Genomic DNA, 57,671 nt, shown 5'->3' on the forward strand with positions numbered 1-57,671 from the left:
CCCTGAAAGCAAAAGATCGCAGCCTTCGGCAGCTCCTACAGGAAAACACATTCCAATGTAGGAGCTGCCGAAGGCTGCGATCTTTTGATTCTGTGGCTTCAGACAATGCATTCATCACGGGAAAATGCATTGCCTGAATTGGAACTGCTGCGCAGTTCATCGGGGATAAATCCCCTCGCCACAGCGCCGTTTTTCTTCTCCGCAGCGGACACCTTACTCAGTAGTAGGCGTTTTCTTTCTGCGTGTGGTCGGTCACGTCACGAACGCCCTTCAGCTCTGGAATGCGCTCAAGCAAAGTGCGCTCGATGCCTTCCTTCAGGGTCACGTCCGCCTGGCCGCAGCCTTGGCAGCCGCCGCCGAATTGCAGAACGGCGATGCCGTCTTCAACCACATCGATCAGGCTGACCTGACCGCCGTGGCTGGCCAGCCCCGGGTTGATTTCGGTTTGCAGGTAATAGTTGATGCGCTCGTTGACCGGGCTGTCAGCGTTGACCATCGGTACTTTGGCATTAGGCGCCTTGATGGTCAGTTGGCCGCCCATACGGTCGGTGGCATAGTCGACAACGGCGTCGTCAAGAAACGCTTCGCTGAAGTGATCGATGTACGCGGTGAAGCTTTTCAGCCCCAGCGCGGTGTCTTCAGGTTTTTCTTCGCCCGGCTTGCAGTAGGCAATGCAGGTTTCGGCGTACTGGGTGCCAGGCTGGGTGATGAAGACGCGGATGCCGATGCCCGGGGTGTTCTGCTTGGAGAGCAGATCGGCCAGGTAATCGTGGGCGGCGTCGGTAATGGTAATAGCGGTCATGGAAACTCCTCGCAGGCTTGGGCGCAGTTTACGCCAATCGCTGCGCCGGACAAAGTCCTAGTATTTTTGTCGGGAAAGATTCTCGTCCGACTCGCCGTCGATGCGTGCCTTGAGCCAACGATAGCTGCGTTTTTCCACCCATTCGTAGCTCAACCACGAGCCGGCGCCAATCGCCAGCACACAGACGACAAACATAAGATACGGGTTGATCCCATAGCGCCGCGCGATAAAACCGCCCGCCGACAGCACCAGCACGTGCATCAAATACACCGAATACGAGCAGTCGCCGAGCAGTTTCAGCAGCCGACTGCGCTCGACATAACGCTCCAGCGCCATGCACGACATCACCAGCACCGCACTCGGCACGCCCCAATTGAGCAGGCGAGGCGCCGGCGCCAGGTGATAAATCGCCAACAATGCGGCGACGATCCCGGCCAGCGGCAGCCATAGACCGGCGCCAATCCAGCCCCGACGATGGAGCATGCCGATGCCGATCCCCAGCAAAAACTCGTAGACGATGTCCGAACGATAAAATTCGCTGATCCAGCCAAACCCTGTCCAGGCCTGACTCACCGCAAACAACAGCGCCGCGACCACCAGCAGGCGCACCTGCAAGCGGAACAGCAGCGCCCAGGCAAACAACACGTAGAAGAGCATTTCGTAATTCAGCGTCCAGCCGACATTCAGCGTCGGGTAAATGCCGTAGCCGCCGGGGTTTTCAGTCGGGATGAACAGCAACGACAGCAGCAGATGGTTCCAGTCCACCGTTTGATCGGGCAATAGCGGCTGGGCAAACACCACCAGTAACGCCATCAGCACGGTGTACAGCCAATACGCCGGGACGATACGGAACAACCGGTACAGCAGAAAGCGCGCGGGCGGCAGCGGTTTGTTCTCGGTGGAGAGGAAAATCACCAGACCGCTGATGACGAAGAAGATATCAACGCCCACCGCGCCTTTGTCGATGAACAACTGGCCGATCGGCCCGCGTGCTTCGAAATTGAAAAAAATCTGCATGAAGTGATGGCAGACCACCGTCCACGCGGCAAACGCACGCAGGGCCTGCACTGAAATCAACATCGCCCGCTCCCGTCCACACCCTCAAATCCAGCACCGCCCCAACGTCATCCGAATACTTCGATATGGCGCTGAATTCATGTAGGAGCTGCGGCACGCTGCGATCTTTTGATTTTCAAGGTCAAAAGATCGCAGCCTCGTTGCACTCGACAGCTCCTACAGGGGTTTTGCGGTGTTGCTTATGGGTGGGACAGCGGGTCGGCCGCAAAAGATCAAAGATTCTCGTAGCGGTTCATGTCCAGCACGCCCTCTTCCACCGGGTCGGTTTCGTGCAGGTACTGGCTCAGGTCGTGGAAATAGAACCAGAACTGCGGGTGACTGCGGCGGATGCCCCAACGTTCGACGATTTTCTCGAACCGGTTGGCGTCCTTGGCATTCTCCATCGCGTCGACGAAGTCCGGCACCTGCTGCGCCGGAACGTTGAAGATGAAATTCGGGTAGCTGCTAAGCACGCCCGGATAAACAGTCAGCGTGTCCAATCCGGGCTGATAGCGCAGCGACTCACCGAGCAAAAACGCCACGTTGCTGTGCGCGCGGTTGCGCAACAGGCTGTACACCTCGCGTTTGCCGCTGGCGGTTTCAACGCGCAGCATCGTTGCTTCCGGCAACTGATCAATCACCTTCAAACCGGCGGCCGGGCGTGAGGTCAGGCGGCTCAACGCCTGTTCGGCATTTTGCAGCGCTGGCTCAATGTTCGGCCGCGAGCAATAAGCGCCGTCGCAGCGATTGATCGGGTCGGGGCGCGCATTCAAGTCGCCGTAACGCGCCAGCAACTGCATGGCGAAGTCGTATTTCGGGTCTTTCTCGTTGAGTTTCAGCGCGGTTGGCTTGTCGTCATCGATGGCTTCGTAATCGAGCCACATCTTGAACTGGCCGCTGTTCTGGTACCAATCGTCCAGATAGTCCTCGCGCGAATCGGCCGGCATCAGGCGCAAAAAATTCTGCTCGGCGCCGTTGCGAATCAGGTCGAAATACAGGCGAGTCTGCGCCTGGTGGGAGACGTTGCCGAACACGTCGAAATTGACCGCCAACTGGTAATACGTGCGTTCAAGCAGCGGATAGTCGAACAACCACATCGTCTGCGGCACTTCGCCGATCAAGCCCTTGGTCACCGAAGCACTGTCGAAGTGGCGGAAAATGCTCAGCAGCGCGTTGTCGTTGCCGGCCCACAGCGTCGACCAACTCGGCGCAGGGACTTCGGCATAACTGTCGCGACGCAACGCCTCGTATTCATTACGTTTGTCGCGATAGTTGTGCCACAGGCTCAGGACGCTGCCGACATCGTCGTTCTGCCCCGGCATCGCCAGCAATGGCGTGGCCTGGCCGCGATAGTTCGGGTCGGTGATGTACAGGTCGTGTTCCGGCGCCTGGAACAGCGCCCAGAAGTTGTCGCGGATCACGTCGGTGGCGATCTGCCCGCGGCACACCGGCCCGCGAATAAACGTGCGGACAAAGTATTCGGCGTTATCGAGCATGAACTGGTAACGCGCCTGCGCCGGAATCGCCTCAAACGTGGCGAACGGGTTGGCGCGGCTCTGCGGGCCGTAGCCCGGCAAGGCATTGACCTGCCAGTTGCCGCTGTAGAACAGACTCTTGACCCGCGCCATCTTCGCCGCGCTCAGCGGATAGGTGATGTGGGTCTTGTGCACGATCACCCCTTGCACCGGCCACAAGCGGTAATACACCTGCGTGCCGGGATCGTCGTTCGGGCGACGGGTGGCGATCAGGTCGATCGGCTGGCCAGTCGGTGTGCGCGAACGCACCCACTGGAAGAAATGCCCAGGCTCGCCGTCCTTGAAATAAAGGTGCGCGAGGAACAGATGCTCGTACAACCAACGGCCGACCAGGCTTTCGCGGGCACCGGGGCTGTTGAGCAGATTTTCCCACTGGACGATTTGCAGGGATTCTTTAGCGCTCGGCGCCAGGCCTTGTTCGTCGATCGGTGCACCGGAGGCGAGCCAGCGTTGCAAGGTCTGGTATTGCTGATCGGTCAGGCCAGTGACTGCCAGCGGCATGCCCTCTTTCGGGTGCGCCCCGGCGTAACCTTCGAATTCGGCGGGCATAGCGCACTGGTTTGCCCGATTCAGACCCAAGACGATGTCTTCGGGAAGTTTCGCGTTAGGCGTCAGCGGCGTCGTGTGCCCCAATTCCAGCATCCGCGCCATCAACGCTGCTTGGCTGCCTTGGGCGTCGAGTACCGAATAGAAGTCCTTTTGCTGCCAGGCGCGCTTGCCGAAGGCGTCGTAAAACAAGCGAGTGGTCGGCGCCGCGACAGTGCGCTCGCCGTCATACACCGGCATTTTGCTCGCACCACGGGCTGCGCCCTCGCCACTGCCGAGATTGAGCTGGCAGGCGGAGTCGTAGCACGCATGACAGGCCACGCATTTCTCGGTGAAGATCGGCTGGATATCGCGGGTGTAGGAAATAGAAGGGGAAATCGAAGGAGAAATGGCCGGTGCAGCCGCTGGCTCTTGCGCCATGGCGCCCCAGCAGAGAAACAGCAACACAAAACCCATGACGCGGTAAGACATGCTGCTGATCCCGATTTTATAAAAAAACGCCGCGATTCTACATTATGACGCCCGCACCAACATGAGCGATATTCATGCAAAAGCGCCGCATGCTCCAAAACCGCACAGGTTTGTTATGATCCCGCTCCTTCGTAATGGTCTTTCCGAGTAGTCCAAATGTCCGATCGCAGCGTCCGTCTTCAAGCTCTCAAGCAGGCTCTCAAAGAGCGCATCCTGATACTCGACGGCGGTATGGGCACGATGATCCAGAGCTACAAGCTCGAAGAGCAGGATTATCGCGGCAAACGCTTCGCTGACTGGCCGAGTGACGTCAAGGGCAACAACGACCTGTTGGTCATCACCCGTCCCGACGTGATCGGCGGCATCGAGAAAGCCTATCTGGATGCCGGCGCCGACATCCTCGAAACCAACACCTTCAACGCCACGCGCATTTCCATGGCCGACTACGGCATGGAAGAACTGGCCTACGAATTAAACGTAGAAGGCGCGCGCCTGGCGCGCAAGGTCGCCGATGCCAAGACCGCCGAGAACCCGGACAAGCCACGTTTTGTTGCCGGCGTGCTCGGCCCGACCAGCCGCACCTGCTCGCTGTCGCCAGACGTCAACAACCCGGGCTATCGCAACGTCACATTTGATGAGCTGGTGGAGAACTACACCGAAGCCACCAAAGGTCTGATCGAGGGCGGCGCCGACCTGATCCTGATCGAAACCATCTTCGACACCCTCAACGCCAAAGCGGCGATCTTCGCCGTGCAAGGCGTGTTCGAAGAGCTGCACATCGAACTGCCGATCATGATCTCCGGCACCATCACCGATGCGTCTGGCCGCACCCTGTCGGGCCAGACCACCGAAGCGTTCTGGAACTCGGTAGCGCACGCCAAGCCGATTTCCGTCGGCCTCAACTGCGCACTCGGCGCCAGTGAATTGCGTCCGTACCTGGAAGAGCTGTCGAACAAGGCCAGCACCCACGTGTCCGCGCATCCGAACGCCGGCCTGCCGAACGAATTCGGCGAGTACGACGAACTGCCGTCGGAAACCGCCAAGGTCATCGAAGAATTCGCCCAGAGCGGCTTCCTCAATATTGTCGGCGGTTGCTGCGGCACCACGCCGGGGCACATCGAAGCCATCGCCAAAGCCGTCGCCGGTTACGCGCCGCGGCAGATTCCGGACATCCCCAAGGCTTGCCGCCTCTCGGGTCTGGAGCCGTTCACCATCGATCGCAGCTCGCTGTTCGTCAACGTCGGCGAGCGCACCAACATCACTGGCTCGGCGAAATTCGCCCGGCTGATCCGTGAAGACAACTACACCGAAGCGCTGGAAGTCGCCCTGCAACAGGTCGAGGCCGGCGCGCAGGTGATCGACATCAACATGGACGAAGGGATGCTCGATTCGAAGAAGGCCATGGTGACCTTCCTCAATCTGATCGCCGGCGAACCGGACATCTCGCGCGTGCCGATCATGATCGACTCGTCGAAATGGGAAGTCATCGAAGCGGGCCTGAAGTGCATTCAGGGCAAGGGCATCGTCAACTCGATCAGCATGAAAGAAGGCGTCGAGCAGTTCATCCACCACGCCAAACTGTGCAAGCGCTACGGCGCCGCCGTTGTGGTGATGGCGTTCGACGAAGCCGGCCAGGCCGACACCGAAGCGCGCAAGAAAGAGATCTGCAAACGCTCTTACGACATTCTGGTCAACGAAGTCGGCTTCCCGCCGGAAGACATCATCTTCGACCCGAACATCTTTGCCGTCGCCACCGGTATCGAAGAACACAACAACTACGCTGTGGACTTCATCAATGCTTGTGCCTACATCCGCGACGAGCTGCCGTACGCGCTGACCTCGGGCGGCGTGTCCAACGTGTCGTTCTCGTTCCGGGGCAACAACCCGGTGCGCGAGGCGATCCACTCGGTGTTCCTGCTGTATGCGATACGCGCGGGCCTGACCATGGGCATCGTCAACGCCGGTCAGCTGGAGATCTACGACCAGATCCCGCAAGAGTTGCGCGACGCCGTTGAAGACGTTGTGCTCAACCGCACGCCAAACGGCACTGACGCCCTCCTCGCCATCGCCGACAAATACAAGGGCGACGGCAGCGTCAAGGAAGCCGAGACCGAAGAGTGGCGTAGCTGGGAGGTCAACAAGCGTCTGGAGCATGCGCTGGTCAAAGGCATCACCACGCACATCGTTGAAGACACCGAAGAGTCGCGCCAGTCGTTCGCCCGCCCGATCGAAGTGATCGAAGGCCCGCTGATGTCCGGCATGAACATCGTCGGCGACCTGTTCGGCGCCGGCAAAATGTTCCTCCCGCAAGTGGTGAAATCCGCCCGTGTGATGAAGCAGGCCGTAGCGCACTTGATCCCGTTCATCGAACTGGAAAAAGGCGACAAACCGGAAGCCAAGGGCAAGATCCTCATGGCCACCGTGAAGGGCGACGTGCACGACATCGGCAAGAACATTGTTGGCGTGGTGCTCGGTTGCAACGGCTACGACATCGTCGACCTCGGCGTGATGGTGCCGGCCGAGAAGATTCTGCAGGTGGCCAAAGAGCAGAAGTGCGACATCATCGGCCTCTCCGGTCTGATCACACCGTCGCTGGATGAAATGGTCCACGTCGCGCGTGAGATGCAGCGTCAGGACTTCCACCTGCCGCTGATGATCGGTGGCGCGACCACCTCCAAAGCGCACACCGCGGTGAAGATCGAGCCGAAGTACAGCAACGATGCCGTGGTTTACGTGACCGACGCTTCCCGCGCGGTGGGTGTGGCGACGCAGTTGCTGTCGAAAGAATTGAAGGCCGGTTTCGTCGAGAAAACCCGTCTGGAATACGTCGATGTCCGTGAGCGCACCGCCAACCGCAGTGCTCGTACTGAACGCTTGAGCTACGCAGCGGCCGTCGCCAAGAAGCCACAGTTTGACTGGGCGACTTATCAGCCAGTCAAACCAACCTTCACCGGCAGCAAGGTGCTGGACAACATTGACCTGAAAGTCCTCGCTGAATACATCGACTGGACGCCGTTCTTCATCTCCTGGGACCTGGCCGGCAAATTCCCGCGCATCCTCGAAGACGAAGTAGTCGGTGAAGCCGCCACCTCGCTGTACAAGGATGCACAGGAAATGCTCGCCAAGCTGATCGACGAGAAGTTGATCAGCGCCCGCGCGGTGTTCGGTTTCTGGCCGGCCAATCAGGTGCATGACGACGACATCGAACTGTACGGCGATGACGGCCAGCCATTGGCCAAGCTGCATCACCTGCGTCAGCAGATCATCAAAACCGACGGCAAACCAAACTTCTCGCTGGCCGACTTCGTTGCACCGAAAGATAGCGAAGTGACTGACTATGTCGGTGGTTTCATCACCACCGCCGGCATCGGTGCCGAAGAAGTGGCCAAGGCCTATCAGGACGCTGGCGACGACTACAACTCGATCATGGTCAAAGCGCTGGCCGACCGTTTGGCCGAAGCCTGCGCCGAATGGCTGCACCAGCAAGTGCGTAAAGAGCACTGGGGTTACGCCAAGGACGAAACCCTCGACAACGAAGCGCTGATCAAAGAGCAATACAGCGGTATCCGCCCTGCCCCGGGTTATCCGGCCTGCCCGGATCACACTGAGAAGGCCGCGCTGTTTGCCTTGCTCGACCCGGAAGCCGAAGAAATGCGTGCCGGTCGCAGCGGTGTGTTCCTCACCGAGCACTATGCAATGTTCCCGGCGGCAGCGGTCAGTGGCTGGTACTTCGCGCATCCACAGGCGCAGTACTTTGCAGTGGGCAAAGTCGATAAGGATCAGATCGCCAGTTACACCTCGCGCAAAGGTCAGGAGCTGAGCGTGACCGAGCGTTGGCTGGCGCCGAATCTGGGCTACGACAACTGATCAACGCAGCTTGAAAAAAACCTCGGTAGACCGTCTGGCTACCGAGGTTTCATGCCCCTCTCTTACACGCTGAACTGTTGCCGTTCAGTGTTCGTCAGCTCCAGCAACAAACCGGTTTCCTGGGTTTTGAACTCTACCTCCAGCGCCCCGACTTCCGCCAGGTACGCCTCGGTTATCTCTGTATAACGATCTTCCAGCTCGCCCTGAATTTGCGCCTGTTTGTCCTTTAAGTCGGCGAATCGCCTTGGGTATTTGCGCTTCAATTGGGCGATCCAGTAATCGCGCGTGACCAGATCCTCCATGAAGTCAGCAGACTGCTCGGCCGCCATCACTTCGGCGTAAGCGGCATCCAGAGTGGCGGCGCTGACGTTGCCACTGTAGAGCATGTCTTTTGGCTGCCCCGGCAATTCCAGCCTGTCGCCCAGACCAATCCGATAAGCCAGCCGGACTTCCGCCGGATCCGGTCTGCCGCCTAGCGCCTGGCGTTGCAACACGTCGCGATTGGCGATTTTTTCAATTCGACCGAGACGAAACAGCTTTCTGCCCAGTTTGAACAGCACACTGTCCTGCTGATTCAGGGGCGTGGATTTCACGGTTTCGAACTCGAAGACCTTCACCTCAATGTCGCTGAATAACAGGATGCGCCCGTCACCACAGGTCTGCGCCGATTGCGCCATCGCAAAAACCGTGCGCCTCAAGTTTTCATCGCTTTCGGCGGCTTTCAACACCCGATGTACACGACGAGTGAGGTCAGTGCGCCCAAGCGCAAAGTCCTTGGTGCCCTCCATACGGTCGAGCAGATTGAAGAACGCCGCACTGTCAGGCTGCTGCTTAAAATCGCCCCAGATTCGCGTCAGCTCTTGGGCGTCATTTGACGCTGGATCGATCCAGCGGCGGCGGGCCTCGTCACCGGTGACATGGTCGACATCCACCTCTTCATCACTGAGCGGCGAGGTATCACTGCCGAAAATGCTTTCAGTGTCCTCACTGTCCAACACCTCGTCGAGTTCCTCGGCAGACCAGCCCATGATTGTCTCACCGGGATTAATCTCGTTGCGCAGCATTATCAGGCTCTGCCCGTTCAGACTGTCATTGCTCGACAAATCCACGCCTTCACGCAATCGGCTGTAGCGCTCACTCATCAAGGCCGGGGGCACGGCTTCGAGCATGTTGTCTCGCAGATTGAGCGTTGTGAGCGAAGGCAGTTCGAGCACTCCTTCGGGCCACGCTACCAGTCGATTGGTTTGCAGATTGAGTACCTCAAGCTGGGCGAGTGGACTGACGTCCAGCGATTCCAGCCAGTTGTGCGACAGGTTCAGCGACTGCAACTGAGTCAACGTCGCAAGTTGCGTTGTCAGTTGCGGCGTCGATCTCAATTGGTTTCCCGACGCCGACAGGCGCTTGAGATCATGGATCGCAAAAACAGGCGCGGGCAGGTTCGCCAGAAGATTGCCGTTCAGCTCCAGTGTATGGATGCCTTGGAATGCCCCGAGAAAACCGTCCAGGCCATGCTCGCTAATAAAAACCTTGTTCAGTTTCAATGTGCCGACATGAGAGAAATCCCCTGCCAGCGTCGGCAAATCGCCTAAGGGATTCTCGGACAGATCAAGGGTGAAAACGGCGCTACCACGTTCCGCCGCAGGTACTCCCCGCAGATTCTGACGCCAGCACGCCAGTATCTGATCGGCGGCTTTGCGCCGCTCCACAGCGCTGACCCAGAGCGGCAGACTCATTTCCCTCAACTGAAACGGCGGCTGAGTGATCCATTGATTCAGGGATTCGGTCAACGCCTGAAACTGCTGGTCCCAATCATCCATCCGGGCGAACAACGCTCCAGCTCCGTGACTCAGTGTCAGATCATCAACCGCCTGCAACGCCTCGGAGTCGCGCAGATCCGGGTCAAGCCTTTGCAGGCGTGCCTTGGCCGTCATTCTCGCCAACTGCTCTGCAGACTCCACTCTCAGCGGCAACAACAGCTCCGGAAACTGGCTGACCAATGGCGGAAAATACGCGGGGCCGCCCAGGGTGAAACCCTCACGCAAGTCAGTTCTGGAAATGCCCATTGGCGCAAATTCATGACTGTTGGCCAGCAGATCGTGTCGGGCCTTGGTCGTCAGTCGACATCCTCCCAGATCGACCTGGAGCTGGTCGTGCCCGCTGAACACGGTCTCGGGTACATTCACGACTGCGCTGTTGTTCAGCTCCAGCCGGGTCAGCGCAGGCAACTCCAGCACGCCCTCGGGCCAAGCGGCAAGCGCGGTGTGGCCCAGGCGCAAGCGCTTCAGCGCGCGCAAAGTCGTAACGTTCAGCGACTCGAGACGGTTGTAGCGCAAATCGAGGGTTTCCAGCCCTGACAATCCGTTCAAACGCCCCTGCAGCGAGGGCGTGATGGTCAGATAATTGTGCTGCAGCCCCAGGTCTTTGAGTTTTGTCAGTTGCTTGAGTGTCGAGGGCAAATCGAACAGCTGATTGCGGCTCAGATCCAGCGTGCGAACCTCGCTGAAGTGCGGCAGAAATTGATTCAAGGCATCAACCGGAGCCACCACTTCTGACAACCTGAGTGTCAGCACATGGGAAAAATCCGTGGCGGTCAACGCGGATAAATCAGGTAAGTCACCGAGTGGCGCCCCCGACAAGTCCAGCAGGGATACATTATCGGCCGCAACAACCGGCAAGGCGTGCGAGCTTGAAGATCCCGGTTGAGGTTCAGCACTGACAGGCACTTCCTCACTTATGCCGAAGCGTTCGCGCAACCCCTCTTGCCAGGATTCACGAATCAGTCGGGCCGTGTTGCGCCGAGCGTTCTGATCAACAGCACGGCCGTTGACGATGGGCGAGCGTTCCTGCCATTCGGTCAGTTGCCCGGACAATATCTGCATATCCCGGCGCACCGCATTAATGTGCTCGAGCAGTGCTCGGCCTGACAGGCCTCGCGCCTTCAGTTGCCTGAACGCGGTGGAGGAAAGATCGCTGCCGCAATCCATCGCTATCTGTAATGAATCCCGACTGTAGCGTTCGAGTATCTGCTCGCTGTCCAGCACATGCGCAGGATTGTCTCGGACGTATTCATAAGCGTTGACGAATTGTTCAACGTCGAGCCGCGCCCAGTTGAGATCCAGCCCTCGCCACAGTTTTTCGTGACCTGCAAACAACTCGGCAGGCAACGCCTTTATGTTGGCTTGTCGAAGGTTTACTTGCTCAAGCCAAGGCAATTCCAGAATACCTTTGGGCCAATGTTCGAGAGTACCCGCCACATTCAATGCCCGCAGCCGGGGCAATTGGCTGACATCCAGCTCGCTGGATATTCCGCGCAGCGTCAGGCTCTCCAATTGCGGAGTGACATTGACCAGCGACTGCGCCGCCACACTGAACTCGTTGCCGAGATTGCCACCCAGCAGCAATTCACGAATGCCGGGGAGCGTTTTGAGTTTCTCGGCCAGCCGTGCTGACTGGAGGGGATTCCAGACGTAAAGCTCAAGTGAACGGACGTTAGGAAACTGCCGCATCAACGATTCGCTGCTCTGACTGAGTAAACTTTCGACACTCAACTGCAGACTGCTGACGTGAGGGAAATGCGCTGTCAGCTCCGGCAACAAACCGGCGTTACCCCATTCCAGATGAATCCCGGCAGGGACGTCGACCAGCCCCCGCAGCCGCCAGGCGTCCTTGACCATTTGCGCCGTTTGTTGACGGGCCAACGACACGCCACCCTGGGCGCTCCACTGATCAAGTTCTATGGCGAGCGTCTCGTACTCCATGGCGCGCAGGTTGAGCAAATGCGCAATTTGCGTCTCGGTACTTCCACCCAGCAACAGGTGATCGATCATCATCTGCGCCGAGTCATCCGAAAAGTCCGGATAGAGGTCGCGTACCCTTGAGGTCAACGACGGGTTGACCATCGCGTCCGCACCACGGCCGCTCAAGAGGTAGCCAGTACGATTGTCCGCCAGACGTGACGGCGACCTGAACCGTCGGCTGGAAACATTCGGGAATAAGGTTTCGAGCATGTCCGCTCGATGCGCCAGAGCATATTGGCTCAGCGTTTTCTGCAACTCTGCGCTCCGCCAGACATCTGGCAGACCGAGTTTGATGCGCGCATTGTCCGGTAAGGCGTGCATCAACGATTGATAAAAGTTGTTGCCCTGGCGAGGCACACTGTTTAACGCATTGCCTTGGCTGTCGAAGGCCTGGAACTGCCCGGGTTGGTGATGTTGACCGCCGTCAGTGACCACGTATTTGACATCTTCGGCCGACTCGCTGCCGATACTCGCAAGCACCTTGCCGGTGCAGTCGTGTTGGCGCACTTCGAGACGCAATGATCGCGGCCAGCCTGGTTGTTTCTCCAACGCCTGCAACGCCAGACGCTGACTGTCGAAGGACGCCAGGCCTGGCAGTTGCATGCCAGCCAGCGCCCGGTTCATTCGCCCGACTCTGGCGCGAGTGCGCGCCTTGAGCAGAAGACTCACCGGCAGCCGCCCGCTACGTCGGTTAAACCGGCGCTCCTGAGCGGTGGCGGCATTCAACACCTCTTGTGCAGCGTCATTCGACAGGCTCGGGAAGCTGCTTTGCAGCTGTTTGATTTCAGGCGTTAGCGCCGTTTCGGCGGGAACACCCTCGTGAAACAGGCGCAAGGCATCGGACAAGACCGAGGGCATGGATTGGTGATCGACGTGCATTTTGCGCAGCACGCTGTCGTTGACCCCACTGATCCGCGCGATGTTCTCCAATGTTGCCGTATCCAGCCCATCGGTTGCGTGGCCCATGCGTCTGAGCAGCGTCGTACGATCCCATTGCAGCGGGCGTTCGAAATCGTGACGCCAGGCGCCCTGGCCATTGGAGCGCAGCGCTGGCTGATAGGCATTCGGGTTGCTCGGATGTTTGAGGCGCCAGCGGCCTAGGATCGCGTCAAAGGTTTGCTCATACACCTCACCGTCTACGCGAATGAACGTTCTACCGTCTACTTCATATTGCCCAAGACGATTGGGTTCAAGCGTGGACGGCAGCACAACCGAGCTTTTGTACGGCGCCAGGCCCGGCCGCCAGAGTTGCTCGTCACCAAACGGCAGTTTGACCTTGACCATGCCGTCGACTAACGGTGCCGAGAGGATTTTCGGCGCTTTACTGACAGCCGCGCCGATAACAGCCATAAACGCCAGGTTCGCTGCGACAGCGCTGAGATAACGCCATGCCTGATCACGGTCGCCAACGCTCCAGGCTTCCACGCCGTGATACACGTCCAGCGTCAACTGCACGGCCATCACGGCCATCATCACTTCGCCCAGCCCCGGGATAAAGAACGCTGCGACGTTCAATATGTTCAAGCCCCATTCGGCATAGCGCGCCAACCGCGCATACCAGGCGTCATGGTCGACCGTGGCGGTCGGCACCGCCAACTGTGCGGAGGACTCTTTAAGACGCGCCTCGTGGCGGCTGTACAACTCGCCGAACAAGTTTTCGTCAAAAAAACTTTCCGCCAGATCCAGCACCGGGTCGTCTCGATAAACCCGTTGATAAATTCCGTCGAGATGCCCAAACAGCGTTGGTTCCCGGTGCGGTGCGTCTGGATTCCATTTCAGCGTCTGCAACGCTGACTGAACGCTGCCAAGAAACCTGCCAGCGTCGCCATGCGGGATAAGACGTAAAAACGCGCGCTGATAGGCGTCGTCCCGCAGGCGCGACGCTAAATCCTTTTCGAAAGCCTTGAGCGACGCATATTCCTTGATCGGAGCCACCGGATCACCTGGTATGCAGACGATGATCCGTGAGTCTGTGTAAGCGAGCACGTTGAACAGGTTGGTACCGGGATTGCTCAAGCTCAGGTCAATTTTTTTCTGTTTGCGTCGATTCGCCCCCAGCACAAACATTTCGCTGGCAGGCAAGCCCAGTACATGCAGCTGGCTGAACACAACGGGTTCGCCATCCAGCGTCGTCGCCGGCTCTTCGTTAAGTACGCCGAGCACCGCCAGATAGGCGGTCGGGCTCAGCAGCGACTTCAGGCGAGCAATGTGCGCATGGGCCCTCAGGCTGTCTTTCCACGCTTCAATGGTCTGTGCCTTGACCGTTGCAGCGGTGTCGGCCGCATCAAATATTGCCGCCAAGTGCTGCTGATATTGCTTGCCGATATCCAGCTCACGGCATAACAGCGCAAAGTCGCCGGGCTTGATCGCCAGCTTCTTGATTCTGTAGCACTGGGAGTGGCCGAGTTTGGGGTAATACCAGCCATAAAGTCCTTGGTTTTCATCAACGATGGGCGCCCTCTCCCCCTGTTCCGCGATCATGTCTGTTTCAGCGAAGGGCTGCTCGTCGGCAAAATTTCGTAACGCCAATTGCAGCAGGTTTTGATCGGTGATGAGCCTGTTGCGGTAAAGCTCGGTGTAAAGCCAGGTGTTGGCCGTATCGACCTTGATGCCAAACTTTTCAAGCAGCGCGTCTTCAAGCAAGGGTTGCGCAAATTCGACCACACCCTTGAGCCCTTTGAGGGTTTTCGCCAGATTCTGACTGGACTCGCGGCTGCGTTGCTGACTGTCGCGCACGACTTGCCGTTGCACCTCGCTCAGCATTTCGAACCACTCGGGCAGTGTCCCTTCGGGCAGACCTCCGGGGGTTCTGGCCCGATCTAGTTGCCGGATGTTTTCGGGGCTGAAATGACGCAGCCGCTTGTGCAGTTTCTGTTTGACGAAATGCTTGTACAGGCCCTCCTCCCGGCCCGGTATGAGTGCTCGCATGTGAAATCCTGACGGCTTGTGAATGAGGCGTCAGTCAATCACCGGCGGCGTTGGCGATGGCGGTACATATGTATATGCCGTCACTTTTGTCAGCGACCCCCAGGCATTTAATTGTCTATGCTTGAATTTCACACTGTGATGGCGAGGGATTTATGGACGATCCAGTCGACAATAAACCGCCGACCTTCTGGCAGATGCTGCACAGCGTCATGGCAGCGGCGTTCGGGGTGCAAAGTGGCAAGAACCGGGCAAGGGATTTTACCCACGGCAAGCCCAGCCATTTCGTGGTGCTGGGCATTTTGTTCACGGCAGTGTTCGCCCTGACGCTGTTTGCCATCGTCAAACTGGTGCTGCATTTCGCCGGTGTCTGATGGCGTTCAACGCATCAGGGTTTGCAGATTGAACGGGTAGCGATAGGACGCAGGCCGATCCTTTGCCGAGAGTTTGCGAAAATTCACCCCGTAGTTCGGCGATTCACCCATGGCAAGCAGTTTTCGCGCGTGGGCGCTGTCGATCAGTTGCAGCAAGGGGATCTGTCGATCACGGCCGCCGTAGCGATTCAGATCCACGCCTTGCTCGACGTCGTGCAACTCGACCAATGCCCAGCCACCGAGCGTGAAATGCCCGCCGACCAATGCGCTCAGGCGGCCATCGACCAACGCCTGCAATGCCGCCGGTGAGGTGTTGGCCGCACTGAACAAGGCATCTTTGCCGGGCACCTTGCCGGTCTCGACATACGCGCGCATCGCCCCGAAGGCCATTTCATCATTGGCCGACCACACCAGCGAAACATTCGGATATCGGCCAAACAGTTGCTTGGCCTGTTCATAGGCGCGTTCCTGCGTCCAGCCGCTGTAGACCAGTTGCCGCAAACGCACCTGTGGATGCTCGGCCAGGGCTCGCTGCATACCGTGTTCACGCAGTTGCGCCGACGGGGTGATCTTAAGGCCGGAGAAGGCCAATACTTCAATCGACTCATTGCAAGCCACGGGCCGATGCAAACGAATCAGCTCCTTCATCATCAGGTAGCCGCCCTGCTCGTCATTGGGTACCAGGCTGCCGATCCGGTCACTGCGTTTGCCGATCAATGCCTCTTGATCGGCCGTCAATGCGGCGTTGACCATGAACAGCTTGACCCCGCTGTCCTGCGCCAGACGCAGGATCTGTGGCGCGACATATTGTTCGTTGACGAAAATCAGGTAGTCGGGCCGCGTCGCCCCCTGCAAAGCCACACGAGCCTGGGCCAGGGTCCGTTCAGGTTGACGTTGCGAATAGACAATCTGCAGGTCGATGCCAAGGTCACGCGCAGCCGCCTGCATGAATTGCGAATAGCTGACCCAGAACGCTTCCTCGGTCGAGCCTGGACTGAGAAACAGCACCGACTCCGCTCGCGCAGCGGTAGCGAAAGCCGCGCTGAACAGCAGCAGACTGAGGTGCAAAAACTTGAACATGAGTCATCCGGGCCCAAGGAAAAATGGCCGCGCATTATAGCCCTCGAACCACTGGCTATTGATGCCTGATCCCGTTTTTTGTCCGACAATCTGTCGAAAGCGGGCCCGGATGGGTCGTTTACTGATGACTGACCCAGAATACCGCCGTCCCTACGACCAAAATGATCAGGAACAGAATGGCCCACGCATCGACACTGCTATCGCTTTTTCTTGCCTTGGTCGGATTGCTCATTGCATCGCCTCTTGTCGGTTTTATCGGTGATTGCAGAAAGACTCGACCACAGTTAAGACGATGATTGTCCGCACGACAAATGTGGATTAGTTGACAGCCATTCTCGTTAGGCCATTTGGTTCTTTACATATACTCAAACATCACTTTTGCGCATAACTGCAAACGGGTATATTGCCCCGGCTCCGTTAGGGAGTGCGCGGCCGTGCGCGCAGAATTGCAGAGGCACAATTCGGACTCCAGCAAGCGAAAACGCAGCGTTTTCCGAGTGGCCCAAGCCTGAGAACAGGACTTATATGTACGTATATGACGAGTACGATCAGCGGATCATCGAGGACCGCGTCAAGCAGTTCCGTGATCAGACCCGACGCTATCTGGCAGGTGAGCTGAGCGAAGAAGAATTCCGCCCCCTGCGCCTGCAAAATGGCCTCTACATCCAGCGTTTTGCGCCGATGTTGCGTGTGGCGGTGCCTTACGGCCAACTGACTTCGCGTCAGATGCGCATGATGGCCAAGATTGCCCGCGACTACGACAAGGGCTACGCCCACATCAGTACGCGGCAGAACGTGCAGTTCAACTGGCCGGCGGTGGAAGACATCCCGGACATCCTCGCTGAACTGGCCACCGTGCAGATGCACGCGATCCAGACCAGCGGCAACTGCCTGCGCAACGTCACCACCGACCAATTCGCCGGTGTCGCCGCCGACGAAGTGATTGACCCGCGCCCATGGTGCGAGATCGTCCGCCAGTGGACGACGTTCCACCCGGAATTCGCCTACCTGCCGCGCAAATTCAAAATCGCCGTCAACGGTTCGACCGCTGACCGCGCCGCCATCGAAGTCCACGACATTGGCCTTGAGCCGGTGCACAACGCCGCTGGCGAACTGGGCTTCCGTGTACTGGTCGGCGGTGGCCTCGGGCGTACGCCGGTGGTTGGCGCGTTCATCAACGAGTTCCTGCCATGGCAGGATCTGTTGAGCTACCTCGACGCCATTTTGCGGGTGTACAACCGCTACGGCCGTCGCGACAACAAATACAAGGCGCGGATCAAGATCCTCGTCAAGGCACTCACACCTGAAGTGTTCGCACAGAAAGTCGATGCGGAAATGGAGCACCTGCGCGGTGGCCAGACCACACTGACCGAAGCGGAGCTGCAGCGTGTGGCCAAGCACTTCGTCGACCCGGACTACAAGGCGCTGGACAACCAGACCGCGCAACTGGCCGATCTCGACAAAGAGCATCCGGGTTTCGCCCGCTGGCGCACTCGCAATACCTTGGCGCACAAGAAGCCGGGTTATGTGGCTGTGACCCTGTCGCTGAAACCGACCGGCGTTGCCCCGGGCGACATCACCGACAAGCAGCTGGACGCCGTCGCCGATCTGGCCGACCGCTACAGCTTCGGTCAACTGCGCACCTCTCACGAACAGAACATCATTCTCGCCGACGTCGAGCAAAGCCAGTTGTTCACCCTGTGGGGCGAACTGCGTGAAGGCGGTTTCGCCACGCCGAACATCGGCCTGCTGACCGACATCATCTGCTGCCCTGGCGGTGATTTCTGCTCGCTGGCGAACGCCAAGTCGATCCCGATTGCCGAATCGATCCAGCGTCGTTTCGACGACCTCGATTACCTGTTCGACATCGGTGAGCTGGATCTGAACATCTCCGGTTGCATGAACGCCTGTGGTCACCACCACGTCGGCCACATCGGCATCCTCGGCGTGGACAAGAAAGGCGAAGAGTTCTATCAGGTCTCCCTCGGCGGCAGCGCCAGCCGTGACGCGAGCCTGGGCAAGATCCTCGGCCCGTCCTTCGCCCAGGAAGTCATGCCTGACGTGATTTCGAAGCTGATCGACGTGTACGTTGAACAACGTACCGAAGACGAGCGCTTCATTGACACCTATCAGCGTATTGGCATCGACCTCTTCAAGGAACGCGTCTATGCAGCGAATCATTAAGAACAACGAGGTCGTCGACGAAACCTGGCACTTGCTGCCCAAGGATTTCAATATCGACGAGATCAGCAACTGCGACGATCTGATCGTGCCGTTGCAACTGTGGCGTGAACACAGCCGCATGCTCAAGGCTCGCGACGGTGGCCTGGGTGTCTGGCTGGACGCTGACGAAGAAGCTGAAGAAATCGGTGAAGACGTGGCTGAGTTCCAGGTGATTGCCCTGAACTTCCCGGCATTCACCGATGGCCGCAATTACTCCAACGCCCGTTTGCTGCGCGACCGTTATGGTTTCAAAGGCGAACTGCGGGCGATTGGCGACGTGCTGCGCGACCAGCTGTTCTATATGCACCGCTGCGGTTTCGACGCCTTTGCCGTGCGCCCTGATAAAGACCCGTACGAAGCGCTTGAAGGTCTCAAGGACTTCTCGGTGACCTATCAGGCTGCCACTGACCAGCCGCTGCCGCTGTTCCGTCGTCGCTAACCCGCGTTAGCCGCAACACCCGAATCTGAAACCGGAGCTGATCCGGTTTCAGATTTTTTTGCGTTGAAAATTAACGCTGTTGCAGTCGCCGCCATTCGCGCAAAAGCTCTTCGGGCGTCATTGCAGTAGGCGTATTCATGATGGTTCCCCTCCATCGAGCCTAGGTTTTTTCACCGGTGACTCAATGTAAGTGGCTATTGTTTCTTCAAGCCGAGTAAAACTGGCAAACGGATCCTGACCGTCCAGCGCTGGCCATTGCACATCCTGAAACAGGTACCGGCGCAGTGCCGGGGAAGCATCCATGGCCTCAAACATCCGCCAGACACGACTTTGCAACGGTACAAAGTCAACGATGTAATCCGCTGTACGGGTCAGCACTCCAAGTGTGCCAAAGAGTCGGTCTCCCCCCGGCATGACCGCTATCCGCTCCCAGCGTGCGCTGAACAGCTCCGCACGCTCAGCCGATAATCCAGCCGTCCAGGCCCCCGGAAGAAACACAGTGTGTGTCGGCATCCCCATCCACACATTGATGCCGCTTTGCTGACGATGCTCCACCACCCAGCGCAAACTGTCGGGATCACTCAGCGGATTGCCGGACAGCAGCACGTTCCCCTCTGCCACCGACTGTCGCCGCACGGCTTCGGGTATGCGGGTCAGTCGGTTATCGCGCAGATCCAGACGCCGCAGGTAGGGATAGTCAAAAATGCCGACAGGGCTCACGGTGAGGCCGGCGCCGCGTAGCTTGAGCTGGCGCAGTTCAGGCATTCCCATCAGCAGTGGCGCAACGCCCAACGGGTTATTACTGAGGTCGATGATACGCAGTCGCTTCAACCCAGCGATTTTTCCGGCGGTTTCATCCGTTAAAACCAACCCGGTTGAACTCAGATCAAGCGTCTCCAATTGGCTCATCTGGCTGATGGCGGGGGGCAATTTGCCAACCTCCTGGGCCAGTTCATTGAAAAGACGTAAATCGACGCCCCTCATGCCCAACCAGCGCAGGTTCGGGAAGCATTCGAGAAAGCCATTGATACTGCCGCGCTGGGTCACTTGAAAATCAGGCATCGACAGCGAAATGACGTCGCGAAACTTGACGTTGAGTTGCGGCAAGCTGTGCATGGGATCGAAATCCATGTCCAGGTGAAAACCGATAAACCGCCCATCCTCATACACTCGGCTCTCAGGCCCACTGCGTTTTTGCCAAATGGCAATCAACTCTTCGGCCAGCTCATAACGAATTTCGCGCTCCCTATGCATTCGGGCTTCGAGGCGGGCATCGTTTTCTTCTTCGATTTCGACAGCACTCATGCCCCGTGCGAGGCCTTCGCTGTCCGGCAGCAATTCGACATCCATGTCATGGATGTCCGTGTGGATGTCTTCGATCCACTCGGTGATGTCGTTGCGCAACTGTGCCGTTTGCAGTCTTAGCCTATCCAGTTCAACCTGCGCCCCCAAGCCGAGCGCACGCAAAAAATCGTCGGCTTGAGCATCGGAAACAGCCGGGTAAATTTCTTTGACCTGCAGCCTCATCACCTGACTGGAAAAGTCTGCGTCGTGGGCCGTAGCGGGAAAACCGCCGCCGCGTAACCCGGCGAAATGAAAGTGAGCCCCCGTATCCATCCGACGCAGTCCGAGCATCAGCTCGGGTTGTGTTAATGCGTGCAATCGGATTTTCGCCTGAAGGTCAGCCAGTTCATGATCGAGGCGCAACCCCAGCGCCGACCGCTGTTCAATTGTCAGGACATTGAGCAGGCGCTGCTCAAACGCCATCCCGGACGTTTTGGCCAGTTGCGTTTTAACGCCTGTGGAGGTTATGCCAATACTGTCGATCACCCTCGAACCTGCGCCGCCCTCAAGTACTTCGATTCGTGTTGATGACGACCAGCCGGGCAAACGCTCGAGGGTATGCAGAACCAGAACATCGCTGTCTGCACTAATCGACGACTTCAGATAGAGCCCTTCAAAGGCTCGACAGACCCGAAAGTGTTGTTCGTACTGTTGCGCCTTATCAGCCAACCGGCTGAAAACACGCTTGCTGTCGGCGAGCGTATGCGGCGCAGCGATGTCCACGCCTGAGCGGTCAAGCATTTGCTCCACCGCGCTCGTGGGGAGTTGCGGATATTGCTGGCGAAACAACCTGACCCAGGAATTATCAGATTGTTGCAGGGCTTCGTGACGCTGATGGAAGGTTTCGGCTCGGGTGCGTTGCAGTTGTTGAGCCTGCGCCGAGTATTCAGGGAGCGCATCGATGGCCTCTTGCAGATCCTGATCAATGGCGAAACGGCTGATGGTGTCCTGCAAAATTGGCGTGAGCACTCGGCCGTCAGTCTGCATCAGGCGCAGAGCGTCATCGCTCACGCCACTGACATGGCGAATCTGCAGCAAGACATGATTGCTGAACCGCTCGATGCTTGGCCCGATACCCTGCATCAAGGCAATTTGCTCTTCGACCGACAGTGCTACGCCGGGCTCGGCCACCCCGGCAGAATGCTCCGCAGCCTGGCGCGCGGTAACTGACTCCTCTTGCAGGCTTTTTACGATGGCGGGTTCTGCGTGAGCGATCAATTGCCCTGCCAGCACCGGTAGCGCGTTCAATACACCGAACACGGTTCGAGTAATGCCCTGTGAACGTTCGGTTGTATTTGTCGCGTTGACCGTCTCGGCGAGCCCGTAACCGGCATCAATCAGACCGGCCAATGCCAGCAAGCCTTCCCCGCCGGGAATCAATAGCGCCAACGGCCCGCATCGGTTGAGCCACTGCACCAGCGGCTCGACCACTGCGTTCAATTGCTGACGATTGACCTCGGCGTCATCATGGATCGTGGCAATGCTGTCGAGCGCCGCTTGTTTCATCGCCCTCACCATCTGCGCAAATGGATCAGTGCCCTCAGCGACCTTCTCCAGATTGGCGTAGTCGGCCGGCTTCCAGTAACCATCGTTGTTGAAGAAACCGGCGGAGGGGGTCAGGTGATGTTGTCGCGGGTATATCGCCATGCCTTGCAGGGCCGTAAGCACACCGGCGTGCAGAACGCCGTCAACGCGATCATCCTCCATGAAGTGCGCGGCCACGGCGATGGTCATGTCGATACTGCGCCCCACCTCGGTCAGCCAGTAGCGCATCGCTTGAACATCGGCGAACTCCTGAAAGGGCGACGAGTTGCCGGGGACATAGAGCAACCTTCGACCGTGGCCCTGTTGAGAGAAACACCAGATGTCGGTCGCGACATAACGATAGATGCGCAAGCGGCTGAACTGGATGTCCTTTGGCTCGATAAAGCGCCCTTGCAAATGCTCAAGGGTGAGTGATTCCCAGGATTGTTGCGGATCCAGCCCTGCTCCGCGCAATGCCAGTTTCAGCCCATCGTCAGACAGCGTTTGTTCTTGATGTTGTAGGTAAGCAGCCAGGACATAGGCGAACTTTACTGTGGTTTTCAGGGGAAAATCATTGCCTGTCTCAATGTCGGCGTCGGCCGGCCAGGCCTGTTTGACGTAGGCGCTGTATTGATTTTTGAGTTCCAGTGTCCATACCCAGCGTTTGAAGGCGTGTGGCTGCAATGCGAGCTGCGTTTGCGGTTCGTAACGCTGGGGAATGGTTTGTCGGTAGATGCCTTCATAGTCCGCTTGCCCGCCCTCGGGAAACGCCGATTCATCGATGTCGGCGATATTGATACGCGGCCCCACCGGAGGCGGGGTGTACAGACCAAATACCGTTTCACCGAAACGCCCGGCGCCGACCGTCTGCTGATTGCTCATGGCCGCGTGAAGCAGACTTTCGGCTCTCTTGAGACGTCCCTGATGAATTCCTTCAAGCGCGGGATAACCACGAAAATCGTATTGCAGATACGCCAGTTGCGACGTCATCGGCGCGATATCGGCACCCCAGTGGCTTTCAATCAGCTTGCTGGTGAACCGGGTGGCGCTTTGCGGCAACGCGGCTTCCAGTTCGAGGGCCCACTGTTGGTGCCTGTTTCGGCGGGTTTCTGCGTTCTCCATCATTCTCTGCAATCCTTTGCATCGCTACAGGAGTCATTAACCTAGAGGATGCGCGGCGAGAAAAATGCAGGACGTTTCCGCGATGGGCGAGGAAAATTCGCTTAGAGGGGGGTGTTTAAGATCAAAAGATCGCAGCCTTCGGCAGCTCCTACATGGGGATATCTGTAGGGGCTGACGATCTTTTGATTTCGAGCGTTACCAGAAGCGTTGTTGGGTCAAGCGGCTCCACCAGCTCAACAGCACGCGATCCACCGAACCGCTGGCCGCCATGCCGATGCGCTCCTGCAGGCTTTTGCGCTCGGCGTAATGCAGGTGGTAAACCTCGGACTTCTTCGCGCGCTCCGCCAGGTACTCGTCACTGGTTTTCAGTTCATCGACCAGTTGTTTGTCGAGCGCTGCGACACCGAGCCAGACTTCACCAGTGGCCACTTCGTCGATCGCCAGTTGCGGGCGATAGCGCGAGACGAAGTTCTTGAACAGTTGGTGGGTGATGTCGAGGTCTTCCTGGAATTTCTCCCGGCCCTTTTCGGTGTTTTCGCCAAACACGGTCAGGGTGCGCTTGTATTCGCCGGCGGTCAGCACTTCGAAATCGATGTCGTGTTTCTTCAACAGGCGGTTGACGTTGGGCAGCTGCGCGACCACGCCGATCGAGCCGAGAATCGCGAACGGGGCGCTGATGATCTTCTCACCGATGCACGCCATCATGTAGCCGCCGCTGGCAGCAACCTTGTCGATGCACACGGTCAATGGCACGCCGGCTTCACGAATCCGCGCCAGTTGCGAGGACGCCAGGCCATAGCTGTGAACCATGCCGCCGCCACTTTCCAGACGCAGGACAACTTCGTCTTTCGATGTGGCGAGAGTCAACAGTGCAGTGATTTCATGACGCAGGCTTTCGGTGGCCGAGGCCTTGATGTCGCCGTCGAAATCCAGCACGAATACCCGCGCTTTGGCGTCAGGTTTGTTCTTCTGCTTCTTCTCGGTTTTCTCGGTCTTGGCCTGTCCCTTGCGCAAAGCCTTGAGCTGGTCTTTGTCGAGCAGCGTCTGCTCCAGACGCTCGCGCAGGCCTTTGTAAAAATCATTGAGCTTGCTGACCTGCAACTGACCGGCCGATTTGCGCCGGCCCTTGCTGCGCAACGCGGCAAAACTGGCGAGCACCACTAGAATGGCGATCACCAGGGTCACGGTCTTTGCCAGGAAGCTGGCGTATTCAGTCAAAAACTCCACAGAGACTCCTTAAAACAATGCGCGGATGTGCAACACACGCGGGATGACGTCAGCATACCCATGCGCCGGCTCGTCGGCCAGCCGTGAAACCTCTGGCAACACGCCTGTAACGGGCATTTCAAACAAGCGTATGTTTTTTCATTGACAGCTACCCATCATCCTCATAACCTCGCCACAACCTTCAACGTACCGGGATGACGCGGACGTGGGCAGCATCTACTTGATTCGACATGGCCAGGCCTCCTTTGGTGCAGACGACTATGACGTCCTGTCGCCGACCGGTGTGCGCCAGGCAGAAATCCTCGGTCAGCACCTGGCTGAACTGGGGCTCAGCTTCGATCGGTGCATTGCCGGCGACTTGCGCCGTCAGCAGCATACAGCCACCAGCGCACTTGAGCAGTTCAGCGCCAAAGGCCTGAAAGTGCCGACGCTGGAGACTGATTCCGCGTTCAATGAATTCGATGCCGACGCGGTGATCCGTGCCCTGCTCCCGGCGATGCTGGAAGACGAACCAGAAGCCGTCGACATCCTGCGCAACGCCGCGCAGAACCGTGGTGAGTTCCAGCGTATTTTCGCCCTGATCATCGAGCGCTGGCTGGCCGGCACTTATGACACGCCAGGGCTGGAGAGCTGGCTGGGCTTCGTTGAACGAGTCCAGGCTGGATTGCATCGAATCCTTGAACAGGCTGAAAAAAACCAGAAGATCGCAGTCTTTACCTCCGGCGGCACCATCACCGCCCTGCTCCACCTCATTACGCAGATGCCTGCCAGACAGGCCTTTGAATTGAACTGGCAAATCGTCAACACCTCGCTCAACCAGCTGAAGTTCCGCGGTCGCGAGGTGGCTTTGGCCTCCTTTAACAGTCATGCACATCTGCAGCTGTTGAAGGCTCCGGAACTCATCACTTTCCGTTGAGTCCGGTTAGCTGTGAACCTTGCTGTAATCAACCAGCGCCTACTATCCAAGAAAGGATCGAACCATGACCTCCGTAGCCGATGCCGTAAAAGCAATGCAAGCCAAGTTCAACCCAGCCGCTGCTGCCGGTCTGGATCTGGTCTTCGGTTTCAACATCACCGACGAAGACAAGCAGTACTCGCTGATCGTCAAAGATGGCACCTGCGATATCCAGGAAGGTGAAAACCCGGACGCCAACTGCACACTGGTGCTGGACAGCGAAACCCTGAAAGGTATCGTCAGCGGCGAAACCGACGGCATGCAGGCTTTCATGGGCGGCAAGCTGCGCGTTGAAGGCGACATGATGCTGTCGATGAAACTGTCCGAGCTGTTCCCGTCGTAAGACTACGGTCCGCTTGAAAAACAAATCCCGCCTTGATGGCGGGATTTGTCGTTTCTGGGTCACTGGATGCCGTCGGCGTCCAACTCCTTGAAGACCTGCCGATCGGCGATCTGGGTCTGACTGTCGGGGTACATTAACTGGACGCTGCCACCGGGGGTCCGCAGACTCCAGAGCAACAATCGCCATCGCGACCAGTGCATCGTTGTTTGCCGATGTCAGAAGAAGTGGCCGATCACGTTGCAGGGTGACGGGGCTGGCTTCGCCATTCACAACATCACGCCGGTACATTCCGTTACGAAACCACTTGGAGGCATCAAAGCGGTTTTCTTCCGGACTCCAGTCGCCGTAATACATATCAACTCTTGAAGAGCAGAAATAAAAACTCAAGGGAAGAATGACAGCAAGCAACATGAGCGCTTGAACGCCCCTGATCCTGAAAAAAAGACTTTTCACTCGATGACCCGCGAACATCTCCGTCGACGACTTTCGTTCGATATTTGAATTTCGCCTGCGAAGTTTTTCAAATCCTGCAAATCAACGCTTTGCGGCAGCCGCTTTTGCGAGCTCGTTTTGTACTTGCAGGTACGCGACCTCTTCATCACTCCCTTTCACCAGGTGCGAGGCCATGGCACCGGTCAGCAACTGCTTGGCGGTGACGTCCCAATCCAGTGTGACGACGTAAGTATCGTTCTGGAGGGTTACAAACAGCCAATAGGAATCCACTGGTTTGTCCGGCTCAGAGAATGCGCTGTAGGCATAGCGTATTTGACGACGCAAATCCGGGGTATTCAGGACGAAATCTTCCGTATCGACCTTCGGATATTTTTGTTCGATCGCGACCAGAACCTTGGTCAAAAGAACGTCGTTTGCAATAGCCTGCAAGCTTTCCGGCTTATCACGCAGCATGGTCAACGGACTCGCCTGCGCCGGCGTCCCCTCCAAGCGAGGGCGGTACATTCCGGAACTGAACCACCGAGTGGCGTCAAAGCGCACTTCTTCGGGACTCCAGGCGCCGTAATACATCATCACTTTGGCGGACATGTGTTCTTCCTTGGCGTAAATAAAAAGTGTTGCAACACTGACGACGGCCAGCAGCAAGCACAACAGGAGCTGCTTAGCCGTTAACGCCCTTATTTTCATAGGGGTTTATAGGCACAGAGTTGTTTAGGAACACCATCAGGCGTATCACCTGAACGAACATCCCGATGTGCGCCTAAAGCATCCAGAGGGAACCCGACCTTCTTTTCATACAACGCTCGACTGTCGTCGTGCGCCATCAAGTTACGCTGTTCTTCGGTGAGCGTGGGTTTGGGTGCCTGCGGCGCCTGTTCTCCAGGAATTTGAGCAGCGGGGTCATTCGCCTGCTTGCGATGCGCTGCCAATTTTCGCTGATAGGCAATCTTCTGACCTGTGTATGCCTCCATTGCCTGGGCATCACTACTCGCCTGTTTGCGGATCCCCGGCACGGACTCGCGCTCGGCCGAGGTGCCGTAGGTGGTGTCGTAGTTGCTGCGTCGTGGAAACGCCCAAACGGTGGTTTGAGTCGAGTTGGCGAGAATCTGCGCCAGACTGCTTTCGAAATGGGGATCTTCGCCTTCATTCACGTGGAGATTGGCGTTGATACCCAAACCGGTACGGCAGGCATACGAGTAAATTTTCGCACCGTAGGCGAATGCCTCGGGCTTGAACATCTGAGCCTGCGCATCACGCAGCCGATAACTGTCGTTTTTATCCAGTTCATAGCCCAGTTCGATACTGCCCACTACGCCGTGGGAGAAGAAATCCAGTTGTTTGATTTCCCGGCCCCGACGTTGCCGGGTGGCAATGAAGTCGACAACACCGGAGATGGAATCCATCTCTCGATACTGCGCACCGTGTTGGTTCTCCACGACGTCTTTCAAAGCCGCCAGCAAGTTGTCCGGGTAATCATTCTTGAACACCAGAAACACTCGCTGGACAGAAAAGGTCGGAGTACCTGCCGGGTACTTGGTGAGTTGACGGATGCCCTGATTGATAAAGCGCATCTTGTTGCCTTTCTGGCCGCGAACCTTCTCATACAGCGACATGTAGGATGCCCCCACGACAGTCACATAGTCCTGCGCCAGCGAGCCCTTCACCTGCGTCGTCGCGTGTTGATCGCTGGTCTCGCCCTGTTTCTTGTCCGGTGTCGCCACGTTGAACCTTCCTTAGTAAGCGATGCCCAGTGCATCCAGATGAGCGGCGGCTTCCTTGCCCCATTGCACGACAATGGAGGTGGGATCGGCGGTGAATACCCGCGCGGCGTTACCATGGTTGTCGGTATGGCCGACGAGGCGCTGGCCGTCACCGGTTTCGATGCAAAAGAGCATGTCGGGAATGGCTTCGCCGGTGGTTTCGTCCACCAGTTGGAAACGTTCGCTGTGCTTGGGCACGGTGATGATCGGGGTAAATGGCGCAGAACCGACGGCAGTGCCGACGAAGACGTCACCGGAGCCGGTGATGATCACACCGCCATGCGCGGTGGCGCTGCCAAGAAAGGCAATGGGTTTGCCATTGATCAGGATGTTGCCGATGCCTTCAGTGACCGAGTCACCGCAAGCCGTGGTATCGCCAACACGCAGCACGGGCATGCCGTTGATGTTCACGTCGGGTGAACCGCTGTTGCTTGCATTGGTACCGTGACCGGTCACCGGGCAGGCATTGAGATCACTGAGTCGAGCGGCAGGTTTTGCCATCATCTACTTCCTTGTATTGGCCAGGACGCGGAATGTACCGGATCTACACGACGGATAAAAGTCTGTCGGTATGTGTCACAGGCAAAACCGCTGTGGCAAACGATGCCGCCAATAGCTCCTGCGTATAAGGATGCCGCGCACCCGCAAACAGTTGATCCGTCTGACCACGCTCCACCACTTGGCCCTCCTTCATCACGATCAGGTCATGCGCCAGCGCTCGCACCACCGCCAGATCGTGGCTGATGAACAGGTAGGTCAGGCCATGTTCTTGCTGCAAACGCCGCAGCAAAGCCACGATCTGCTTTTGCACCGTGCGATCCAGTGCCGACGTCGGTTCATCCAGTAGGATCAAGTCGGGCTTGAGCACCAGCGCCCGGGCAATGGCGATGCGTTGCCGCTGACCACCGGAGAACTCGTGGGGATAGCGATGGCGGGTGGCCGGATCGAGACCGACTTCACGCAGCACATCGATCACCGCGCTCTCACGCTCGCTGGCGTTCAAATCGCTGTGCACCTGTAAACCTTCTGCAATGATCTGCTCCACGCACAGGCGCGGACTGAGGCTGCCGAACGGATCCTGAAACACCACTTGCAGGCGTTTGCGCAGCGGCCTGAGTTGCTTGCCGCTCAAGTGCTCCAGCGCCTCGCCCTGAAAGCGAATGCTGCCCTGGGCATCCAGCAAACGCAGAATGGCCTGGCCCAGTGTCGACTTGCCTGAACCAGACTCGCCAACAATCCCCAGGGTTTTGCCGCGCTGAAGAGTCAAATCAATACCATTGACCGCATGCAACCAGGACTTCGCGCGCAACCAACCGCCGCCCAAACGAAAGCGCACATGGAGGTCACGCACCTCCAGCAAATTCTCAGCGGGCTCCCGGCACAACGCCTCACCACCGGGTTCGGCGTTGAGCAACTCAATGCTGTAAGGATGCTGCGGCGCGCTGAACAACTGGTCACAGGGCGCCTGCTCGACGATCAATCCGCCACGCATGACTGCCACGCGCTGAGCGATATTGCGCACCAGGTTCAGATCATGACTGATGATCAACAGCGCCATGCCCAGCCGCTCCTGCAGTTCTTTGAGCAGCAAAAGAATCTTGCGCTGCACGGTCACGTCCAGCGCTGTGGTCGGTTCATCAGCGATCAACAACTGCGGTTCGCAGGCGAGCGCCATGGCAATCATCACCCGTTGGCGCTGACCGCCCGAGAGTTGATGCGGATAGGCCTTGAGCCGTTCGCGCGGGCGTTGAATGCCCACCAGTTCGAGCAACTGCACAATGCGCTGACGCGCCGCCGCCCCGGCCAGCCCCTTGTGCAGCGCCAGGCTTTCGCCCAGTTGCCGCTCAATCGTGTGCAAAGGGTTCAGTGAACTCATCGGCTCCTGAAAAATCATCGCAATGCGGTTGCCACGCAATTGCCGCAAGTAGCGCTCATGCACGCCAAGCAACTCCTCGCCGGCATAGCGGATGCTGCCGTCAATCTGCGTGATGGCCGGGTCAAGCAATTGCAGAATGCTGTGGGCCGTCACCGATTTACCCGAGCCGGACTCACCAACCAGCGCCAGACATTCGCCGGGGCGGATATCGAGGTCGATGCCGTGCACCACTGGCTGGCCATTGAAAGCGACGCGCAGGTCGCGTATTTCGATCAGATGTTCAGGCATATCAAGTCCTCGGATCAAACGCATCGCGGCAGGCCTCGCCGATGAATACCAGCAATGAAAGGATCAGCGCCAAGGCAAAGAACGCGGTCAGACCGAGCCACGGCGCTTGCAGATTACTTTTGCCCTGGCCGATCAACTCGCCCAGCGAAGCACTGCCGGCCGGCATGCCAAACCCGAGAAAATCCAGCGCCGACAAGGTCGCGATCGCCCCGGTGAGAATGAACGGCAGATAGGTCAGCGTGGCGCTCATGGCATTGGGCAGAATGTGTCGAACGATTACCTGCGCATCGCCCACACCCAGCGCGCGTGCCGCTTTCACATATTCCAGGCCACGGCTGCGCAGGAACTCGGCCCGCACCACATCGACCAGGCTCAACCAGGAAAACAGCGCCATGATCCCCAGCAGCCACCAGAAATTCGGCTCGACAAACCCGGACAGAATGATCAGCAGGTACAACACCGGCAGCCCCGACCACACCTCCAGCACGCGCTGACCGATCAGGTCGACCCAGCCGCCGTAGTAGCCCTGCAATGCCCCGGCGGCGATACCGATCAGCGCACTCGCCGCCGTCAGCGCCAGGGCAAACAGCAGCGATACGCGTGTGCCGAAAATCACCCGCGCCAGCACGTCCCGCGCCTGATCATCGGTGCCCAGCCAGTTGGCGCCACTGGGCGGACTCGGCGCAGGCTCCGTCAGGTCGTAATTGACCGTGTCGAACGCAAACGGAATCGGCGCAAACCACATCCGTCCGCCCCGCCCCTCGATCAATTGCCGCACCTGCGCGCTGCGATAGTCCGGTTGAAAAGGCAGCTCGCCGCCGAAATCCTGCTCGGTATAGCGCTTGAACGCCGGGAAATACCAGTCGCCCTGATACGTCACCAACAGCGGCTTGTCATTGGCCACCAGCTCACCGCCGAGACTCAGGCCGAACAGCGCGAGAAACAGCCACAACGACCACCAGCCACGCCGATGCGCCTTGAAGCGCGCCCAGCGGCGCTGGCCGATTGGAGATAATGTCAGCATCAGGCAGCCCTCGCAGTGAAGTCGATGCGCGGGTCGACCAGCATGTAGCAGAGGTCGCCGAGCAGTTTTATCAGTAGGCCGAACAGGGTGAAGATGAACAGCGAGCCGAACACCACCGGGTAATCGCGTGCCACCGCCGCTTCGTAACTGAGCCGACCGAGGCCATCGAGGGAAAAGATCACTTCGATCAGCAGCGAACCGCCGAAGAACACCGTGACCAACGCTTGCGGCAAACCGGCGACGACCAGCAGCATCGCATTGCGAAACACATGGCCGTACAACACCTGCCGTTGACTCAGCCCTTTGGCGCGCGCGGTCACCACGTACAGGCGCGAGATCTCGTTGAGAAAGCTGTTCTTGGTGAGGATCGTCAAGGTGGCAAAACCGCCGATCACCAACGCCGTCACCGGCAAGACCAAGTGCCAGAAATAGTCGGCGACCTTGCCCCACGGTGACAGCTGGGCGAAGTTGTCCGAGACCAACCCGCGCACCGGAAACCAGTCCAGCGCCGTGCCGCCAGCGAACACCACGATCAGCAGCAGCGCGAACAGAAATCCCGGCAACGCATAACCGACGATGATCGCCACGCTGCTCCAGACATCGAACGCCGAGCCGTTGTGCACCGCTTTGCGAATGCCCAGCGGAATCGACACCAGATAGGTGATCAGTGTCGCCCACAGGCCCAGCGACAAGGTGACCGGCAGCTTCTGCCAGATCAGTTCAGTGACGCTGGCACCGCGAAAGAAACTCTGACCGAAATCCAGTTGCGCATAGCTTTTGAGCATCAGCCACAAACGCTCGCTGGCGGGTTTGTCGAAGCCGTACTGACGCTCGATATCGGCCACCAGTTTCGGGTCCAGCCCTCGGGTCGCGCGGGATTCACCACCCACCGTTTCGACATGGCTGGAGCCCACGGCCGCGCCGACGCCAATGCCTTGCAAGCGCGCGATGGCCTGCTCTACCGGGCCACCGGGCGCGGCCTGGACGATGACGAAGTTGACCAGCAGAATCGCCAACAAGGTCGGCACGATCAGCAGCAGACGCCGCAGGCTATAACCCCACATGGCTGTATTCCTTTTGCATCTGGGTCGAGGTCAGTGCGGTCGGGCTGATTTCCCACCAGCTGTCGAGGCCGGCGTCGTACAGTGGCGCAATGGCCGGACGACCGAAGCGGTTCCACCAGACCGTGGAAATCCCCGGCGGGTAATAATTCGGAACCCAGTAGTAACCCCACTGCAGCACGCGATCCAGGGCGTGCGCGTGACGCAGCAGACTCTCGCGATTGTCGGCCTGCACCAGCCCTTCGAGCAGTGCATCGACGGCCGGATCGCGCAGTACCATGTAATTGTTCGAGCCGGGATCATCGGCGCCATCGGAACCGAAGTAATTGAACAGCTCGCGCCCCGGTGCCTGGCTCACCGGGTAACCGGCGACGATCATGTCGTAGTCGCGATTGCGCACGCGGTTGGTGTATTGCGCGGTGTCGACCTGGCGGATATCGAAGCCGATGCCGATCTGTGCGAGATTGCGTTTGAAGGGCAACAGCAGTCGTTCGAAGCCCTTCTGGCCGTTAAGGAAAGTGAAGTGCAGTGGCTCGCCATTGGCGTTCACCAACTGATCGCCGCGCGGTTTCCAGCCAGCGTCTTCGAGCAACTTCAGCGCCCGTAACTGCTCGGCGCGAATGTTGCCGCTGCCATCAGTTTTCGGCGCCTGGAACACCTGAGTGAAGACCTCGTCGGGAATCCTGCCGCGCCAGGGTTCAAGGATTTTCAGTTCCTCGGCGTCCGGCAGTTCGCGGGCCGCCAGTGCGCTGTGGGAGAAGTAGCTGTGCTGACGCAGGTACATGCCGCGCATCATCTGCCGGTTAGTCCATTCGAAATCCCAGAGCATGGCGATTGCCTGGCGCACGCGGCGATCCTGAAACGGCGGTTTCTGCAGGTTGAACACAAAACCCTGCGCACCTTGAGCGGCACCGGGTGCGAGATGTTCACGAAGTAATCTGCCTTGCTCCAGCGCGGCCCCGGCATACCCGATGGTGTAGCTGGTGGCGGAGAACTCGCGGTTGTAATCGAAGCCGCCGGCCTTGAGCACTTGCCGCGACACGTCGGTGTCGGCGAAGAACTCCACGCTCAATTGATCGAAGTTGTAGAGCCCACGGGTGATTGGCAGATCCTTGGCCCACCAGTCCTGCACCCGTTGGAATTTCACGCTGCGCCCGGCATCGACGGCGCTGATCCGATACGGGCCGCTGCCCGGCGGAATTTCGAAACCGCCGCCCTCGGCGAAATCACGTGTCCGCCACCAATGTTCGGGCAGCACCGGTAGTGTCGCCAGATCCAGCGGCAAGGTGCGGCTGTCGTTGTTCTTGAAGATGAAGCGCACTTGCGTCGGAGACTCCACAACAACCTCGGCGACATCGCGAAACTGCTGACGGTATTTGAGGCTGCCCTGCGTGATGAAGAGGTTAAAGGTGTAGCGCACATCTTCAGCGGTGATCGGCGTACCGTCGTCGAAACGCGCATTGGGGTTGAGGTAAAAACGCAACCAGCGGCGGTCGCTGTCCAGCTCCATCTGCTGCGCCACCAGACCGTAGACGCTGTAGGGCTCGTCTTTGCTGCGATAGGCCAGCGGCGCGTAGAGCCAGCCATCAACATCGGCCACGCCGGTGCCTTTGTCGGTGTAGGGAATCAGGTGATCGAACGGGCCGCTTTCCAGCGAGGAGCGACGCAAGCTTCCGCCCTTCGGCGCATTGGGGTTGGCGTAGGCCAGGTGCTGAAAATCAGCGGCGTACTTGGGCGCTTCGCCGTAGACCGTGAGTGCCGGTTGCGGCGCCGCCCAACTGAGCGGGGTTAATAGCGCGAAAGCGCTGAACACAATAAGCCTGGATAACATGGGCAGATCCCTTTTACACGTTGCTGCTACTGGCCTCATCGCTGGCAAGCCAGCTCCCACAGGGTCTGTATTCCATGTGGGAGCTGGCTTGCCAGCGATGGGGCCAGAACAGTCAACACACCTTCTGCCTACCTGTGATGTGCAACAGGCCGGCCATGTTTATAGGGCAGGCTTTAGATCAATAACTGACTAAAATCCGCACCAACTGCTAAAACCTGTTCTGTAGGAGCCGCCGAAAGCTGCGATCTTTTGCCGTTGGAAAATCAACAGATCGCAGCCTGCGGCAGCTCCTACAGGGGCTTATTCAGAATTTGTAGGCGACCCGCGTGTACAGCGTCCGCCCAAACGGGTCGCCATATTTCGGGTCGTAACCGCTCTGGAACGTGTAGGTCTGGTTGCTGAACGGTGGCTCGCGGTCGAACAGGTTTTTCGCGCCGAGGGTCACGCTGAGGGTTTTGCGCCAGGTGTAGGTGCCGGCCAGATCCCAGACGTTGTACGAGCCGACGTAGTCGTGGGTGTCGCGGTCGGAGTCGTGGTAACCGCTGGTGTAGCGGTTGGTCAGCGCCACGCCGTACGCGCCGTAATTCCAGCTGCCGGTCAGGCTGTGCCGCCAGCGTGCCACCGCGCCGGCCGAGGCAAAGTCGCCGCCCCGGAAGTCGCCGAGCTTGTCGATGTAGTCGCCCTTCTGTTGCTGCTGGTAGTCATATCGGGTGACGTAAGTGCCTTGCAGGCCGATGCCGAAATTGCCGTACGGGGTGCTCGGCAAGCGGTAGTCGAAGCTGACATCGACGCCGTTGGTCTTGATCTTGCCGAGGTTGGCCAGGCCCGTGACGATATGGTCGATGGAGCCATCAGGCTTGCGGATCAGCCGTTCCGGGTACAACTCCGGGTTCTCGAACACAGCCGATTCCGGGAACTCGGCAATCTGGTTGGCAATGTCGATCCACCAGAAATCGAGGCCCGTGGTCAGGCGTTCGAACGGTTGATAGACAAAACCGAGGGTGACGTTACGCGCGGTTTCCGGGCTCAGGTCGGTGTTGCCACCGGTGCTGCGGTTGAACTGTTGTGCACAGTCACGGTTGGCGATGCCGCCGTTGCTCGGATTACCACCGGCGCACAATCGCGGATCGTTGTAGTTGGCATTGGTGAAGGTCGTGAAGTTCGGGTTGTACAGCTCATACAACGACGGCGCGCGGAAGCCTTCACTGTAGGCGCCACGTACCACCAGTTCCTTGAACGGCTGGAAGCGGAACGAGTATTTAGGATTGGTGGTGCTGCCAAAGTCGCTGTACTTGTCGTGGCGCACCGCAGCGGACAATTCCAGGCTATCGAGCACCGGCACGTTGACCTCGGCGTATTCGGCCGAGACGCTGCGATCCCCGGCGACACTGCCGTTAGGGTCAACGCCGAGGCTCTGTACGTCGCCGGCAAACTGCGCAAAGTCCTGATGGAAATCTTCCTTGCGATACTCGCCTCCCAGCGCCAGCGCCGAAGGGCCGGCACCGAACCAATCGCCGATCTCGCGGCTGATGCGCCCGTCGATCGCCTTCACGCGCCCGACCGCTGTGGCGTAGTCACCGTCGACCGCGTTGGCCGCCAACAGCGCAGAACCTGCCGCCGTCTGTGGACCGAAGGGGTTGATCACGCCGTTGGCAATGCCGTCACTGACCGCACGGTCGTTGACGTAGCCGGCCTCAATGCTGTTGACCACTTTGTTTTGGTTGTACGAGGCGCCGAGGTTGTAATCCCAACCGGCGAGCGTGCCATCGAAACTCAGCAGCAGACGCTGACTGGTGTTGTCATCTTCATGCTGGCGTGCGCCAACGGCGGTTTCACGCCAGTTCACATCCACCGGTTGTGTCGGATCAAGGGCAAAACCACTCGGCCCAGGCGTGATGCCGTTGCCCGGATAGAACGCAGTACCAGGATTGACCTGATTGCCCATCAAGGTGCCAGGGCCGATCTGTGTGCGGTTCTCGTTGCGAGCCCAGAAGTATTCGAGGCTAACGTTGTGATCGTCCGAGAGCTTGCCGGTGGCTTTGGCGAACGCCGAGGTCTTCTCGGTTTCCGGCACCAGATCAAGATAATTCCACAGGCTTTGGCGGCAGATACCGTTGCGCGACAGCAGCCCCGGCGCGTTGCAACCGGAACCAGCCAATGGATTAGTCGCGTTGCGGCCCTGGCTCCAATTGGCGGGCGACGCAGTCCCGGAGGTGTAATCGAGGCCGCGACCGGGCTGGTAGTTGTACGTGTAATCGCGGTCATCGGCGGCCAGTCGTTGCTGTTTGTCGTAACTGACCACGCCGAAGACGTTGAAGCGGTCATCCTGCAAATCGCCGAAGCCCCAGCTACCGCTGAAATTGCGACTTTCGCCGCCGCCCGAATGCGTCGGCGTGTCGTAATTGGTGCTGATCTGGCCTTCGGTGAGGCTGGTCTTGGTGATGAAGTTGATCACCCCGCCGATCGCGTCGGTGCCATACAACGCCGAAGCACCATCGCGCAGCACCTCAACGCGGTCGATGGCAGCGAATGGAATGGTGTTGAGGTCGACACCGGAGCCATTGATCGCATTGGTGGCGTTGTTGCTCAGACGCCGGCCGTTGAGCAGCACCAGCGTCTTGTTAGCGCCGATGCCGCGCAAGTCCGCATAAGCCGCACCGCCGCTGCTCGACCCGACCGAACGCCCGGAACCGACCGAAGACTGGTTGGCAGAAATGCGGCTGACCAGCTCCTCCGTGGTCGAAACGCCCTGCTCGCGCAACTCTTCGACGCGCAGAATGGTCACTGGCACTGCCGTTTCGGCATCGACCCGGCGGATCGCCGTACCCGTGACTTCGACGCGTTGCAGCTGGGTGGTCGGTTCGGTTGCTGTGCTGTCGGCGGCAATGGCTGGCAGCGTGTTGATTGCCAGCAGCAAGGCCAGGCTCAAAGGTGATTTGACGGGTGAAAACTGAATCATGAACAGCCATCCCTGCGTTTTGGTTTATGCAGGGATGTGCAATGACGAATAAGGATTTATAGAGAGTGATTTAGACCGTTGGGTGATGAGGTTATGCAAAAAATCTCATGCCTGCGAATCAGGCCGATGCCATCTCCCTCAACAACCGGGTATCCAGGCCAAACCGCTCCTGGGAGACCATCCTGAATTGCCCCTCTGCCAGGTCGCAGCTCACCAGCAGATTCCACGAGTGGCGGGTTGCCGCCGAGGGAATCAGGAGAAATGGATGCTCATCCAGTAAAGCGTCGGCAAACCGCTGTTGATTGGGAGACGGCCACGCGGGACTCAACCAGTAAGGATTCGGTACCTCTTCGGGCTGAACGACTTTGACCCGTGCATCGCGGATGACCTCAAAGCACGTCAACACATAGGGCTCTCTGTCCAGTGCATCAAAACTATTATTGGCTGCTACCTCCAGAATGGCCGAGGACGGGTCGACAGATGCGTAGACGACTCGCCGGCCAGGCGCATTCCATCGACCGCCCTTCAGTTTTGAACCCATCCCGCTGTCCCACGTCTCTCCGTAGGCCTCCTGATCCAGGCGCCAGCCATACCAGTGCCCTTCCCAGGGCAAGGGATTCATGGGTAACCCCCGTACAGGAGCTGACACAAGTATTGCTCGACCATCTGGAAACCCAGTGGGTGGCGGGTCAGTTCCAACGGTACGTAGCCGTTAAGGTAAGGGGTGGGTTTTTGCATCCATATCTCCGCCTGTGACAGCCCCCCGAACGCCCGAGTGGCCATCTCCAGCACCAGCGCATATTGGTAGGCGACGACACTCTGCTGCGAGTCAAGCCGTATCGATTTGCCTTCCTTCAACAACCGCTGCACGGTTCTGACAGACCTGCCGGTGATGCGTTTGACCATGTCTTCGCGCAGGTACATTTCGGAAGTTGAAAGCATGTTGACGACGTCGCTCAGCTCAAAGCCCTGGTCGGTAAGGCGGACAATCAGCATGGCATCGTCACCGAGGTCCTGGCCATGCACGAGCAAATCGACAGGCTTGCCCGCGACCTTCTTTAGCCCCGTCAGCCGGGGCGTTTTTGGCGTGGGCATTGCGACATCCTCCATGGGGCATCTGGCGCGATCGTCGATCCAGAAGTTACGCAGGGAATAAGCAGGCGTTTCATGCTCGATGTGTGGGGTACGCATAATCGATCCTTTATCTGGGAACCTGAGCGTTCAAGCCGCTCAGCGACTTCAATGTCAGGTCCGATGCTATAGATCGCGCTTCCGACGACCAACCTGAAAAAGTCGTCGGAAAAATCCCCAATAACGCACAAGCGGCTCCAGTTTCCGTAGGACGTATACGACGTACTTGCCCTGTTTAACTGCCGAAGTGATAACTCATATCCAGCCACCACTGCCGGCCGTAAGGGTCGTAGTTACCGGTCGGGTAATACGGCCAGCCCGCCGAGTCATCGTGTTTAACCTGATTGAGCAGGTTGTTCACCGTCAGGCCGACGCTGGCCCGGTCGTTCAATTTGTAACGCGCACTGGCGTTGAACACTGTCCAGGGTGACAGGCGCCCGTCACCGGCGCCGTTGGTGACCGAACCGTAACGAATGCCCATCAGCGTGGCCGTGGCGTTCTGGTAATCCCAGGTCAGGCTCGCGTTGACCTTGCTGCGCCAGTCGTAATTGGTGCGCGAGGTGCGCCAGTCCTGGGTCGGTGCGTCGTCGGACTCCTTGTAATAATGCGAAAGCACCAAGGTATAGCCCAGCGCCGAACTGAAAGCGCCGTACTGCCCCGCGCCCCAGCGAATGTTGCTCTTGAAATCGAGGCCGCTGACCCGTTCGCTGGCGGCGTTGATCGCATTGACCCGCACGCGCTGTAACTGATTGGGATCAATGGCGGCGTTGCCGGCGTTACGATCAATGCGTGCCAGCGTCGATTGGCAATTGGCCGAGTTGATGTCCTGAGTGCCGTTGCGGCATTCATTCTCTTCTTGCAGCAAGCGGTTTTCGTCAACGGTGGTCAGCAGGTCATCGATCTCGACGCGCCAGAAGTCAGTGGAAAAATCGAAGTTGCGCGACGGCGACCAGACAAAACCGTAGGTCCACGACTTGCCCCGTTCCGACTCCAGATTCGCCGTGCCGCTTTGCGTGTAATCGACCCGCCCGCGATCGCAGGCGCCCTCCACGCCCTGGCTGCAACCGTAATAGTCGATCTGCGCCGGGTAGTAGCCGTTGCTGTCGGACTGGTAGATGTAATTGAGGTCCGGCGCGCGGAAACTGGTGCCGTAACTGCCGCGCAGCAACAGGCTGGTCACCGGGCGCCATTCCAGGCCGAGGTTGTAGGTTTTCTGCTGTTCGGTGCGACCGCTGAACTTGTATTGATCCCAGCGCCCCGCCGCGGTGGCCAGCACGGTGTCGGTGACCGGGATGCTGAACTCGCCGCCCGCCGCGTAACGCTTGCGTGAGCCGCCGGAGCTTTGTGCCGGGCTAACGCCGTAAAAGGTGCCGTCGTTGAGGCCGTCGTCCGGGTCCACGCGATATTCCTGTTTACCCGCTTCCAGCACTCCGGCGAACCCTACCGGCCCTGCCGGCAAATCAAACAGATCGCCATTGACCGAAGCGTTGTAACTGGTTGACACCGATTTGCTGCTTTGGGTCAGGTTGCCGCGAAATTGCTGCCACTCCTGCGGCGTCAATGGCCGGTCGAGGCGCGAAGCGTCCGGAGCGAACACCGGATAGCCGCCGCTGACACCCAACTGCGGACCGAGGTAGAAGTCCTGAATCGACGACAGCGGCGTGTAACGCGTGGTGCGGACGCTGCGATACTCGGAACGGTTGGCCGCCAGATCATAGTTCCAGCCGGTGTCGGCAATCTTGTCGGAAAGGCCAAGGGTGCCGGTCCACGAGGTGTCGCGCCACTTGCTGTTGTTACTGGTACGGCCGCCGATTTCCTCTTCACCGAAACGACGATACCAGCGCTCCAGATTGCCGCTGTTCTGGTTGACGAAGTCCGGGGAGGTGAAGGTCGGGCCGCGGGTGTTGTTCTGAATGTGATCGAGGCCATACATCAAGTCCGCGAAGACCTGACCGCTGTCGCTGAAGTGCCAGGTGCCGCGCGTGTAACCATCGTAGTTTTCCTTCTGGGTCTGCACCGTCCAGTAATCGTTGTACATCTGGTCGGTGCGGCAGCGACCGCCGTTGTTGAACAGTTTGTTGTCGAACGTGCCTTGGTAGGCGCCGCAGCCCGGCCCCAGATAACGGCTGTTGCTCAGGTCGCGGCGGTAACCGACATCGGCCAGCGGGCCGCTCTGCATGAAGCCGCGATCATCGGCCCAGATCGGATCGCGGTTGGTCAGTTCAAGCCCGAACAAACCATCGAAGTCGCCCCAGCTGCCGCCGCCACTGATCTGCAAGCGCTGGTTGTCGCCACCGCCGCGCTCGCTGGTGCCGCCCTTGAGGTTGACGTCGACGCCGTTGATCTTGTCTTTGAGGATGATGTTGACCACCCCGGCAATCGCGTCCGAGCCGTAAATCGCCGACGCGCCGCTGCTGAGGATTTCGATGCGTTCGATGACCGCCGACGGAATGTTCGCCAGGTTGGTGAAGTTGACCTTGCCATCGTAGGGCGTCGGGTAATCGGCGACGCGGCGGCCATTGATCAGCACCAGCGTGTGGTTGGGCCCGAGGCCGCGCAGGTTCAGCGCGCTGGCCGCCGGTTGCCAGGTATTGCCGTAGTCTTCGCCCTGAGTCATGCCGGTGTTTTGAGTCTGGGTGGCCAAGGCGTCGTAGACGTTTTTGTAGCCGCGCGCTTCCATTTCTTCGTGGGTGATGACGTTAACTGGCGTCGCTCCATCGCTCTGCGCACGGGCGATGCGCGAGCCAGTGACGGTGACTTTTTCCATGCGGTAATCGGCGCTGCTGGCCGGCGTCACGGCGCTGACTTTTGCCGGCGTGACAGCCGCCACATCGCCTTCGCGAACACTCAAGCCCTGAGCGCTTTGCTCGACTTGCAGGCCGCTGCCAAGCAGCGCTTTTTCCACGGCCTGACGCCCGCCCAATGCACCGCGCACCGTCGCACTGCGTTTGCCTTGCACCAGGTCCTGGCTGAAGGAGATCGGTACGCCGGTCTGCCGCGAGATGTCCAGCAGCACCTCATCGAGCGGGCCGCTGGCAATGTCGAAGGTGAACACCGCCGCTGCGGGCGACTGCGCCAACGCAGTCAATGGTCCCATGCCCAGCGCCAAAGCGGCGGCGAGGGTCAGTCGAGGTAATTGTTGTTTGAATGAGTACATCGAGGGGCTTCCCTGTTGAAGGCGTCTGCAGGGAATGAGCAGTGAACCGGCGCTTTTTATAGAGCATCGATTAGGCCAAGAAGTCATATCCCTATAACCAGAATTCCCCCTGTAGGAGCTGCCGCAGGCTGCGATCTTTTGATCTGGATTTAAAAAAACAAGATCAACAGATCGCAGCCTGCGGCAGCTCCTACAGGGGTGGCGTTCGGGTTTAACTGGGGCGAGGTTCGATGCTGATCCAGTAGGGGTTGTGCCAAAGAATGCGGATCGGTAAAGAGCGCTCGAGCAACTGCAACGTGCGGTCACTGTCGTCCAGCGGATAGAGGCCGCTCAAGCGCAAATCGGCGACCTCAGCGCTGACATGCACAATGCCGCGACGGTAGCGACGCAAGCTGTCAATCACCTCACTGAGCGGCCGATCGCGAACCTCCAGACGACCTTGCGTCCAGGCACTTTCGTGACCGTTGCTGCGCTGCAATGACAGGATGCCGCGATCGTTGAACAGCAGACTCTCCCCCGCCTCGACCACTTGCCGCGCACCGCTGGCCGTGACCACTTCGACCTGTGAATGCAACATCACCAATCGTGTGGAATCGTCATTGTGCTGCACGAGAAATTTCGTCCCGAGGGCGCGAATGCGACCGTGCTCGGTCTCGACCACAAACGGCCGCGACGGGTCCTTCGCCACGTCCACCAGCAACTCGCCACTGCGCAAGGCCAGCAGGCGCTGCGTACTGTCGAACAACGGCACCACGCGACTGCGCGCGTTGAGGGTCAACGCACTGCCATCCTGCAACGCAAAATCCCGACGTTCGCCGGTTCCCGTCGATAATTCACCAGCCTCGGGCAGCCAGCCGTAACGCCGCCCGAGCAACCCGGCCAACACCGCCACGCCGAGCACACTCAAACTGCCGCTGATAAATCGCCGCCGACTCGATGGTGCATTGAGGCTGTGCAGCAGACTGTTGCGCGGCACTGCGCGCAAGTTCGGATTGCGCAACAGGTTCAGGCCACCGCCCATTTGCTCGATGATCTGCTGGTGCCGTGGATCGGCCGTACGCCAGGCTTCGAACGCCGCCCGCTCGCCGAGGCTGACGTCACCCGATTGCAACAGCGCCATCCATTGCGCGGCTTCATCGATCAGCGTTTCGTCCGCCCTCATGCCTGCATCGCCTGATAGCAACGCTTGAACGCCTCGACCATGTATTGCTGCACGCGACTGGTGGACACACCGAGGCGCTCGCCAATCTCGCTGTAGGTCAGACCGTCGAGCTGATGATAGAGAAACGCTGCTTTGGCCTTGGCCGACAACCCGTTGAGCAAGCGATCGACCGCCAACAGCGCTTCGATCACCAGCGCCCGCTCTTCCGGCGACGGATGCACCGGCTCTGGCGCCAGCGCCAGGCTTTGCAGATAAGCGCGTTCGAGATCCTGGCGTCGCCAGCCTTCGTACACCAACCGCCGGGCAATAGTGGTCAACAACGCCCTGGGCTCGCGAATCGCTGTCGGGTCCGGCAAGGCCAATACTCGCAGAAACGTTTCCGAGGCGATGTCCTGTGCACTGTGCGGGCAGCCCAGCGTGCGGCTAACGGCAGCGCACAGCCAGCGATAGTCCTTTTGGAACATCTGCCCGATGATCTGGTAATGCGGGTTATGTCCACCCATGCCTTGCTCCCTGAAAACGGGTCCCACCCGCTGCGAAAAACCATCGTTCTGCCGGGATCGTCCGGCTCTGATCAGGCGCGACTGTGCAATAGGGTTGCGCACATTTGAAGTAATAAAAAAACATCACAAGCAAACCTTTAAGAATAAGGCGCTTCGTCACTGCGCAAACATTGGCTGACACAACGTTGACTTCGATCACTGGCGCAGCCCCAACCACTGATTAATCTCCTCGCTCCATCGAAGGCCAAGGACGGCTCACCGGGAGCCCGCGGCTGATCCCACTCAAGGAAGACCCCCATGCAATCGCTCAACATCATTCTGCTGTCGTCAGCATTCAACGGCCTGACGCAACGTGCCTGGCTGGAATTGCGTCAGGCCGGGCATTCACCCAGCGTTGTGCTGTTTACCGATGAAAGCGCCGTGTGCGAACAGATCGAAAACAGCGCCGCAGATCTGGTGATCTGTCCGTTCCTCAAGGACCGCGTACCCGAGGCGCTGTGGCGCAATACTCAGCGACCGGTGGTGATCATTCATCCGGGCATCGTCGGCGATCGGGGTGCCAGCGCGCTGGACTGGGCAATCACCAACGAACTGCCGAGCTGGGGCGTGACCGCCTTGCAAGCGGTGGAAGAAATGGACGCCGGACCAGTCTGGGCGACCTGCGAATTCAACCTGCCGGCGGGTCTGCGCAAATCCGAGTTGTATAACGGCCGGGTCAGCGACGCGGCGATGCTGTGCATTCGCGAGGTGGTGGAAAAATTTCGCGAAGGGTTTGTCCCGGTGCCGCTGGATTACAGCAATCCCGCCGTGCGCGGGCGCTTGCAGCCGAACATGAAACAGGACGATCGCAGCTTTACCTGGCACGACTGCGCACGCTTTATCAAACGCTGCATCGATGCGGCGGACGGCCAGCCTGGTGTGCTGGCGAGTCTGGCCGGCGGTCAGTACTACGTGTACGACGCACACCTGGATTCGCGCACAGGCATGCCCGGCGACATTATCGCGGTGCATGACGACGCGGTGCTGGTGGCCACCGGTGATCACAGCGTGTGGATCGGTGCCCTGCGGCGCAAACCGCAACCGGGCGAGGAAACCTTCAAGCAGCCGGCACGGCATGTGCTGGCCGGGCAACTGGCAAATGTGCCGAACCTGGACTGGTCAATCGCCAGTCAGCCGTTCAGCGCCGAAGCGTATCAGCCGATTGCCTATCGCGAGTCCGGGCATGTCGGCGAGCTGACATTCGAGTTCTATAACGGCGCTATGAGCACCGAGCAGTGCCAGCGCCTGGTCGAGGCACTGCGCTGGGCCAAGGCCCGCGATACTCAAGTGCTGTTGATCAAGGGCGGGCGCGGCAGCTTTTCCAACGGTGTGCACCTGAACGTGATTCAGGCCGCTCAGGATCCGGGCGCGGAGGCGTGGGCGAATATCCAGGCGATCGATGATGTCTGCGCAGAGCTGCTCAGCGCGCGGCAACTGGTGGTCAGCGGCGTGACCGGCAATGCCGGCGCGGGCGGCGTGATGCTCGCGCTGGCGGCGGACATCGTCTTCGCGCGGGCCGACATCGTGCTCAATCCGCATTACAAGAGCATGGGCCTGTATGGCTCGGAATACTGGACCTACAGTTTGCCCCGCGCGGTCGGCCCGGCGATGGCCGAACAACTGACACAGGCGTGTTTGCCGGTCAGTGCCCAGCAGGCGTTGCAACTGGGCATGGTCCAGGAAATCGGCCCGCGCTGCCCGGATGAATTTGCCCTGTGGCTGCTGCAACGGGCCAATGGTGCGTTGAACGATCCGACCTACGCGGCGGTGCGTGAACGCAAGTCGCGGGTCGATCATCTGCTGATCCTGCAATGCCGCGACAACGAGCTGCAAGAAATGCAGGAAGACATGCTCTACAACCGCAGTCAATTCGCCGAGAAGTGCCGCCACTTCGTCTACAAACGCAAAGCCTGCGGCACGCCGGCACGATTGATCGAAGACTGGGCACGGGTCCAGGAAATTGAGCTGACTGATTGATCTCCAGCGTCTGCAATGCCCCCATCGCTGGCAAGCCAGCTCCCACAGTGGACGGTGTTGACCACAAACCCTGTGATCAACATTGCCCTCTGTAGGCGTGAGCCTGCTCGCGATGAGGCCAGCCCAGCCAATATCCTCATTGGCTGAACCGACGCCATCGCGAGCAGGCTCACTCCTACACCGTTCGGGGGTAGATCCGTAATCCTGAGCGCCACAAAATCCTGTAGGAGTGAGCCTGCTCGCGATTAGGCCAGCCTGGTCAACATCCTCATTGTCTGAACCAACGCCATCGCGAGCAGGCTCACTCCTACAGGGTTTTGCGTTTAGGCACAGGTTTTGAAAACGCCTCTAAAATTGTGGGAGCTGGCTTGCCAGCGATGAACGATGACGCGGTACCGAGTGGCCACTTACAATGCGCGCACTTCAAACACCGGCCCGCCCATGGACATCGACCTCGCCCGCACCTTTCTTGAAATCGTCCGCCACGGCAGTCTCGCCGCTGCCGCGCAAAAGCTGTTCGTCACACAAACGGCGATCACCGCTCGGGTGCAGAAACTCGAAAGCCAGTTGGGCAGCACGCTGTTCGTGCGCAACCGCGCCGGGGCGAAGCTGACGCCCAATGGCGAAGCGTTCGTGGTCTACGCCAACCAACTGGTGCAGACCTGGGAGGCCGCCCGCCGTGACCTGCCGCTGCCCGAGGGTTATCACAACGTGCTGCACATCGGCGGCGAAGTCAGCCTGTGCAACCCGCTGATGCTCAGTTGGGCCGCCGAACTGCGTGAGAAAATCCCCGGTCATGCGCTGCGCATGGAAATCCGCGATGGCGAAAACCTGCTGCGCCAACTCGAATTGGGCGTACTCGACGCGGCGCTGGTCTATCAGCCGGAATACTGGCCGGGCCTGCAGGTCGAGCAAGTGCTCGAAGAGAAGTTGATTCTGGTGCGCGCACCCGACCGCCCGGATCCCTACGTTTACATCGACTGGGGTCCGGATTTCCGCCGGCAGCACGACGCCGCCCTGCCGGAAAAGGCCAAGGCTGCGCTGAGTTTCAACCTCGGCCCGCTGGCCCTGCAATACATCCTCGAAAACGGCGGCAGCGGCTATTTCCGCACCCGCGTCGTGCGCACCTACCTGGAAAGCGGCGCACTGGAACCGGTGACCAAAGCCCCGGAATTCAGCTACCCGACCTACCTGGTCTATTCGCGCGACCGCGACTCGGCGACGCTGCAGCACGCCTTCGACCTGCTGCGCGAAGTGATCCGGACCGATGACGACTGGTCACAACGCTGGAACCCGTTGAGCTGAAGCGGCCGCTTTGCACCGGATCCTGGCGCATGTGACCTCAAGGTCTGACCTGCACAAACCGCCGGATCGGCTAATCTGCCGGGTATAACAACAATACCCACAGGTGAACGCAGTGAGGCAGACCACCGAGGCATTTCGCAGCCGCTATCGTGCGGCGATCCATCCGTTGTACAACCCGTGGCTGCACGGCACGTTTGTGCTGCTGTTCGGCGTGCTCGCCATCGGCGTGTTCTGCAGCCGAGTGCATCAGGCCAGCGCGCTTGAATGGCTGACCGTGCCGCTGACATTGCTATTTTTCAACTTTGCCGTGTACATGGTTCATCGCCATCTCGGCCATCACAAAAAGGCCTTCGCCAAACTGTTCTACGCGCGGCACGCCGGCGATCATCACAGCTTCTTCACCCCCGGCCACATGACCTACGACAGCGCTCGCGACTGGCGGGTGATTCTGTTTCCGGCGTGGCTGATCGTCATCCACACGCTGGTCATCACCCTGCCCTTGTGGTGGCTGTTCGCACAATTCAACGCCAACGTGGCCGGGTTGTTTGGCGGTTGCATGGTGCTCGGTTACCTGACGTATGAGGTGTTTCACGCCTGTGAGCATCTGCCGCCGAAAAACCCGCTGGCCCGCTTGCCGTGGATCCGCCAGATGCGCCGCCTGCACGAGCTGCATCACCGGCGCGAGCGCATGCAGGAGCGCAATTTCAATATCGTTTTGCCGTTGATGGATTACCTGTTCGGCACCCTGTACTGGGAGCCCGAAGCCAGCCCCTTGAGCTATTCGAGAATGCCCATGACCCGCATGCAGCACCAGATCGATATCGCCGGCGAGCCGATCGCCGTCCTCGCCTACGCCGCCAGCGTCAGCCGCTGGCCAGAATGGCATCCGTCGTCGCTGAAGATCGACGGCGCGCAAGGCCCGCTCCACGCCGGCGCGCACTTCGAGGAGGATATTCATGCCGGCGGGCGTGCGGGTCACTTGCGTTGGGAGGTCACCGAATATTTGCCTGGCCGGCGCTGGTGCGCACGCGCCCAAGGCGATCATGGTCTGTCACTGCTGCTGACGTATGAATGTTCAGGGGATGCCAGCGCTACACGGTTTGTTCGCACCCTCGACTACCGTTTCGAGGGCTTGGGCATGCGCATTGCCAACCAGTTACTACTCAAACGGCGCATCGAGCGCGAATCAGCCGCTTCAATGCTGGCGTTGCGCGATATGGCAGCGCAGTACACGCTGTCAGCGAGGGCGAGCGCATGAAGCTGCGGCACATTTTTCTGCTGCTGATCGTCATCGTCATCGCCTTCTTGCTGCTGATGCCCACCAAAGTCGAACCGGTCGCCTGGACACCCCAGCCAGCGCCGTCGCTGACCGCTGGGCTGTATGCCGAAAACCAGCGACTCAAAGGCACGGCACAGGTCGGGCCGAGCGACATTGAAGGGCCTGAGGCGTTGTTGCTGGAGGAAGACTTCTTGATCACCGGGCTGCACGACGGCCGACTGATCCGCACCAGCCTCGACGGCAAGGCGCGCCAGGTGCTGGCGGATACGGGCGGGCGGCCGCTGGGACTGGCGCGGCATCCGAACGGTCTGCTGGTGATCGCCGACGCGGTCAAGGGCTTGCTCTCGCTCGACGCGCAGGGCCGCCTGATCCCATTGACCACGGAGGCCAATGGCGTGGCGTTCGGTTTTACCGATGATGTCGCCATCGACCAGTCCGGGCACTACGCCTACTTCAGCGATGCTTCCAGCCGTTGGGGCTACGGGCACGACGGCGAGGCGATCATCGAACACAGCGGCGAAGGCCGTCTGCTGCGCTATGACTTCCAGAGCGGCAAAACCAGTGTTCTGCTGGACAAGCTGCAGTTTGCCAACGGCGTGACCCTCGGCCCGGATGACGCCTATGTATTGGTCAACGAAACCGGCGCCTACCGCATCAGTCGTTACTGGCTGACCGGGCCCAAGGCCGGCACGCATGACCTGTTCATCGACAACCTCCCCGGGCTGCCGGACAACCTCGCGTTCAATGGCAGCAAGCGGTTTTGGGTCGCGCTGTATGCGCCACGTACGCCGCTGCTGGATGGCACGGCCGGGCATCCGTTCGTGCGCAAGATGATCGCGCGGTCCCTGACGGTATTGCCCAAACCGGTGGAGAAACGCGGATTTGTGCTGGGACTGGATCTGGATGGCAAGGTGATCGCCAATCTGCAAGACACCAGCAGCGGCAATTATTCGCCTATCACCACGGTGCGCGAGTATGGGCAGTGGTTGTATTTCGGTTCGCTGAAGGCGACGCACATGGCGCGGTTGCCATTGGATGCAGCGCTGAAGTGAAACCGCAGGATGTGTATTGGATTGACTGACGCCATCGCTGGCAAGCCAGCTCCCACAGGTTTTTGTGTCACTGGGGATTATGGATCTAACACCGGACGGTGTAGGAGTGAGCCTGCTCGCGATGGCGTTGGTTCAGTCAATGAGATGTTGACCGGGCAGGCCTCATCGCGAGCAGGCTCACTCCTGCAGGGGGCAATGTTGGTCACAGGGTTTGTGGTCAACACCCTCCACTGTGGGAGGTTTTGCTGTCGCTGGGGATTATGGATCTACCACCGGACGGTGTAGGAGTGAGCCTGCTCGCGATGGCGTTGGTTCAGTCAATGAGATGTTGACCGGGCAGGCCTCATCGCGAGCAGGCTCACTCCTACAGGGGGCAATGTTGGTCACAGAGTTTGTGGTCAACACCCACCACTGTGGGAGGTTTTGCTGTTGCTGGGGATTATGGATCTACCACCGAACGGCGTAGGAGTGAGCCTGCTCGCGATGGCGTTGGTTCAGTCAATGAGATGTTGACCGGGCGGCCTCATCGCGAGCAGGCTCACTCCTGCAGGGGGCAATGTTGGTCACAAGGTTTGTGGTCAATACCCTCCACTGTGGGAGGTTTTGCTGTCGCTGGGGATTATGAATCTACCACCGGACGGCTTAGGAGTGAGCCTGCTCGCGATGGCGTTGGTTCAGTCAATGAGATGTTGACCGGGCTGGCTTCATCGCGAGCAGGCTCACTCCTGCAGGGGGCAATGTTGATCGCAGGGTTTGTGGTCAACACCCTCCACTGTGGGAGCTGGCTTGCCAGCGATGGCGGTCTGTCAGTTGCTGGACTTGTCGAACTTGTCGGGATCTTCGTCTTCCGGCAATTCTTCATCCGGCTCATCTGGATTGGCCGTGGTGTGCGCCGGGCTATTAGGCTCGGGATGCGTCGGAACCGGGTCAAAAGCGCCCTGCTCTTCACTGGGAAATTTGGGATCGTTCATAAGGCACCTCGCAAAGAGTCGCTGATTGAAGACTCTGAACATTCGAGGTGCCGGTCGTGGCTGTCGTTCCCGTCAATCCGCAACCGCAGGTCGGCGGATCAAATGTGGATCATGACGATATCTGTAAATGGCTGACGATCTCGTCCTTGACCTTCAGACGCTTCTCTTTGAGTTTTTTCAGTGTGTCGTCGCTGGGGGCATCCGATGTGGCCGTTTCGGCCTTGACCACGTCGGCGTCAGCCTGGGAATACTTGTTGATCAGTGAATCCAGTCGTGGATCCTGGGTGCGTTTTTGCTGGATCTCTTCCTTTGTGCAACTCAAGTCCTGAAACAGGTCATGGGAAACCGGCATGGAACACCTCCGTCAGTTGATCGGCTGGCCAACGCGACCGATTGCGCGGGCCAAGTATCAGAATGGCCTTGGTTGGACGGTTCTGTCGACCACCTGTCAGACCAGCGGTGCCCGTTCGTCGCCCTGTCGCAAATGCGATAAAACCTTTATTCGCCGTGCTGCCTCCATTGCATAACACCCATAAAAACCTGCGTGGAGATACACCAATGGACGGATTCAACCTGCGTCATCTGTTTTTGGCTGTCGCTTTGAGCACCGGCATGGGCAGCGCTTTCGCCGCCACTGACAATGACTTTGTCGATAACGCGGCCGCCGGTGGCATTGCCGAAATCGAAACCAGCCGGCTGGCCCTGGAAAAAAGCGCGTCTGCCGACATCAAGGCCTTCGCCAACATGATGATCACTGACCATGGCAAGGCCAACGATGAACTGGCGAGCATTGCCAAGGCCAACGATATCGAAGTCCCGGACACCACGACGCTGGTCAAACAGGCCAAGGAAAAAATCCTCGACCTGCGCGATGAATCGTTCGATGCCGCTTACGCCAATAATCAGGTGAAAGCCCACGAAGAAACCATCGAGCTGTTCAAGAAACAGGCTAATACCGTGACGGATGACAAGGTCAAGGGCGCGACTGAATTGAAGGCGTTTGCGCAGAAAATGCTCCCGGCGCTGGAGAAGCACCTGGCCGCGGCGAAAGAGTTGCAGGCCAAACACCCGAGCAAGTAACAGTCCATAAAAAAGGCCGCATCCATTGGATGCGGCCTTGTCATGTCCGCCGATCTTAACCGCCGTCCGTATCAATATCGGCATCCGTCTCCTCCCCCGGCTTCGCCCGATCCGGCTTCGGCTCGAAACCCGGACTGAATTCATTGTCGTTGTCCGTGTGCTGATTCTTCTGATCCACCGCCGGGTCAGCGCTTTGCGCCTGTTCTTTATCACCCTGTTGCTGCGTTGGCGCCGGTTGCCCCGGCACTTGCGGGTCGATCGCCGGGTCGTTACGGTTGATCGGTTCGGCGGACTGATTCTGTTGTTGCTTCGATTGCTCGTTCATGTTCACCTCGGTCGTCAAAGCAAGCGCGACTGAAACCAGTCGGGCCTTGAACATTCGAAGGCTGGCCCGCGCCAACGTTCAAAACATCTCCACTCTTTGCCACGCCGACTAAAGTTACCGGGGCGTTCTTTGCGCCAGATCAAAAATATCCTCGCGGCAACGAACAACTATTTCAAACGGCAAATGTCATTGATTCCGCGCCGGTCGTTTTTCCACGATCGGCCCCTAATTCGCTACGGAGCAACAGGCACATGGCAGCACTGCAGAACAGCACACTCGATGCGATGAAAAACAAACAGGCACAACTGCTGGGCGAATGGGTCAACGGGCTGGAAACCAGCGGTGCCACCCGTAATTTGAAAGGTCACGATGTACAGCAACAGACCAGCGAGTTCCTGCAATTGGTAGTCAGCGGCCTGGAAAGCGACTACGGCACCAATATCAATGCCCCGGGCTGGGAATCGACGCGCCAGTTCCTCGAAAAGCTTTCCCACAGCCGCGCCCTGCTCGGTCAGGATTCGCAGCAGACCGCCAGCTTCATCTTCGCCCTCAAAGGCCCGTTGTTTAACCTGCTCCAGGCCCATTACAAAGAACAACCGGCACTGCTCGCCGAACAGCTCTGGGAAATCTCCGAACTGCTCGACGCGTTCGGCATGCACACCATCCGCACCTTCCAGAAATCCCGCGAAGCGGTGATCAAGCGTCAGCAGGAAGAACTGCTGGAGCTGTCGACCCCGGTGGTCAAGCTGTGGGACGGCGTACTCGCCCTGCCGATGATTGGCACCCTCGATTCGCAGCGCACCCAAGTGGTGATGGAATCGCTGCTGCAACGCATCGTCGATACCGGTTCGGAAATCGCCATCATCGACATCACTGGCGTGCCGACCGTCGACACCCTCGTCGCTCAACACCTGCTGAAAACCGTGACGGCGATCCGCCTGATGGGTGCCGACTGCATCATCAGCGGCGTGCGCCCGCAAATCGCGCAAACCATCGTGCATCTCGGCCTCGATCTGCAAGGCGTAGTCACCAAGGCCAATCTGGCGGATGCGCTGAAGCTGGCGCTGACCCGTTTGGGTACCACCTTCGTCAAAACGGCTTAAGCAATGGAACGTATCCCGATCCTACAAATGGGCGACTTCCTGCTGGTGACGATTCAGGTCGACATGCACGACCAACTCGCCCTCACCCTGCAGGACGATTTGTCCGAGCGCATCAGTAAAACCTCGGCGCGCGGGGTGTTGATCGACATCTCGGCGCTGGACATGGTCGACTCATTCATCGGCCGGATGATCGGCACGATTTCCGGCCTGTCGAAAATCATGGACGCCGAAACCGTGTTGGTGGGCATGCAGCCAGCGGTCGCGATTACTTTGGTTGAACTCGGCATGACCTTGCCCGGCGTGAGCACGGCGCTGAACGTCGAGCGAGGGATGAAACTGCTGCGAGAACGAGTATTGCAACAATGACCGTGCGCAGTAGCGGTACTCAACCGATCCATATCGAGCAAGACGTGGTACTCGCGCGTCAGACCGCGCGCAAGCTCGCCACCGAGTGCGGCATGCGCCTGATCGACCTGACCAAAATGGTCACGGCGGTCAGCGAGTTGGCGCGCAACACCATGGTGTACGGTGGTGGCGGCGACATGGACTGGCAGATTCTCGATGAGGATCACAAGGTCGGTCTGCGTCTGACGTTTCGCGATGAAGGCCCGGGCATTCCCGACTTGAAACTGGCAATGACCGATGGCTGGACCTCCGGCAGTGGCATGGGGCTGGGCCTGACCGGCGCCAAACGGCTGGTGGAAGAGTTCGAACTGGACACCGAGCCCGGCAAAGGCACTCGAATAACGATCACCCGATGGACATGAATATCGGCACAAGCCTGACCCAAGTGCTGCCGATCGAGGACAGCAGCCAGATCGGCTACGCACGGCGTACCGCGCAGCAACTGGCCGAACGGCATGGCTTCGATGAGCGTGATGCCGGACGCGTGGCACTGGTGGCAACAGAGCTCGCAAGCAACATACTCAAGCACGCCAGCCACGGTGAAATGCACCTGAGGGTGTTGCCGCGTGCCAATGGTTTCGGCATCGAAATGCTCGCCGTAGACCGCGCGCAGGGCTTTGATCTGGAGGCTTGTCTGGCCGACGGTTTCTCGACCGGAGGCACTCAAGGCATCGGTCTTGGCTCAATATCACGCCAGACCGAAGTGTTTGATGTGTACGCCGATGCCCGTGGCGCGGTGTTGTTGGCGCGACTGTATCCGCGCACCGATCGGGCGCCGGACATTCGTTTCGGAGTCAGCCAGCACTCACTGCACAACGATCCTGCCTGCGGCGATGTCTGGCACCTGGCCTATGAAGACGGCAACATCAGCGCGCTGATCATCGACGGCCTGGGCCATGGCGAAGAAGCCGAACGCGCCGGTCTTGCAGGCGCCGAAACCTTTGCCCTGACACCCTTCGCCGAACCAGTCATGCTGATGGAAGATCTGCACCGTGACATGATCGGCAGCCGTGGTGGCGCCGTCGCGTTCGCCCAGTTCGATGCGCGGCGCGACCGCCTGACCTTCGCCGGCGTCGGCAACATCGGCGCCAGCCTGATCGCCGCCGACAAATCCCGCGGATTGGCCTCGCACCCGGGAATCGTCGGCGTGCAATACCGGAAAGCCCGGCCCTTTGACTATGCTCACGTGAACGGACATCTATTGATCATGTACAGCGACGGCTTGCAGTCCCGTTGGAACCTTCAAGACTACCCCGGCCTGGTGCACCGCCATCCCGCCGTGATAGCCAGCGTCCTGCACCGCGACTTCTGTCGCGGGCGCGACGATGTAACGGTGCTGGTCGTTGCCCTGGAGGCCGCCCATGGCTGAGTCGCCGATTCTCAACAGCGCCGAGCAGACCGCGCTGATTGCGCAGTTGCAGAGCGAAACCGCGGCCCTGCGCGAAGAACTCGATGAAACCAATCAGGGCGTGCTGGCCCTGTACGCCGAACTCGACACCCAGGCCGAAGAGCTGCGCCAGGCCTCGGATCTGAAAAGCCGTTTTCTGTCGTACATGAGCCACGAATTTCGCACGCCATTAGGCTCGATCCTCAGTATCAACAGCTTGCTCGCCGATGAACTCGACGGCCCGCTCAGTCCCGAGCAGCACAAGCAGGTGGCGTTCGTCAGCACGGCTGCGCGCGAACTCAGCGACATGGTCGATGACCTGCTCGATCTGGCCAAAATCGAGGCCGGGCGCATCACCATTTCCCCGGCGTGGTTCGACATGTTCGACCTGTTCTCCGCCCTGCGCGGGATGTTCCGGCCGATTGTCGATGCCTCGGCGGTCGATCTGATTTTCGAAGAACCGGTCGGCTTGCCGCGCCTGTACACCGACGATAAGAAACTCGCACAGATCCTGCGCAACTTCATTTCCAACTCGCTGAAGTTCACCACCCGTGGCGAAGTGCGGGTATCCGCGCGGCTCGAAGGCGTCGACAAAGTGCGTTTTGCCGTGAGCGACACCGGTATTGGTATCGCTACCGAGTTGCATGGCGCATTGTTCGAGGACTTTTCCCAGGTCGACTCGCCGTTGCAGAAGCGTCTGCGCGGTACCGGGCTGGGCCTGTCGCTGTGTAAACGCTTCGCGGCCCTGCTGGGCGGTGAAGTCGGGCTGGAAAGCACGCCAGGGGTCGGTTCGACCTTCTTCGTGATCATTCCGCTGGCGATCGCTCTGGAGAACGTCGATGAAACGTGACATCCGCCTGTTGATCGTCGACGACAACGTCGCCACCCGCTACGCCCTGCGCCGGCGCCTGGAGCGCCACGATTATGAGGTGCTGGAAGCCGGCACCGGCACTGATGGGCTGGCGCTGATCGAAAGCGAGCCGCTCGATGCGCTGATTCTCGACGTCAATCTGCCGGACATGAGCGGTTTCGACATCGTGCGGATTTTGCGCGCTGACGCGCGCACGGCGTTGCTGCCGGTGATCCACGTGTCCGCCGCCTCGATCCAGACCGGCGACATCATCACCGGCCTCGACGCGGGTGCCGACGCTTACCTGATTCACCCGGTCGATCCCGACGTGCTGCTAGCGACCCTGCGCACGCTGCTGCGAGTACGCGACACCGAAAATGCCCTGGGTGAGAGCGAGGCGCGCTTTCGCGAGATTTTCGTCAACGTTTCAGCGCCTATCGCGGTGCTCGATGCGCATTTGAAAGTCCATGAATGCAACCACGCTTTCGCGCAACTGATCCTCGACAATCAGGACCCGCAAACCCTGCGCGAATGCTTCGCCGACGATCAAAGCGCGATCCTCAACGAACTGCGTCTGCGCCTGGTCGATGGCGAGCGCTGGAAAGGCACGCTGAACATGCGTGTGCTCGGCGAGCTTCGCGAGACCGAGTGGCAGATTTCGCCCTATCGCACGCCAGAGTTGAGCCTGGTGTTTGTCGAGGACGTCACCGAGCACCGTCATCGCGAACGCTCGCACCTGGCGCAACTGAACGACACCACCACGCAATTGGCCAAGGAAGTCGCCGAGCGCGTGCGCGCCGAGTCGCAACTGCTGCAAGTGCAGAAAATGGATGCGTTGGGCAAACTCACCGGCGGCATCGCGCATGATTTCAACAACCTGCTCACCGGGATCATCACCAGCCTGGAACTGATCCAGAAACGCGTCGCCGATCAACGCCTGGACAAGGTGCAGTTTTACTCCGAGGCCGCGCTGAATTCGGCCATGAGTGCCGCGTCGCTGACCCATCGTCTGCTGGCGTTTGCCCGCCAGCAACCGCTGGACACCCGGCCCGTGGACATTAATGAGCAGGTGCGCTCGCTGGAAGAATTGCTGATGCGCACCATCGGTGAACGGATCAACCTCAAGCTTGAGCTGACGTCGAAACCGGCGATCGCCCTGGTCGACCCGGTGCAACTGGAAAGCGCGGTGCTCAACCTGGTGATCAACGCCCGCGATGCGTTGCCTTCGGGTGGCAACATTTGGGTCAACACCTATGCCGCCTACTCCCATGGCGATCCGAATCTGGCCGATGGCGCGTATGTGGCGTTGTCGGTGCGCGATGACGGCACCGGGATTGAGCACAATGTCATCGACAAGGTGTTTGACCCCTTCTTTACCACCAAACCGCTGGGCCAGGGCACGGGGTTGGGGCTGTCGACGATCTATGGTTTTGCCCGCCAATCCGGGGGTGACGCACACATCCGCAGCGTGGCGCGGCGCGGCACCGAGGTGACGATCATGTTGCCGGCCACCAGCGATCCTACCGGCGCTGATGTGCCGTCACCGGTTGTCGACCCACAAGGCACGGGTGAGCATGTGTTGATCGTCGAGGACATGCCGTCGGTGCGCATGTTTGTCACCGAAGTATTGGAAGACGCGGGTTACCGCTGCACTCAGGCGGCGGATATCGAAACGGCGCTGGAGCGCTTGCAGAACGATGCTTCGATCAACCTGCTGCTCACCGATGTCGGCTTGCCGCGCATGAGCGGCCGTGAATTGGCAGATGTTGCGCGGGGCTGGCGTGAGGGTTTGCCGATTCTGTTCATGACCGGGTATGCAGAAACGGCGATCAATCGGCAGGTATTTCTGGGCAGCGGCATGGACATGCTGGTCAAGCCGTTCCAGATCAGCGAACTGCTCGAAAAAGTCCGCCGCACCCTCGACGGCGCCTGACAGACCGCCATCGCTGGCAAGCCAGCTCCCACAGGGATTAGTGTCATTTACAGAACCAATGTGGGAGCTGGCTTGCCAACGATGGGGCCAATAAGGGCACCAAATCTCATCGGCTCAACGCACGGGCCAGAAACGGCGCAGTCTTGCTCTTCTTGCTCGCCGCAACCTTCTGCGGCGTGCCAGCGGCGACAATCCTGCCGCCCTGATCCCCCGCTCCCGGCCCAATGTCGATCACCCAGTCACTCTGCGCAACCACGCGCATTTCGTGCTCGACCACGATCACCGTGTGCCCCGCCGTCACCAACGTGTCCAGTTGCTCCAATAGCCGATCGACATCGCGCGGATGCAATCCTGTGGTCGGCTCATCCAGCACATACAGCGTCGCACCACGTTGGTTGCGCTGTAACTCGGTGGCCAGTTTGATCCGTTGCGCTTCACCGCCCGACAGCTCCGTGGCCGGTTGCCCGAGCCTTAAATACCCGAGGCCGATATCACGCAGCACCTCCAGCGAACGCCGAATCCCCGGCTGCCCGGCAAACACCGTCACCGCCTCATCGACGGTCAATTGCAGCACCTGCGCGATGCTCAAGCCCTCCCAAAGAATTGCCAGCGTCTGCGGGTTGTACCGCGCGCCATGACAGGTCGGGCACGGCGCGTACACGCTGGGCATGAACAACAATTCCACGCTGACAAAGCCTTCACCCTCGCACGTGGCGCAACGGCCCTTGGCGACGTTGAAGGAGAATTGCCCGGCGTCGTAACCCGCAGCCCTGGCTTCGGGCGTCGCGGCGAACAGCTTGCGCACGTTATCGAACAGGCCGGTGTAGGTCGCCAGATTGGAGCGCGGCGTGCGGCCGATGGGTTTCTGATCGACTTGCACCAGCCGTTTGATCGACTCCAGCCCTGACGTGACCTGACCGCTGCTGAGCTGCGGCGCATCATCTTCAAGGCTGAGTTCTTCAGGCTCCGCCTCGGCAGTCGGCCGCCCGAGTTGCGCGCCGACCAGCTCCAGCAACGCCTGACTGACCAGACTCGACTTGCCGGACCCGGACACGCCGGTCACCGAAGTGAAGCAGCCCAGCGGGAATTCAGCGCTGAGATTATTCAGGTTGTTGCGAGTGATACCGTCC

Annotated in this window: 41 protein-coding genes (1 of these 41 running past the window's edge); 17 read left to right on the forward strand and 24 right to left on the reverse strand. The window is 59.2% G+C overall.

Annotation, left to right across the window (positions count from 1 at the left end; genetic code table 11):
• Nucleotides 1-217: 217 nt before the first annotated feature.
• The 3 genes from nfuA to EJA70_RS05185 form a co-directional block, all read right to left on the reverse strand.
• Nucleotides 218-802, reverse strand: a complete 585-nt coding sequence (gene nfuA / locus EJA70_RS05175; RefSeq protein WP_007912592.1) for a Fe-S biogenesis protein NfuA — start codon at nucleotides 800-802, stop codon at nucleotides 218-220.
• A gap of 57 nt (nucleotides 803-859) precedes the next feature.
• Nucleotides 860-1,882: an acyltransferase gene (locus EJA70_RS05180; RefSeq protein ID WP_158830031.1), complete on the reverse strand. Its 1,023-nt coding sequence runs from the start codon at nucleotides 1,880-1,882 to the stop codon at nucleotides 860-862.
• A 209-nt stretch (nucleotides 1,883-2,091) separates the two neighbouring features.
• Nucleotides 2,092-4,410, reverse strand: coding sequence for a fatty acid cis/trans isomerase (locus EJA70_RS05185; protein ID WP_158830032.1), 2,319 nt, complete (start codon nucleotides 4,408-4,410; stop codon nucleotides 2,092-2,094).
• Nucleotides 4,411-4,566: 156 nt separating this feature from the next.
• Between EJA70_RS05185 and metH the strand changes: the two genes are divergently transcribed.
• A complete protein-coding gene (gene metH / locus EJA70_RS05190; RefSeq protein ID WP_158830033.1) occupies nucleotides 4,567-8,277 on the forward strand; it encodes a methionine synthase in 3,711 nt (1,236 codons plus the stop codon).
• 62 nt (nucleotides 8,278-8,339) lie between these two features.
• On the opposite strand, the gene EJA70_RS05195 is transcribed toward metH, so the two are convergent.
• Nucleotides 8,340-15,002, reverse strand: coding sequence for an NEL-type E3 ubiquitin ligase domain-containing protein (locus tag EJA70_RS05195; RefSeq protein WP_158830034.1), 6,663 nt, complete (start codon nucleotides 15,000-15,002; stop codon nucleotides 8,340-8,342).
• Nucleotides 15,003-15,154: 152 nt separating this feature from the next.
• Between EJA70_RS05195 and EJA70_RS05200 the strand changes: the two genes are divergently transcribed.
• Nucleotides 15,155-15,373: a DUF2970 domain-containing protein gene (locus EJA70_RS05200; RefSeq protein WP_008080467.1), complete on the forward strand. Its 219-nt coding sequence runs from the start codon at nucleotides 15,155-15,157 to the stop codon at nucleotides 15,371-15,373.
• Nucleotides 15,374-15,379: 6 nt separating this feature from the next.
• Here the strand turns inward: EJA70_RS05200 and EJA70_RS05205 are convergent, their stop codons facing one another.
• Nucleotides 15,380-16,453 carry an ABC transporter substrate-binding protein gene (locus EJA70_RS05205; RefSeq protein ID WP_158830035.1) on the reverse strand — a complete coding sequence of 358 codons (1,074 nt, stop codon included), beginning with the start codon at nucleotides 16,451-16,453 and terminating at the stop codon, nucleotides 15,380-15,382.
• A gap of 525 nt (nucleotides 16,454-16,978) precedes the next feature.
• On the opposite strand from EJA70_RS05205, the gene EJA70_RS05210 reads away from it, so the two are divergent.
• Nucleotides 16,979-18,637 carry a nitrite/sulfite reductase gene (locus tag EJA70_RS05210; RefSeq protein WP_158830036.1) on the forward strand — a complete coding sequence of 553 codons (1,659 nt, stop codon included), beginning with the start codon at nucleotides 16,979-16,981 and terminating at the stop codon, nucleotides 18,635-18,637.
• Nucleotides 18,621-19,115, forward strand: coding sequence for a DUF934 domain-containing protein (locus tag EJA70_RS05215; RefSeq protein ID WP_158830037.1), 495 nt, complete (start codon nucleotides 18,621-18,623; stop codon nucleotides 19,113-19,115). Before EJA70_RS05210 ends, EJA70_RS05215 begins: the two co-directional genes overlap by 17 nt.
• A 135-nt stretch (nucleotides 19,116-19,250) precedes the next feature.
• Here the strand turns inward: EJA70_RS05215 and EJA70_RS05220 are convergent, their stop codons facing one another.
• Nucleotides 19,251-23,108, reverse strand: a complete 3,858-nt coding sequence (locus tag EJA70_RS05220; RefSeq protein WP_158830038.1) for a dermonecrotic toxin domain-containing protein — start codon at nucleotides 23,106-23,108, stop codon at nucleotides 19,251-19,253.
• Between the two features lie 192 nt (nucleotides 23,109-23,300).
• Entirely contained in the window at nucleotides 23,301-24,332 is a 1,032-nt protein-coding gene (gene sohB, locus EJA70_RS05225) for a protease SohB (RefSeq protein ID WP_158830039.1), read from the reverse strand.
• A gap of 205 nt (nucleotides 24,333-24,537) precedes the next feature.
• On the opposite strand from sohB, the gene EJA70_RS05230 reads away from it, so the two are divergent.
• Both EJA70_RS05230 and EJA70_RS05235 read left to right on the forward strand, forming a co-directional pair.
• On the forward strand, nucleotides 24,538-25,248 hold the full coding sequence (locus EJA70_RS05230) for a histidine phosphatase family protein (protein WP_158830040.1): 711 nt from the start codon (nucleotides 24,538-24,540) through the stop codon (nucleotides 25,246-25,248).
• A gap of 64 nt (nucleotides 25,249-25,312) precedes the next feature.
• Nucleotides 25,313-25,630 (forward strand): SCP2 sterol-binding domain-containing protein, encoded by a 318-nt coding sequence (locus EJA70_RS05235; RefSeq protein ID WP_007912567.1) that lies wholly within the window; start codon nucleotides 25,313-25,315, stop codon nucleotides 25,628-25,630.
• Nucleotides 25,631-26,164: 534 nt separating this feature from the next.
• On the opposite strand, the gene EJA70_RS05240 is transcribed toward EJA70_RS05235, so the two are convergent.
• The 13 genes from EJA70_RS05240 to EJA70_RS05300 all read right to left on the reverse strand — a co-directional run bounded on the left by EJA70_RS05240 (nucleotide 26,165) and on the right by EJA70_RS05300 (nucleotide 42,835).
• Nucleotides 26,165-26,671, reverse strand: coding sequence for a hypothetical protein (locus EJA70_RS05240; RefSeq protein ID WP_158830041.1), 507 nt, complete (start codon nucleotides 26,669-26,671; stop codon nucleotides 26,165-26,167).
• Between the two features lie 95 nt (nucleotides 26,672-26,766).
• Nucleotides 26,767-27,804 (reverse strand): hypothetical protein, encoded by a 1,038-nt coding sequence (locus EJA70_RS05245; protein ID WP_158830042.1) that lies wholly within the window; start codon nucleotides 27,802-27,804, stop codon nucleotides 26,767-26,769.
• Between the two features lie 12 nt (nucleotides 27,805-27,816).
• Entirely contained in the window at nucleotides 27,817-28,344 is a 528-nt protein-coding gene (locus tag EJA70_RS05250; RefSeq protein WP_158830043.1) for a PAAR domain-containing protein, read from the reverse strand.
• 43 nt (nucleotides 28,345-28,387) lie between these two features.
• The gene (locus tag EJA70_RS05255; RefSeq protein WP_158830044.1) at nucleotides 28,388-30,007 is read right to left on the reverse strand and encodes an ABC transporter ATP-binding protein; all 1,620 of its coding nucleotides are present in this window, start codon (nucleotides 30,005-30,007) and stop codon (nucleotides 28,388-28,390) included.
• Nucleotide 30,008: 1 nt separating this feature from the next.
• Nucleotides 30,009-31,031 carry an ABC transporter permease gene (locus EJA70_RS05260; protein ID WP_158830045.1) on the reverse strand — a complete coding sequence of 341 codons (1,023 nt, stop codon included), beginning with the start codon at nucleotides 31,029-31,031 and terminating at the stop codon, nucleotides 30,009-30,011.
• Nucleotides 31,031-32,095: a microcin C ABC transporter permease YejB gene (locus EJA70_RS05265; RefSeq protein WP_158830046.1), complete on the reverse strand. Its 1,065-nt coding sequence runs from the start codon at nucleotides 32,093-32,095 to the stop codon at nucleotides 31,031-31,033. The genes EJA70_RS05260 and EJA70_RS05265 overlap by 1 nt, the downstream gene beginning before the upstream one ends.
• On the reverse strand, nucleotides 32,082-33,923 hold the full coding sequence (locus EJA70_RS05270) for an extracellular solute-binding protein (RefSeq protein ID WP_158830047.1): 1,842 nt from the start codon (nucleotides 33,921-33,923) through the stop codon (nucleotides 32,082-32,084). Before EJA70_RS05270 ends, EJA70_RS05265 begins: the two co-directional genes overlap by 14 nt.
• 304 nt (nucleotides 33,924-34,227) lie before the next feature.
• Nucleotides 34,228-36,882, reverse strand: coding sequence for a TonB-dependent receptor (locus EJA70_RS05275; RefSeq protein ID WP_158830048.1), 2,655 nt, complete (start codon nucleotides 36,880-36,882; stop codon nucleotides 34,228-34,230).
• A gap of 118 nt (nucleotides 36,883-37,000) precedes the next feature.
• Nucleotides 37,001-37,504: an RES family NAD+ phosphorylase gene (locus EJA70_RS05280; protein ID WP_158830049.1), complete on the reverse strand. Its 504-nt coding sequence runs from the start codon at nucleotides 37,502-37,504 to the stop codon at nucleotides 37,001-37,003.
• Complete coding sequence (locus tag EJA70_RS05285; RefSeq protein ID WP_081500502.1) at nucleotides 37,501-37,977, reverse strand: antitoxin Xre/MbcA/ParS toxin-binding domain-containing protein; 477 nt, start codon at nucleotides 37,975-37,977, stop codon at nucleotides 37,501-37,503. Before EJA70_RS05285 ends, EJA70_RS05280 begins: the two co-directional genes overlap by 4 nt.
• A gap of 271 nt (nucleotides 37,978-38,248) precedes the next feature.
• Nucleotides 38,249-41,170, reverse strand: a complete 2,922-nt coding sequence (locus EJA70_RS05290; RefSeq protein ID WP_158830050.1) for a TonB-dependent siderophore receptor — start codon at nucleotides 41,168-41,170, stop codon at nucleotides 38,249-38,251.
• A 211-nt stretch (nucleotides 41,171-41,381) separates the two neighbouring features.
• Nucleotides 41,382-42,332 carry a FecR domain-containing protein gene (locus EJA70_RS05295; RefSeq protein ID WP_158830051.1) on the reverse strand — a complete coding sequence of 317 codons (951 nt, stop codon included), beginning with the start codon at nucleotides 42,330-42,332 and terminating at the stop codon, nucleotides 41,382-41,384.
• Complete coding sequence (locus EJA70_RS05300) at nucleotides 42,329-42,835, reverse strand: sigma-70 family RNA polymerase sigma factor (protein ID WP_008088963.1); 507 nt, start codon at nucleotides 42,833-42,835, stop codon at nucleotides 42,329-42,331. The genes EJA70_RS05295 and EJA70_RS05300 overlap by 4 nt, the downstream gene beginning before the upstream one ends.
• A 297-nt stretch (nucleotides 42,836-43,132) precedes the next feature.
• Between EJA70_RS05300 and EJA70_RS05305 the strand changes: the two genes are divergently transcribed.
• From EJA70_RS05305 to EJA70_RS05320, 4 genes are all read left to right on the forward strand, one after another.
• A complete protein-coding gene (locus EJA70_RS05305) occupies nucleotides 43,133-44,851 on the forward strand; it encodes a hydrogenase maturation protein (RefSeq protein WP_158830052.1) in 1,719 nt (572 codons plus the stop codon).
• A 441-nt stretch (nucleotides 44,852-45,292) separates the two neighbouring features.
• Nucleotides 45,293-46,156 carry a LysR family transcriptional regulator gene (locus EJA70_RS05310; protein WP_158830068.1) on the forward strand — a complete coding sequence of 288 codons (864 nt, stop codon included), beginning with the start codon at nucleotides 45,293-45,295 and terminating at the stop codon, nucleotides 46,154-46,156.
• A gap of 112 nt (nucleotides 46,157-46,268) precedes the next feature.
• Nucleotides 46,269-47,414 (forward strand): sterol desaturase family protein, encoded by a 1,146-nt coding sequence (locus tag EJA70_RS05315; protein WP_158830053.1) that lies wholly within the window; start codon nucleotides 46,269-46,271, stop codon nucleotides 47,412-47,414.
• Nucleotides 47,411-48,487: an SMP-30/gluconolactonase/LRE family protein gene (locus tag EJA70_RS05320; protein ID WP_158830054.1), complete on the forward strand. Its 1,077-nt coding sequence runs from the start codon at nucleotides 47,411-47,413 to the stop codon at nucleotides 48,485-48,487. The genes EJA70_RS05315 and EJA70_RS05320 overlap by 4 nt, the downstream gene beginning before the upstream one ends.
• An 806-nt stretch (nucleotides 48,488-49,293) precedes the next feature.
• Here EJA70_RS05320 and EJA70_RS30795 read toward each other — a convergent pair.
• Both EJA70_RS30795 and EJA70_RS05325 read right to left on the reverse strand, forming a co-directional pair.
• Complete coding sequence (locus EJA70_RS30795; RefSeq protein ID WP_008084820.1) at nucleotides 49,294-49,458, reverse strand: hypothetical protein; 165 nt, start codon at nucleotides 49,456-49,458, stop codon at nucleotides 49,294-49,296.
• Between the two features lie 109 nt (nucleotides 49,459-49,567).
• Nucleotides 49,568-49,810, reverse strand: coding sequence for a DUF465 domain-containing protein (locus EJA70_RS05325; protein ID WP_008084822.1), 243 nt, complete (start codon nucleotides 49,808-49,810; stop codon nucleotides 49,568-49,570).
• Between the two features lie 206 nt (nucleotides 49,811-50,016).
• Between EJA70_RS05325 and EJA70_RS05330 the strand changes: the two genes are divergently transcribed.
• Nucleotides 50,017-50,538 carry a DUF4142 domain-containing protein gene (locus EJA70_RS05330; protein ID WP_008084823.1) on the forward strand — a complete coding sequence of 174 codons (522 nt, stop codon included), beginning with the start codon at nucleotides 50,017-50,019 and terminating at the stop codon, nucleotides 50,536-50,538.
• A gap of 55 nt (nucleotides 50,539-50,593) precedes the next feature.
• Here the strand turns inward: EJA70_RS05330 and EJA70_RS05335 are convergent, their stop codons facing one another.
• The gene (locus EJA70_RS05335; RefSeq protein ID WP_008084825.1) at nucleotides 50,594-50,863 is read right to left on the reverse strand and encodes a hypothetical protein; all 270 of its coding nucleotides are present in this window, start codon (nucleotides 50,861-50,863) and stop codon (nucleotides 50,594-50,596) included.
• A gap of 251 nt (nucleotides 50,864-51,114) precedes the next feature.
• On the opposite strand from EJA70_RS05335, the gene EJA70_RS05340 reads away from it, so the two are divergent.
• From EJA70_RS05340 to EJA70_RS05365, 6 genes are read left to right on the forward strand one after another with little or no spacing between them, the layout of a single operon-like run.
• On the forward strand, nucleotides 51,115-51,966 hold the full coding sequence (locus tag EJA70_RS05340; protein ID WP_158830055.1) for an STAS domain-containing protein: 852 nt from the start codon (nucleotides 51,115-51,117) through the stop codon (nucleotides 51,964-51,966).
• Nucleotides 51,967-51,969: 3 nt separating this feature from the next.
• The gene (locus tag EJA70_RS05345; protein ID WP_034155679.1) at nucleotides 51,970-52,332 is read left to right on the forward strand and encodes an STAS domain-containing protein; all 363 of its coding nucleotides are present in this window, start codon (nucleotides 51,970-51,972) and stop codon (nucleotides 52,330-52,332) included.
• On the forward strand, nucleotides 52,329-52,733 hold the full coding sequence (locus EJA70_RS05350) for an anti-sigma regulatory factor (RefSeq protein WP_008084828.1): 405 nt from the start codon (nucleotides 52,329-52,331) through the stop codon (nucleotides 52,731-52,733). Before EJA70_RS05345 ends, EJA70_RS05350 begins: the two co-directional genes overlap by 4 nt.
• On the forward strand, nucleotides 52,730-53,740 hold the full coding sequence (locus EJA70_RS05355) for an ATP-binding protein (protein ID WP_158830069.1): 1,011 nt from the start codon (nucleotides 52,730-52,732) through the stop codon (nucleotides 53,738-53,740). Before EJA70_RS05350 ends, EJA70_RS05355 begins: the two co-directional genes overlap by 4 nt.
• Complete coding sequence (locus EJA70_RS05360; RefSeq protein WP_158830056.1) at nucleotides 53,733-54,608, forward strand: sensor histidine kinase KdpD; 876 nt, start codon at nucleotides 53,733-53,735, stop codon at nucleotides 54,606-54,608. Before EJA70_RS05355 ends, EJA70_RS05360 begins: the two co-directional genes overlap by 8 nt.
• Entirely contained in the window at nucleotides 54,598-56,541 is a 1,944-nt protein-coding gene (locus EJA70_RS05365) for a response regulator (protein ID WP_158830057.1), read from the forward strand. Before EJA70_RS05360 ends, EJA70_RS05365 begins: the two co-directional genes overlap by 11 nt.
• A 106-nt stretch (nucleotides 56,542-56,647) precedes the next feature.
• Here the strand turns inward: EJA70_RS05365 and EJA70_RS05370 are convergent, their stop codons facing one another.
• On the reverse strand, nucleotides 56,648-57,671 hold the 3' end of the coding sequence (locus EJA70_RS05370; RefSeq protein WP_158830058.1) for an excinuclease ABC subunit UvrA. The gene runs 1,610 nt beyond the window's last position; 1,024 of the gene's 2,634 nt are visible here — the last part of the coding sequence; its start codon lies beyond the right edge, outside the window; its stop codon occupies nucleotides 56,648-56,650.

The organism is Pseudomonas sp. PB103 (assembly GCF_009764635.1).
Lineage (GTDB): Bacteria > Pseudomonadota > Gammaproteobacteria > Pseudomonadales > Pseudomonadaceae > Aquipseudomonas.

Excerpts from the sequence above, each read along its gene's own strand:
- nfuA (WP_007912592.1), bottom strand. The coding sequence starts at position 802 with ATGACCGCTATTACCATTACCGACGCCGCCCACGATTACCTGGCCGAT.
- EJA70_RS05180 (WP_158830031.1), bottom strand. The coding sequence starts at position 1,882 with ATGTTGATTTCAGTGCAGGCCCTGCGTGCGTTTGCCGCGTGGACGGTG.
- EJA70_RS05185 (WP_158830032.1), bottom strand. The coding sequence starts at position 4,410 with ATGTCTTACCGCGTCATGGGTTTTGTGTTGCTGTTTCTCTGCTGGGGC.
- metH (WP_158830033.1), top strand. The coding sequence starts at position 4,567 with ATGTCCGATCGCAGCGTCCGTCTTCAAGCTCTCAAGCAGGCTCTCAAA.
- EJA70_RS05195 (WP_158830034.1), bottom strand. The coding sequence starts at position 15,002 with ATGCGAGCACTCATACCGGGCCGGGAGGAGGGCCTGTACAAGCATTTC.
- EJA70_RS05200 (WP_008080467.1), top strand. The coding sequence starts at position 15,155 with ATGGACGATCCAGTCGACAATAAACCGCCGACCTTCTGGCAGATGCTG.
- EJA70_RS05205 (WP_158830035.1), bottom strand. The coding sequence starts at position 16,453 with ATGTTCAAGTTTTTGCACCTCAGTCTGCTGCTGTTCAGCGCGGCTTTC.
- EJA70_RS05210 (WP_158830036.1), top strand. The coding sequence starts at position 16,979 with ATGTACGTATATGACGAGTACGATCAGCGGATCATCGAGGACCGCGTC.
- EJA70_RS05215 (WP_158830037.1), top strand. The coding sequence starts at position 18,621 with ATGCAGCGAATCATTAAGAACAACGAGGTCGTCGACGAAACCTGGCAC.
- EJA70_RS05220 (WP_158830038.1), bottom strand. The coding sequence starts at position 23,108 with ATGATGGAGAACGCAGAAACCCGCCGAAACAGGCACCAACAGTGGGCC.
- EJA70_RS05235 (WP_007912567.1), top strand. The coding sequence starts at position 25,313 with ATGACCTCCGTAGCCGATGCCGTAAAAGCAATGCAAGCCAAGTTCAAC.
- EJA70_RS05240 (WP_158830041.1), bottom strand. The coding sequence starts at position 26,671 with ATGTCCGCCAAAGTGATGATGTATTACGGCGCCTGGAGTCCCGAAGAA.
- EJA70_RS05250 (WP_158830043.1), bottom strand. The coding sequence starts at position 28,344 with ATGGCAAAACCTGCCGCTCGACTCAGTGATCTCAATGCCTGCCCGGTG.
- EJA70_RS05255 (WP_158830044.1), bottom strand. The coding sequence starts at position 30,007 with ATGCCTGAACATCTGATCGAAATACGCGACCTGCGCGTCGCTTTCAAT.
- EJA70_RS05260 (WP_158830045.1), bottom strand. The coding sequence starts at position 31,031 with ATGCTGACATTATCTCCAATCGGCCAGCGCCGCTGGGCGCGCTTCAAG.
- EJA70_RS05265 (WP_158830046.1), bottom strand. The coding sequence starts at position 32,095 with ATGTGGGGTTATAGCCTGCGGCGTCTGCTGCTGATCGTGCCGACCTTG.
- EJA70_RS05270 (WP_158830047.1), bottom strand. The coding sequence starts at position 33,923 with ATGTTATCCAGGCTTATTGTGTTCAGCGCTTTCGCGCTATTAACCCCG.
- EJA70_RS05275 (WP_158830048.1), bottom strand. The coding sequence starts at position 36,882 with ATGATTCAGTTTTCACCCGTCAAATCACCTTTGAGCCTGGCCTTGCTG.
- EJA70_RS05280 (WP_158830049.1), bottom strand. The coding sequence starts at position 37,504 with ATGAATCCCTTGCCCTGGGAAGGGCACTGGTATGGCTGGCGCCTGGAT.
- EJA70_RS05285 (WP_081500502.1), bottom strand. The coding sequence starts at position 37,977 with ATGCCCACGCCAAAAACGCCCCGGCTGACGGGGCTAAAGAAGGTCGCG.
- EJA70_RS05290 (WP_158830050.1), bottom strand. The coding sequence starts at position 41,170 with ATGTACTCATTCAAACAACAATTACCTCGACTGACCCTCGCCGCCGCT.
- EJA70_RS05295 (WP_158830051.1), bottom strand. The coding sequence starts at position 42,332 with ATGAGGGCGGACGAAACGCTGATCGATGAAGCCGCGCAATGGATGGCG.
- EJA70_RS05300 (WP_008088963.1), bottom strand. The coding sequence starts at position 42,835 with ATGGGTGGACATAACCCGCATTACCAGATCATCGGGCAGATGTTCCAA.
- EJA70_RS05305 (WP_158830052.1), top strand. The coding sequence starts at position 43,133 with ATGCAATCGCTCAACATCATTCTGCTGTCGTCAGCATTCAACGGCCTG.
- EJA70_RS05310 (WP_158830068.1), top strand. The coding sequence starts at position 45,293 with ATGGACATCGACCTCGCCCGCACCTTTCTTGAAATCGTCCGCCACGGC.
- EJA70_RS05320 (WP_158830054.1), top strand. The coding sequence starts at position 47,411 with ATGAAGCTGCGGCACATTTTTCTGCTGCTGATCGTCATCGTCATCGCC.
- EJA70_RS30795 (WP_008084820.1), bottom strand. The coding sequence starts at position 49,458 with ATGAACGATCCCAAATTTCCCAGTGAAGAGCAGGGCGCTTTTGACCCG.
- EJA70_RS05325 (WP_008084822.1), bottom strand. The coding sequence starts at position 49,810 with ATGCCGGTTTCCCATGACCTGTTTCAGGACTTGAGTTGCACAAAGGAA.
- EJA70_RS05330 (WP_008084823.1), top strand. The coding sequence starts at position 50,017 with ATGGACGGATTCAACCTGCGTCATCTGTTTTTGGCTGTCGCTTTGAGC.
- EJA70_RS05335 (WP_008084825.1), bottom strand. The coding sequence starts at position 50,863 with ATGAACGAGCAATCGAAGCAACAACAGAATCAGTCCGCCGAACCGATC.
- EJA70_RS05340 (WP_158830055.1), top strand. The coding sequence starts at position 51,115 with ATGGCAGCACTGCAGAACAGCACACTCGATGCGATGAAAAACAAACAG.
- EJA70_RS05345 (WP_034155679.1), top strand. The coding sequence starts at position 51,970 with ATGGAACGTATCCCGATCCTACAAATGGGCGACTTCCTGCTGGTGACG.
- EJA70_RS05350 (WP_008084828.1), top strand. The coding sequence starts at position 52,329 with ATGACCGTGCGCAGTAGCGGTACTCAACCGATCCATATCGAGCAAGAC.
- EJA70_RS05355 (WP_158830069.1), top strand. The coding sequence starts at position 52,730 with ATGAATATCGGCACAAGCCTGACCCAAGTGCTGCCGATCGAGGACAGC.
- EJA70_RS05360 (WP_158830056.1), top strand. The coding sequence starts at position 53,733 with ATGGCTGAGTCGCCGATTCTCAACAGCGCCGAGCAGACCGCGCTGATT.
- EJA70_RS05365 (WP_158830057.1), top strand. The coding sequence starts at position 54,598 with ATGAAACGTGACATCCGCCTGTTGATCGTCGACGACAACGTCGCCACC.